Consider the following 57671-nt stretch of genomic DNA (forward strand, 5'->3'; position numbering starts at 1 on the left):
AGCAATACTGGCGCCCGTTTTTGTTTATGCTCAGTGATCCATGTTTGAACACATGATGCTTGACCTATTAACACTTGCACTGCTAACGAATAACTCCTACATCCTAAACTCGGTTACTTCTGCAATAAAAATGTCAGTGGAATATTCAAGCGCTCTGCCCAAGCACTTTCTGTGTGCGCTTTACCTTTAAAGTAATGAGTTTGCCACAGTGACTTATCGTAGTCTGAAGCTTCAAACAATTTATCAACTTTAGCTTGAAGCGGTGGGTACATGGCATCTAATGTCTGATCGCCATAATCAAAATACAATTTTACCTGCGGTTTCTCGGCAATTTTTCTCGCTAAATATTGATTGAATACCTGTGGGATAGGATTTCCATTCTGAGCAAATGAACCAGGCCAATGAGTGGATAAACAGGCTGCGCCGCCAAAAACGTGCGGATATTCAAGCGCTGTATACCAAGAGATTAATCCCCCCATACTTGAGCCCATAATGAAGGTATTTTGCTTATCCGTTGCCACCTTAAAATGACCGTCAATATAAGGCTTTAACTCAGTAACGATAAACTCAGCATATTGATCAGAGTACACAGCTTGGGCTAGTAGTTTTTCGGTTTCGCTGCGCTGTGTTTGGTACAAACTGGTTTGCTTATCAGCGGTTAAAGATTCAAATGGTTTTTGCGGAAAGTACTCACTATGACGTGATGCATCAGCATTATGGATCCCTACTACAATAAACGACTTAATATCGTCTTGTTGATTCAATTGAGCTGCGGTTTCGTCGACTTCCCAAGCAGTATTATTCCAAGACTGAGACGCATCGAATAACATCTTCCCATCATGCATATATATAACTGCATAAGGCGCCTTAGCGGGGTAATCGGCAGGTAACCAAACATCAATAGGTCGAGGTTTAATGAGTTCAAATGGTAAGGCTTGCACATCTAATCGCTGGAGTTTCCCATCAGACACGTTAGGCATGAGTTCATTTGCTTGTACAGTAGCCGACGTAACTGTCATTATCATTGCCCCTGAGAGCAACACAAGCGCCATCAGTGCTTTGATTTGCTTAGCGTAAAGCGAGGATAAAATACTCTGGTAAATATTCTGAAAACCACTTTTAAAGCCACTCTTAAAGCCATAGAAAATAAGGTTTTTAGTGTTAATAAGGGAAATACTCATTGGCTATCCTGTTCACAATACTTGTGTGTTTAACCTACAACACTTGATGTAAAAACATAAGTATTAACCTACCACTTCATACGTATTCAGTTTCGTCACCAATTGAAATATCTGAAATTAAGCAGCAGTGGTTACACGATAATTATTCTATCAGTATCTACTAATTATCCTGTTTATCTTCAGCCTTCATCCGCTCAACATCTTCTTTGGTGAGTCCCATCGCTTCTGGCATATAACAGGTTTTTACTAACTGAAACATTTGCACTAAAGAGCTCAATTGCCCTGCATGCATTTGCAAGTTTAATAACGCCATGGCGGCGCCTAGTTCATCGCCATCAGCAATCTCAGGCACGTTACTTAATGCTTTATTGGCTTGCGTAAGCTGGGTAATCATACCTTGGTATTCTGTGACTTTTTCAGGCAGATAACAGGTCGACGTTTCAGGGAGCTGCGCTAAAAAATGTTCGAACTCAGCCACAAACAAGTTGGCTTCAATGAGAGTTTCATTCCCCAATAATTGCAGTTGCTGCACCTTACCACTGTTAAACACCGCGCTAGCACTCTTGCCCGCTTCAGCCATTTGATTAAAGTCATCCATTAACTTGACCTGCATGTCTGAAAGTAACTGACTTCTTTGTGCAATGGGTCTGACTTTAGCATCAAATTCGAGCATTGCTGCTCGGTTATCGGCATAAGCATTAATACTCAGCCCAGCCATGAGTATTGTTACTGCAACATACTTAGCAAATGTCATTTGAATGGTTCCCTTAAAAATGTAGTGCTGGCACTCTGAGTGCCATTAAACGAGTTAATTCATAGTCACAGAATACCAAAAAAGTGAATAGGATTTAAAATTAACAGTATCCTATTTTACTATTTCAAATACGGACATAATTAACAATGAAGGCTAACTCTATTGATGCTAACTCCCCCCGCTGAATATAGCGATATCGACATATTTGATACGGCGATGGCTTTAGTTACCCATATTTATAGAATTACATCACTAAGTATTATTTATATAATAATTAATAGCTTATAGAATACAAAAGTCGTTACTCAACTGGTTAAGTTTGAGTACTTTATATTCAAGGATTAGGAAAATAAAATGGATTTTACCCCCAATTGGCGCCCGTCAATCATTGCGGCTGCGCTTTCAATTGCATTAGTTGGTTGTGGCTCATCAGACTCTGATGACAGCGCTCCAGAACAAGACAAGAATATTGCACCTCAAATAACTTCTTCGGCAATCGTTACTGCGATTGAAGATATAGCATATAGCTATCAAATTACTGTGACAGATCCTGACGACAGTAATAATGGAACAGATCTAAACTATGAATTAACCAACGCTCCTGAAGGCATGCTTATATCAGATATGGGGCTCATTACTTGGATGCCAATTGAAGGAGTTCTGACATCAGGAACTGTGACAATAAGTGCTTCTGATGGTGGTGAAGACGGTGCCACTGCTGCAACTCAAAATTTTGAAGTCATTGTTACACCTGTCAATGATAGCCCTTTGATAACTTCCACCCTAATGCTGACCGCAGTAGAAGACATACTGTATACATCTCAAGTGGTTGTAGAAGACAGTGATGACCTATTAGAAGGCTTAAATTTTTCGTTAGAAAATGCACCAGAAGGCATGGTTATTGATGCGACTGGACTTGTTTCATGGACACCAACTGAAGGTGTTCTTACTTCTGGCGAAGTAACTCTAACAGTCGCAGACGGTGGTGAAGATAACGCTGTTGCTGCAACAGATATATTTGAAGTCATTGTTACACCAGTCAATGACGCTCCAACGGTATCGTTAATAACAGAACAAACCGTTAATGCGGGTGAGACATTTACATACCAATTAGCGGTATCTGATGTTGATGATTTAAATGTTGAAAATGATATTAGCTTTGAAATGATTTCTGGCCCAGCAGAATTAACCATTTCTGCAACAGGCTTAATCAGTTATAACTCTGCTGTAACTGAGACCACATTAACTGATATATCCATTAGTGTGGCTGATGGTGGTGAAGATGGCGCTGCACCTGCAATCGTTAGCTTTAGTCTTGATGAGAAGTTTTTTGTGGCTGTTTCAGGTAGCACAATCAACTACTTCAATGGCGAAAACATTGTTGACAGTTCCGTCATGCTATCTAACGGTGATACCCTGTCGCAACTGGCCACTTCTGATGCTGATGGAAATTTTTCAATCTTAATTCAAGATACTGAAATAACTGATCGCTTAACTTTATCAGCTGATGCAACTGGTTTCGCTGAAGCAGCCATTAGCTTCTCTAGTTCAGAATTAGCTCAAGCACACAACTTACTCTTATTACCTGTACATCAGACGGTAAGTTTTGATGCCTCACAGGTTAATGAACTCAGTGTTGAAGATACATTATTAATCACTTTACCTGAAGATAGCCTAGTTAATGCCAATGGCGATTTAGCTGAAACTGCAGTTCTCGCTGAGCTAACAATCATTAACCCTGCCATTGATATAGAAATGATGCCAGGTGACATGTTGACCATAAATGAAGCTGGCGAGATTGTGCCGATTGAATCATTTGGCGCAATTACCGTTAGCTTTGAAGATGAAAATGGTAATCCACTACAACTCGCCGAGGGGAAAACTGCAGAAATTCGAATTCCTGCAGTCGGTAGCTTCCCCCCTAGCACTATTCCACTTTATTACTTTGATGAAATATCGGGGTTATGGGTTGAAGAAGGCGAAGCAACTCTAATGAATGACAACGGACAATCTTATTACGCAGGTAATGTGAGCCATTTCACCACTTGGAATGCTGATAGAATTTATGAAACCGTATTCATCAATGGCTGTGTTGCAGATGTTGAAGGCACTCGTCTTACAAGCGCTAGATTAAATTCAGATGGCCGAGATTATTTTGGACGCTCTGTCACTTACTCTGACTCAAATGGTGATTTTAGCTTGCCAGTACGTCAAAACTCTTCAATGTTAATCGGCGCATCATTGGGCTTTCAGAGTAGAACAGAAATAATGGCAACAGGAAGCGAGGATATCACTTTGCCTGAGTGTCTAGTGCTTTCTGAAGCATTAACGAAAATCACCTTAAATTGGGGGGAAGCGCCTCGGGATTTAGATTCACACCTCTTTATTAGCCAAGGTGATACTGAACTAGGACATGTTTATTTTGGAAATCGTGAAGTGACTATTGAAAGTAGTGTCATTTATCTTGATGTTGATGACATCACAAGCTATGGACCTGAAGTTATTTCAATACCTAGCTATCCTGTTGCGGGTGTTTATGATTACTTCGTTTATAACTACTCTAGCTCACCAGCGATAGACCCAGCAACGACTCGAGTAGAAGTTATTTTTAATAATGAGCAATACTTATTTACTCCACCAACAGAAGATATCACTCTATGGTGGCATGTTGCTCAAATAGAGAAGTCTGCTGAAGGCATTCTAACATTTACTCCGATGAATGAATGGGTCGACGCGCCAGACAGAACGCCGCAATCTTTGTCTCTGCCTTCGTCTTATTCGACTCAAGCTGCACCACTAAAAGCGTTGCCTTTAAAAGCAATAGATTCATTAGTGAATGAGCTGATTAACAGTAAATATTACGTCAAATAGTATTAGCTTAGTTCGCTTTCAATTAGGAAATAGCTTTAAAAGGGTTTAGTTCATCAATTAAATCCTTTAGTCATCCAGATTGAAACGTACACAAATTTATTGTCGGTTAAAGCCATGCGCCCGTATTTGTACGGGCGCATTTATTGTTGGACCCTTAATATGTTTTCACCATTTATATCAACCAAAATGACAAAATCAGTCTTTATTGCACTCATTATTTCAGTCTCTATTCCTATACAGGCAAAAATTAAAGCGCCACTATTTAATCCACCTGAAGAGGTGAAAAAAACGGAAAGTTTAGTCCGAAACTACAGTCCTTATTCGTTGATCAATCAAACGGTGAAGTCGATTAACGCTTTACCAGTAGAAGGCAGATTGACACGAATAAATTATCGCTTAGACCCGAAATTTACACCTCATAACTTACACAATAATTATCTTGAGCAAATTAAGGACTTAGGTGGTGAGATCATTTTTAGCTGCATTAATAAAGCCTGTGGTAAAGAGTCGAAACTTAAGAACTATATTGAGCCAATTGACAATATCGGTGGTCGTAACCCTGCCTTAACCACCACAAAAATAACACTTGAAAACCATGATGTGTACGTATCGATATACATCAGTGACTGGAAAAAAGCCACTAATATTCAATTGGATATCATTGAAGTTATTGATGAGCCCTTAGATATAATTGCTATTGATAAAGACTATCTAAAAGCTGAAGTGAGCGAAATTGCCGTAAAGGATAACAGTAGCAAGGATGAAAGAGGCTCGAGCGATCACCCGATGCTCACTCGAATTCCTGGGGCTTACATTCAAGACTATAAGACCTTTCAATTTGGCCAAACCACTGTCGCTTCTAAAAAAGTCGGTAAGAAATTCACCACAGAAGTCATTGAAGGGAAAATTACCGATATTGCTTATCGATTACCTCGCAGCTATTCAGAATACGAAGTGGATGCAAACTATCAAGCTGCACTTAACAAGCTAGGGTTTATCGAGACTTTTAGCTGTATTGCAAAAGAATGTGGAACCGATAGCAAGTTCCAAAGACACTTCAATGCACTCGCCACAAACGGCACCACAGAAAGCCAATTCTATCGCCTTTATTCACTAAAAAAGCCAACAGGCAATGTGTATGTGATGACGTACATAATTGGTTATATTAATGGCCTTTCGAGCGAATTACGGATCATTGAAGAAAATACATTAAACACTGAACGCTTAACCATTGATTTAGATGGCCTAACAGACAAAATAGCGCAAACAGGCCATGTTGCGCTTGATGGCCTATTGTTTGAATTCGACAGTGACAAACTGATGCCAGAGGCAATGGAGGTTATAAAAGTGGTTGCAGAGTATCTTACAAATCACCCTAAACAAGGTTTCTATGTTGTTGGCCACACTGACGATCAAGGCGGGCAAAGTTATAATAAAGCGCTGTCAGAAAAACGCGCCAAAGCGGTTAGGAATACATTAATAAATGACTTTAATATTAAGCCTTCTCAAGTTGAATCAGCAGGGCTTGGTGAATATGCGCCTGTTGCTAGCAATATGAATGATGTTGGTAAAACACAAAATCGCCGAGTCGAGCTGGTGCTGAGATCAGATAATAAATAAGCCCTATATTAAATCGCAGGATTACAGGCACAAAAAAACCAGCATCTCTGCTGGTTTTTTCTTATGTTAAAACAAAATAATCGAAACTGATTAAGCTGTTTTCACTTTCCAGTTAACCGTTTCGCCCGCAAAGAAAGGCACGATTGGGTTCTGATTTGGCAAGATGATTTGCTCAGGAACAACCCACTCTTCTTTAACTAAGGTCACTGTACCTGTATTGCGCGGCAGGCCATAAAAGTCTGCACCATGTAAGCTAGCAAAACCTTCAAGTTTATCTAATGCACCTAAGTCATCAAACACTTGGGCATAAAGCTCTAATGCAGACCATGCGCTGTAACAACCCGCACAACCACAGGCTGACTCTTTACGGTGTTTTTCATGGGGCGCAGAATCTGTACCTAAGAAGAACTTGCTAGAACCCGTTGCCACAGCAGCTTGCAATGCTTGCTGGTGAATATTGCGCTTCAGCACAGGTAAACAGAAGTTATGTGGGCGTACGCCGCCAACTAATAAGTCATTACGGTTTAACAATAAATGCTGCGGGGTAATCGTTGCTGCAATATTGCTTGGCGCTGATGCCACAAACTCAGCGGCATCTTTAGTGGTGATATGTTCAAACACGATTTTAAGCGTTGGCATGGCTTCAACAATGCGCGCCATATAGCGATCGATAAACTCTTTTTCGCGATCAAAAATATCAATGTGCGATTCAGTCACTTCACCATGCACCAGCAATAACATGCCTTGCTCTGCCATCACTTCAAAGATTGGAAATAATGCATCTAATGCTTTAACCGCAGCATCAGAGTTAGTGGTGGCTCCTGCTGGGTATAATTTTGCGGCAACAACGCCAGCCGCTTTGGCATCAATGATGTCTTGCGCAGTAGTATTATTGGTCAAAAATAGCGTCATTAATGGCTCAAATGAGCTACCTTGCGGGCGTGCCGCTAAAATACGTTCACGATAAGCTGAAACCATCGTAGCGTCAGTAACAGGTGGCACTAAATTTGGCATCACAATAGCGCGCTGAAATAAACGAGCGGTGGCTGGTACGGTTTCAGCTAACATGTCTCCATCACGGAAATGAAGGTGCCAATCGTCCGGCGTAGTAATAGTGATTTGCGTCATTTAGGTTCCCTAAAAATCGATTACGAATAATTGCGCGCTATTGTGCCTGAAAACCCGTTTTCTTGATAGACACGTTATTTAAACGCTGACTTTGCTACAGCAAAAAATCCCTACAATTATTATTGTAATCACAAGTTATTTATCAATCACAAGATTGTATTTTTGTCATGACTCCGTGCTAAATTAAATCAACAACACGATTTGATATTGACGCATAATGCAAAACACAACTAGAGCTAGTCGTTCGGTAAGCTTATCGTTATAAAGGGAATTTTATACGTGAACCACTTTTCGCTTTCCAAAGTCACCTTAGCCACAGCCTTATTGCTATGCGGTCAAAGCGCTCAGGCCAATATCGACTTTTTTGATCCCATTGATGGCTACTTTGATGCGGGCGAATACCTTGCAGAAAACGCCTACGGCTTTTTACCTGTTCCTAGCATTATTACTGAACCCTCTGTTGGCACAGGTTTACTATTGATGGGGATTTTCCTTCACGAAACACCCGAACAAACTGAGCTGCGCCAGCAAGTCGCAAAAGAGTCAGTGGATGGCGGTGCCCAGCTCCTTACACCCGGTATTTCGGCAGCGGGAATTGGCGCTACCGATAATGGCTCAAAGTTTGGCTTTTTAGGCCACCGTGAAACATGGAAGCAAGATCATATTCGCTATCTTGTCGGTGGTGGCTATGGCGATGTAAACATGAACTTTTATAGCCAAGCTGACTTTGGCCAAGATTTATCCTTAGATCTAAATATGCAAGGTTATGGCCTGATGCAAAAACTGCAATTTAGATTATTTGATAGTTCAGTATTTCTAGGTGTCACCCAAAAATTTGCCCAGGTCGATTTAGCCAGCAATAAAGACACTTCATTATTACCGCCAGAGTTAGTCGATCGCCTCACTGACATAATCGATCTTTCCCCTACCGTGTCATCCCTTGGCGCCGTGCTGCAATACGACAGCTTAAATAACTTTTTTATGCCCACCAGCGGTTATGACTACACCTTAGAATACGACTGGTTTAATACTGCCATCGGCAGTGATTACGACTACCAAACCATCAAAGCTACGGGGATTAACTATTGGCCACTCATAAAAGATGTCACCTTAGGCGTTAAGTTAAATTATCAAACCATCAGCAGTGATGTTCGCTTACCCATCTTCACTTACCCCTATATTGAAATGCGTGGTATTCCGCGAAACCGCTATCAAGGCGAAGCCGTTTCCACCGGCGAAGTTGAACTTATGTGGCGCATAACCCCAAGGTGGATGGTGTTATCTTTTGTCGGAGCAGGTCTTGCGGGCGACAGTAATAGCAACATGTGGGACAGCGACAAGCAAACCGCCTATGGCGCTGGCTTTCGCTACACTATAGCAAGGCGTTACGGTCTGCATATGGGGGTTGATGTGGCTAAAGGCCCAGAAGATACCGCATGGTATATCAATGTCGGCACAGGGTTTTAACCCTGACCTATATCAAGTAAAAAATGAGTGTTTTATTAACTAAAACTGAAACTAAAACTAAAACTAAAACAAGAATACAGAGGCATATTGCGATGAATGACTTAACGGATTATCTAAAGACGGATAATAGACACTCTTCACTCTCACCAGTTATAAAATCGAATGCGTTTAAAGCAGCACTTTTATCTGGTTTAACCATCTTGTCCTTATCCAATGTTCAAGCCAATGTTCAAGCCAAGACGTTGCCCATTGAACAAATCGTATTGCCTGCTGGTTTTAGTATTGATGTATATGCAGAGAATGTTGAAAATGCCCGCCAAATGGCATTGGGCGATAACGGTACTTTATTTGTCGGCAGTCGTCGTGCGGGCAATCTTTACGCATTAATCGACACGAATAAAGATTTTAAAGCCGACAAACAAATCGTACTTGCCAAGGACTTATTCTTACCTTCTGGCATCACCTTTCATGATGGCAGTTTATATGTGGCAGAAGTCGATAAAATATGGCGTTATCGCGATATTGAAAAACACCTACCTAATGTACCAGAACCTGAACTCGTCTATGACCAGCTGCCCGACAAATCTCATCACGGTTGGAAGTTCATCAAATTTGGGCCTGATGGCAATCTGTATATTCCAGTCGGCGCCCCCTGTAATGTTTGTGACGATGCATTGCCGTTCGCTTCAATCTTAAAGCTTGATGTTGATACCAAAGAAACCACCATCGTCGCCAAAGGCGTGCGTAACAGTGTTGGCTTTGATTTTCACCCTGACACGGGCGAATTATGGTTTACCGATAATGGCCGCGACATGATGGGCGATGATTTACCCGATGATGAGTTAAACCGCGTCAGTCAAGAAGGTCAGCATTTTGGTTTTCCTTATGTGCATAACGCTAACGTTAAAGACCCAGAGTTTTATGATGCAGAAAAAGCCAAACTTAATACGCCACCAGCGCTAAACCTTGGCGCCCATGTGGCAGCATTAGGCATGGAGTTTTACCAAGGCGAGCAGTTTCCTGCTGAATATAAAGGCCGTATTTTCATAGCCCAGCATGGTTCATGGAATCGCAGCAGCAAGGTCGGCTATCGCATCATGCAAGTGACGTTAGACGGTAATAAAGTAAGTGATTACCAACCGTTTGCCTCAGGCTGGCTGCAAGGTGAAGTCAGTTGGGGCAGACCCGTCGCGGTGCTCACCATGCCAGATGGTTCAATGCTGGTTTCTGATGATGCCGCTAATGCGGTTTATCGAATTAGTTATTCTGAAAACTAATCTGATTCATTTTGTTTCCAAACTTCGTTTGGATTAATGTCATGGATGACTCTATTGATTTCGATCAATTTGAGTAACGGTATTTCCAAACTTCGTTTGGATTAACGTCATGGATGGTCTATTGATTTCGATTAATTTGAGTCACTGTATTTCCAAACTTCGTTTGGATTAACGTCGTGGGTTTTCCACCCACACCCGAGCAAAAGGGAGTGGACGGCAACTCCCTCTTGCATCACCCTCGCCGCTCCGGCGAAATTTAAACAGCAAAATTTCCAACGGAGAATCATCCAGCTTTTAACATCGTTTGTAGCCAGCTTCGGCAAGCTTTAAAAATCACTAACGCATCCGATGGGGCGTCCCTTCCCCTCGAAAGCTAGCCAGACATCCATGTCTGGACTCACGTAATTTTCTTGCTTACCTCAATTCAAATTGAACATTCAAAGAAGATCAAGAGCACCTAAAAACCTACGTATTCAATTTATCGCACAGACACAACACACGAACCTGCGGGCTCAATAGTCTCCGTTGGAAGTGTCCGAATGCGTTGAGCTAATTTGCGTGATGGAGGCAGGACGCCTACATAGCCTCAGTTGAGCCATGGATGGCGCATCTGAGGCGGTAGCTAATTCGCTCTATAGCATGAAGAACAACACTTCGCCGGAGCGGCAAGGGATGTCGAGAAGGGAAATGCTGTTGTTTCCCTTTCGTCTGGTGTGGGCGAAGCGCCACGACTTTATTTCTTATTTCCATACTTCCAAACTTCGTTTGGATTAACATCGTGGGTTGTCCACCCACACCCGAGCAAAAGGGAGTGGACGGCAACTCCCTCTTGCATCACCCTCACCGCTCCGGCGAAATTTAAACAGCAAAATTTCCAACGGAGAATCATCTAGCGTTAACCATCTTTTGAAGTCTTCTTCGGTAAGCTGTAAAAATCACTAACGCTTACGATGGGGCGTCCCTTCCCCTCGAAAGCTAGCCAGACATCCATGTCTGGACTCACGCGATTTTCTTGCTTACCTCAATTCAAATTGAACATTCATAGAAGACCAAAAGCATATAAAATGTTTTAGCAAGGGATCAATCAACATCTTGGAATCTACAGATGAACCTGCAGGCACAATAGACTCCGCTGGAAGTGTCCGAATGCGTTGAGCTAATTTGCGTGATGGAGGCAGGACGCCGACATAGCCTCAGTTGAGCCATGGATGGCGAATCTGAGGCGGTAGCTAATTCGCTCTATAGCATGAGGATCAACACTTCGTCGGAGCGGCAAGGGATATCGAAAAGGGAAATGCTGTTGTTTCCCTTTCGTCGGGTGTGGGCGAAGCGCCACGACTTTGATCTACTTAATTAACTAACCTAATAAAATGACTTCTATTGATAAAACCTAGCAAAGTCACCCACAAAAAAACCAGCCACTTTTCCAAGTAGGCTGGTTTTTAAATCGTGATTGTTAAGCCAACGGCTTAACCAACAATTACCCTTGTGGGCGCATCGCTGGGAACAAGATCACGTCACGGATGGTGTGCGTGTTAGTGAATAACATCACTAAACGATCGATACCAATACCTTGTCCTGCTGTTGGTGGTAAACCGTGCTCTAGGGCTGTGATGTAGTCTGCATCATAGAACATCGCTTCGTCATCACCAGCATCTTTTGCATCAACTTGCGCTTTAAAGCGGTTGTCTTGATCTTCTGCATCGTTAAGCTCAGAGAAACCATTTGCAACTTCACGGCCGCCGATAAAGAACTCAAAACGGTCGGTGATGAAGTGGTTGTCGTCGTTACGACGTGCAAGTGGTGAAATATCAGCTGGGTAACCGGTAATGAACGTAGGTTGCATTAACTGTGTCTCAGCGGTTTCACCAAAGATTTCTTCAAGTAGTTGACCACAAGTCCAGAATTTTTCGATAGTCATGCCAATGCTTTTCGCAAGGTTACGCATGAACTCAACGTCTTTAACTTCTTCGTAAGTCATAGACTGAATCGTTTCGTTGTCTGGGTTGTACTTCTTGATCGCATCTAACATGCTTAAACGCGCGTACGGGCCACCAAAGTCAACGGTGTGCTCGCCATATGGAAGTTGTGGTGAACCACAAAGTTCAGTGGCGATTGAGCTTAGCATTTCTTCAGTTAGATCCATTAGATCGTTGAAGTCAGCATACGCCATATAGAATTCCATCATAGTGAATTCTGGGTTATGACGTGGCGATAAACCTTCGTTACGGAAGTTACGGTTGATTTCAAATACTCGCTCAAAACCACCAACAACTAAGCGCTTAAGGTAAAGCTCTGGTGCAATACGTAAGTACATTGCGATATCTAGCGCATTGTGATGCGTTTCGAATGGACGAGCTGAAGCTCCACCTGGGATGCTGTGCATCATTGGGGTTTCAACTTCCATGAACTCTTTTTTCACCATGAAGTTACGGATAGCCGAAACCACTTTTGAACGCATGATGAAGGCTTCACGTGACTCTTCGTTAACGATTAAGTCAACATAACGCTGACGGTAACGAGTTTCTTGGTCTGTTAGGCCGTGGAATTTTTCTGGTAGCGGACGCAATGCTTTAGTGAGCAATTGGTACTGCTCCATGTTCACGTATAAGTCGCCTTTACCAGAAAGGTGAAGCTTACCTGTCACACCAATGATGTCACCGATATCTAAACCTTGGAAAGTCGCTTTTAAATCTTTTTGAACATCTTTACCCGCGTATGCTTGGATGCGACCAGATACGTCTTGGATAACTAAGAACGGGCCACGTTTAGCCATAACACGACCAGCGATTGAACGCTGAACGTCCATGCCTTCAAGTTCTTCTTTAGTGTGATGACCGTATTCAGCTTGAATATCGGCGGCCTTGTGTTTTCGATCGAAGTTATTTGGGTGACCATTTGCTGGGCAGTTTTCGCGGATGTGGTCTAACTTCGCGCGGCGCTCTGCAATTAACTTGTTTTCGTCTTGAGTTTGTTCAGTCATCTTCTTCTCTCGTTAAAGGCCAGATTTAAGGCTAGCTTCAATAAACTTGTCCAAGTCGCCATCTAAGACGCTTTGGGTATTTCGGTTTTCAACACCAGTACGTAAATCTTTAATACGGGCATCATCAAGTACGTATGAGCGGATTTGGCTGCCCCAACCAATATCTGATTTGGCATCTTCCGCGGCTTGCTTATCAGCATTTTGTTTGAGCATTTCTAGCTCAAACAATTTAGCTTTTAATTGTTTCATTGCAGCGTCACGGTTCTTATGTTGCGAACGGTCATTTTGACACTGCACGACGGTGTTCGTCGGTAAATGGGTAATACGAATTGCAGATTCGGTTTTGTTGACGTGCTGTCCACCCGCACCCGACGCACGGTAGGTATCGACACGCAAATCCGATGGATTGATATCAATCTCGATTGAATCATCAATTTCTGGATACACAAACACTGAGCAAAATGAAGTATGACGCTTACCTGACGAGTCAAATGGTGACTTACGCACTAAACGGTGAACACCAGTTTCTGTGCGCAGTGAACCAAAAGCATATTCGCCATTAAACTTGATGGTTGCGCCTTTAATACCGGCAACATCACCATCGGTAACTTCCATTAATTCAGGCTTGTAATCATGGGCTTCACCCCAACGTAAATACATACGTAGGATCATGTTAGCCCAGTCCTGCGCTTCGGTGCCGCCAGAACCTGATTGGATATCTAAATAACAGTTTGCTGCATCATGAGGGCCTGAGAACATACGACGGAACTCAAGTTCCTCTAAACGCTTCTCAAGATCTTCTAGTTCAGTGCTGGCATCGTTAAAAGTTTCTTCATCGTCTTCTTCAACGGCAAGTTCAACCAGTCCTTCAATATCTTCAAGACCACTGTCCATATCATCGATGGTTTTCACCACTGCTTCTAATGATGAACGTTCTTTACCTAAGGCTTGGGCGTTATCTGGATCGTTCCATACTTCGGCACTTTCAAGCTCTCTTGTGACTTCTTCTAAACGCTCTTGCTTAGCAGCGTAGTCAAAGATACCCCCGAAGAAGTTCGGTGCGGTCAGCGAGTTCCTTGATTTTGAATTTAACTGGGTTTACTTCAAACATGATTATTTCTACTTTAATGGATATTTAGATTGCTGCAAACCGAGTATTCTAACCTATAGCAAGCGCTAAACCTAGGGGCAAGCACCCTCGTTTTAGTGACTTTTTATCACTTTATTGGTCTGTGCTAACTATCGGTTTAGATACGAGTATAAGGACAGCTATAAGTAGAGGTATAAGCAACTGTGTAAGTATCGGTTAACAAGAAACCTAGCCTTTACGCTTATCACCTTCTAAAAGTCGCTCAATAGTAGATATTTACTGACATAAAAAAGACGACTCAACATTGTGAGTCGTCTTAATGGAGCGGGATTAAATTAACGTTTAAGTTAGCCCTAATAATAACCTTGTCATTAAGCCTTTTTTAGACCTTAAATTGACTTACTAACGTCGATAAATAATCACCAGAACTTGCTACAGAAGTACTCACCTCAGCTGCTTGCTGACTCGATGATAGCAACTCATTGACGATCTCTTGTACCGAGGTGATATTACGATTAATTTCTTCAGTCACTGAGCTTTGCTCTGTTGCGGCCGTAGCAATCTGAGTACTCATGTCGTTAATACTGGTCACCGATGAGGTTACAGCACCTAAACTTTCAGATATCGCTTTCGATGAATCCACCGAACGTATACCACTTTTCTGGCTTTGCTCCATCGCATCAACCGCTTGACCGACTAACTTATGCAGTTCAGATAGCATTTCATTAATCTCAACGGTACTGGCTTGGGTTCGACTGGCTAAGCTACGCACCTCATCAGCAACTACCGCAAAGCCGCGACCTTGCTCGCCTGCCCTTGCAGCTTCAATGGCTGCATTTAATGCCAGTAAATTGGTTTGCTCAGCAATGCCGCCAATAACTGTCAGCACTGAATTAATTTTTTTAGACTGCTCACTCAGCGAACTAATATTCTCTGCAGCGCCATCTATTTGCTTCATTAACAGCGAGACTTCATTTAATGAAATATCGACACAATCTTGTGCTTTAAGGACAAAGTCAGATGCGACATCTGTTGCCTCAGCCACACTGTTGGTGTTTTGCGCCACGTCATTTGCCGTAGCTGACATTTCAGTAATCGCTGTAACGATTTGATCGACTTCGCTGTTATGGCTATACAACTGATTTGAAATCGTCACAGTTTGATCGTTAATAGTTTTAGCCGCACCTTTGACTTCATCAGTGGCGCCGGATACTTCAGTAATAATCGCTTGGAGTTTTTCGACAAACAAATTAAATGCGATGCCTAGCTGCGCAATTTCGTCATGGCCATTGATCGCTAAACGTTGAGTTAAATCCCCGTCACCGCTGGCAATGTCATTCAGTGAGTTAGCCATATTTTGGATCGGTTGTACCATTCGATGTGCAATTACCACCAGGGCTGATGCGGTTATCACGCCTAATATTGAGGTAATCAACAAAAAGAACATCACACTTTTGTTCATCTCTTCTTGCTGTAAGACCTGAAATTTTTCTATCACACCTTCAATATCATCAATATAAGCGCCCGAACCTAACATCCAATTGGTATTCGGGATCATTACTGCATAACCGAGTTTTTCAGTTAACCCTTGGGTATTTGGCTTTTGATAATAGTAGGAAAAATTACCTTCACCCGATTTAGCAGCATTAAGCAAACCAACAATGATTTTGGTGCCATTGGGGTCGGCCATATCAATTTTATTCTGCCCTTCTAGCTGTGGCTGCATCGGGTGAAAAATATTGACCCCTGCATCATCATAGATAAAAAAGTAACCAGCACTGCCAAAGCGTAAGTCCCTCAAAGCTTGATTCACATTACCTTGTGAGCCTAAATTAATTTGGTACTCAACAACGCCTTGAGCTATTTCAACAGCTTCTTTGAGCTGATTTTTGCGCTCTAACACTAACTCATGTCGAAAATCTTTAATGTCACTATTAAGAGACTGCTGTTCGCCAATATAAAACAGCACTAACACAACGGTGAGAATTACAATAAGTGGAATAAGAGAAAGCGCAAGAAGCTTATTTCGAAGAGATAACCGCAACATATAACTTACCTTTAAAAGTGATAACCTTTGAAGTATATATGTCATATTCAGAGCTGTTACATGAATATGACAATAACCGTAAGCTGATCACAAACATATCTTAATTGTGATACAAATTAGAAAAGTCTTAACAAGAAGTCACTAATAACATTATTCCCACGCGCTTTTTTAGCTTATTTTTGTCGATTGGTTAGCAAGTTTTCTCCCAGTAAATTCTCTACAAAGCTGCCTTCTAAAGTGAGTGGAGATAACACACTTCCCTCAAAATGAGACCTCGACCAGACACACGTTTTTTATTAACCGCTTTAGCGCACATAACAAACTTGAATGTGAAGCCGACTGCAAAAATAAACACCGCCTATCTCACTTCATTCTGTTCAGAACTAAATCAGTATATTTTGTAGTACTAATAAAAGGCTAATAAAGCCAATGATAAATTAAACAAGGCCTACAAGATGATTACACTCAAAATAGACGGCAAATCTTTGTCGGTTAATCGTGACAGGAATCTTCTCCAAGCTGCACATGATGCTGGCATTATCATTCCTAGCTTATGCGACCCAAGCCAAGCAAGTTCAGCCCCTAATCCTGATAAACAAGATTGCGATCTTTGTGTGGTCGACATTAAAAATAATGACGGTAGCTGTCGTAAAGTAAAAGCCTGTAAAACCCTCGTTGCCGACAACATGCAAGTCACTACCCAAACGGCTGAATTAAGCGAGCTACGACGCAATGCGTTAACCCATATTTTGTCTGATCATTTTGCTGACTGTGAAGCGCCCTGTCAGCAAGCCTGTCCTGCCGGCGTTGATATTCAAAGTTATCTATTTCATATCGCTCAAGGTAATCACACCGAAGCGGTAAAAGTAATTAAACAAACCTTGCCACTGCCGTTATCTATTGGCCGTGTGTGCCCTGCTTTTTGTGAAGCTGAATGTCGCCGTGGATTAGTAGATGAGCCCGTGGCGATTCGCCAATTAAAACGCCATGCAGCTGACTTAGATTTAGCTGATGAACACAGCTACCAAATTGAGCGTAAACCCGATACAGGCAAAAAAGTAGCCATTATCGGTAGTGGTCCAGCGGGCTTAAGTGCGGGTTACTTTTTAGCAAACCAAGGCCATAACGTCAGTATTATTGAGTCTATGCCCCAAGCTGGCGGCTGGCTACGTTATGGCATTCCTGAGTATCGTTTACCAAAAGATATACTCGATAAAGAAATTGCCTTACTGACTGATAATGGCCTTAACATTCAAACCAATACTCGCCTCGGCGAAGATGTTCATTTAAAGCAATTAACTGACGATTTTGATGCGGTTTGTTTAGCTATTGGCGCGCAAAAAGCGGTACCGATGAATTACCCAGGTAGCGAACTCAAAGGCTGTTATTTAGGCGTTGATTATTTACGTGATTACTGCACTGATAAAAGTTATGCCGTGGGTAAAAAAGTTGCCGTAATTGGTGGCGGTAATACCGCGATTGATTGCGCGCGCACCGCAGTGCGAGCAGGCCATGATGTCACCTTAATCTATCGCCGTACTCGCGATGCTATGCCTGCAGAGCCCTATGAAGTACATGAAGCTGAAGTTGAAGGGGTTAAATTTCACTTTTTGACCAACCCAGTTAAAAACATTAGCGATGAAAATGGTCAAGTTAACGCGATAGAGCTTGCAACAATGGTATTAGGCGAGCCAGACAGCTCAGGACGTCGCTCGCCAAAAGCCAGTGGCGAAACCTTTATTGAAGCGTTTGATACTGTTATCGCAGCTGTGTCGCAAACACCAGACATGAGCTTTTTAGAACACCCTGACAGCTATCTAACCAGTGGCGAAATCGCTCTAAGCCGCTGGAATACCTTTATTGGTTGTGAGCACACCATGTCTGCGGGGGTTGAAAAGTTATTTGTTATTGGTGACTCACGCACTGGCCCAGCCACGGCTGTTGCTGCAATTGGTGATGGCCGTAAGGCCGCGATTGCTATTGATAAGTTGCTGCACCAAGGTTTAAGTTGTGAATTAACCCCACAGCAGTTTAATGCGACTAAAGCCGCAAAAACCAATTCTTTAAGCGCTGAATTATACCCAAATACGCAAGCAGAACCGCGCTATAAAATGGCTGAACTCACTGCTATCGAACGCCAACTTAACTTCAATGAAGTTGAACAAGGCTTTGAGCACACTGAGGCGATGAAAGAAGCGGCTCGTTGTCTTGAGTGTGCTTGTCAGGCCAATACCGATTGTAAGCTGCGTGACTATGCCACTGAATATCATGTTGATGCTAAAGCACTCGACACCAGCAAGATGCAGCAATTTTCAGTAGATAAAACCAGTCCGTTTATTCAGTTTGATGCCAACCGCTGTATTAGCTGCGGCAAGTGTGTTGATATCTGTGGTCAGCAGAGCGGTCATAATGCGATAAAGTTTGAACAAGACTGCTTCCAAGCTTTACCAAACAGTCACGATACTGAACGCCAAGCACCAAGAGTTGGTTTTAATGTCACTATGGCTGACAGTGATTGTGTTCAATGTGGTAACTGTGTGCAAGTTTGTCCAACAGGCGCATTAGTTGATGCCCGCGATAAACGTCAAGGCTCAACTGAAGAGTTAAACACCACTTCAACCATTTGTACTTATTGCGGTGTGGGTTGTCGCATTAATGTCAGTGTGTCGCCAACAACAGGCAATATTTGCCATGTTGAAGGCAGCAATGATTCAGATGTGAATGAGGGGATGCTGTGTGTTAAAGGTCGTTTTGGCTATGACTTTATTCAAAGTGATCAACGCTTAACCACGCCGCTTATGCGTAAAAATGGTGAGTTAATTCCTTGCAGTTGGGATGAAGCCATCGACACGATTGCAGATAAGTTAACCCAAATAAAAGCCAACAAAGGCGGCGATGCCATTGCCACCTTAGCCTCTGCAAAAGCCACTAATGAAGATAATTATTTACTGCAAAAATTTGTTCGTAGCATATTAGGGACTAACAACGTCGATCATTGTGCGCGTTTATGTCACGCCAGCACAGTATCGGCGCTGCAACAAAGTCTAGGTAGCGGCGCGATGACAGGCGATATTCCTGGGATCAAAGAATCTGATTTAATCTTTATTTTGGGTTCAGACACCTGTAATGCTCACCCGATTATTGCCTCGAAGATCAAACAAGCGATCCGCCATCACGGTGCACGTTTAATGGTGGCCGATCCTAAACGCGTGTCGATTGCCGATGAAGCAGAGCTTTATGTGGCGCAAAAGCCTGGCAGTGATGTGGCGCTTATTAATGCGATCATGGCTGAGATAATTCGCAACGACTGGCATGACAAAGCATATATTGCACAGCACACAGAAGGTTTTGAGGCTGTTATCGATACTGTGATGCGACCTGAATATACCTTAGATACTGCAGCGAAAGTCTGCGGCATCAGCGCTGATAACATTGCCAAAATGGCCAAATTAATCGGTACGGCAGAGAAAACTGCTATTTACTATGCCATGGGGATAACCCAGCATACTTCAGGCCATGACAATGTTACTGCCATTGCTAACTTGCAAATGCTCTGTGGCAATATTGGTAAAGCGGGTGCTGGTATTAACCCACTTCGTGGTCAAAGCAATGTGCAAGGCGCTTGTGATATGGGCGCATTGCCTCAGTACTACACTGGCTATCAAAAAGTGGATAACCCAGCGGTACAAGCTAAATTTGAACAATACTGGAACACGACTCTTTCGCCTAATGTCGGCTTAACGGCTACTGAGGTGATGCATGCGATCAGTCACGATCAAGTGGATGCGTTATATGTGATGGGTGAAAACCCTGTACTTAGCGATCCCGACCAAGCACACGTATTAGAAGCCCTGGAAAAAATCCCATTCTTAGTGGTGCAAGATATTTTCTTAACCGAAACAGCCCAATTAGCGGATATTGTTTTACCAGCAGCATCATTTGCTGAAAAACTAGGCCACTTCACTAATACTGAGCGCCGAGTACAGCGCTTACAACCTGTATTAACTCCACCAGGTCTTGCCAAGCAAGATTGGAAAATCATCCATGCTATTGCCAATAAAATGGGCGCTAATTGGGATTACGCTAACGAGCAAGCCATCACTGACGAGATAAACCAAGTGACCCCGCAGTATCAAGGGATTACATGGGACAGACTCAATAATGATGACCAAGGTAAACCAAGCAAAGGCATTCAGTGGCCGTGTGCCAATCAGCAACACCCTGGCACCAGAGTATTACATCAAACTGCGCCTATTAAAGGTAAAGGCTTGTTTACGGCAGTCACCCACCGCAGTCCTGCTGAAACCACCTGTGATGAATACCCATTAGTGTTATCTACTGGGCGCTTATTGGAGCAGTTCCACACAGGCACTTTGAGCCGTAAAACCCCAGGATTAGATATATTAGGTACGTCAAGAGTGATGATGTCGGTATTTGATGCTGAACAATTGGGCGTCAGTAATGGCGATATGTTAAAACTGTCTACCCGACGTGGTGAATTAGAAATTGCAGCGTTCGTGACTAAGCGTGCTCAAGCTGGGGTGCTATTTTTGCCGTTCCACTTTGCTGAAGCCGCAGCGAACAAGCTCACCATTAATGCGATTGACCCTGTGGCTAAAATCCCAGAGTTTAAAGTGTGTGCGGTTAAAGCTGAGTTAGCTCAACCTCAAGTTGCACGAGCGGTATAAGCTTTCAGGTGACAAAACGGTAGCACTTAGAAATAAATAGTGATTTGAAGTTAAAAGGACTTTAAAAGCTGTGGTAGCCACATTTTACTGGCGACCACAGCTTCACTTTATCAAGCTTTAATCGCCAGCTTTTTAACATCGGGCGCGTAGAGGTAAACCACCTTGGTATACCTATACAACTAAGCAAGCATTAGTGAACAAGCAGAACTAAACAAGCTGTACTAAACGAACATCAGTGAACAGCTATTAGTGAACAAGCTGCACTAAACAAGCTGTGCTAGACAAGTATTGTTCCAACCGCTAGCAATAAAAATAATCCCGCTGTCACTCTTCTTATCGCTGTCAAAGGTAACTTGTCAGCCGACAACTTACCGATGAGCACCACAGGAACATTGGCAATCAGCATGCCGATCGTCGTCCCTAATATCACCATCAATAATGCATCGGCATATTGCGCCCCTAAAATCGATGTCGCAATTTGGGTTTTATCACCGATTTCAGCAATAAAGAATGCAATAAAGCTGGCGACAAAGGGGCCACGATTGGAAATTTTTTCGTCATCATCGAGCTTGTCAGGAATAAGCACCCAAGCGGCCATAGCAAGAAAACTGATGCTAACCACCCAAGTTAATACTTGTGGGGTTAAGTAGTCTGCGATCACGACACCAAGGTAAGCCGCTAATGCATGATTGGCTATGGTCGCTAAAAAAATAGCAGCAATAATGGGGATTGGTTTTCGGTATCGACTCGCAAGCAGTAGCGATAAAAGCTGAGTTTTATCTCCGATTTCTGCTAGAGCAACGGTCGTTATGGATATGGCTAAAACGCTCAAAAAGGTCTCTTATAGAGGTGGGGATTATGTTTAACCTAAGACAACGCTCACTCCCCACCTCGGGTTGTGATCATTGTCTATGGTCTCACTAAATTTTTCAGTCAACGACAATTAACCATCATTGAGCTAGGAATGAAATCTTGAACGCCATGATGATTTTGCATCAATTATGTTGACGAACAAACCGACTCAATAATGTGAGCGGCAAGTTACTCCCCAAAGACAGCGGCAGTGTAAAGATTGTCAGTATCTTTTGCAAGAGTCGCAATTACGGTAAATAAGATAATTGTGATGTAACGTCACTATGTCACTCTCGCTCAAAAATGGCCTTGCGACATTGATTTAGTTTGATAGTCAAGGTAAGTTAACAAAATACTTTGATAGTCAAACTAAGGTGTCATTTTGAATTTTGCAGTCGAGCATCATCACGATTTTAATGCCCAGAAAAGTTCAGGGGAAAAAAGAACCCTTTACGTATTAATACTCACAGTCACAGCCATGGTGGTTGAGATTATTGCTGGTACGGTTTTTGGTTCGATGGCACTACTAGCTGATGGTTGGCACATGGGCACCCATGCCGCCGCTTTTTGTATTACCTTGTTTGCTTATCGTTATGCACGCAAGCATGCTCACAGTGATAAGTTTTCTTTTGGGCCAGGTAAAGTCAGCGTGTTGGGCGGCTATACCAGTGCTATTGTCCTTGGTGTTGTGGCATTGCTGATGATAGTTGAATCCGTAAGTCGACTATTTAATCCTCATACGATTCAATTTAATGAGGCCATCATTGTGGCCTTTATCGGCTTGGCCGTGAATGTTGCCAGTATATTTTTGTTGGGTGACCACCACCATCATGATCACGACGGGCACTCACATGGCCACTCACACGGACACTCTCATGAGCATTCACATGAGCATTCACATGAACAGGCTGATAAGCACTCGCACGAACACTGCCATGAAAAAAATCATCACAATAGCCACTCACATGACCATAGCAAAACAGATGATCATTCCCATGAACATTCTCATGGACACTCTCATGAAAATGGCGAAAAACATCATGACCATAATTTACGCGCAGCCTACATGCACGTAATGGCTGATGCGCTCACGTCGGTATTAGCGATTGTTGCATTGGTGTTCGGTAAGTTTTATGGCTGGCATTGGTTAGATGCTGTTATGGGAATAGTCGGCGCACTTGTGATTACTAAATGGACCATAGGCTTGATGAAGCAAACCAGCCCTATTTTATTGGATGAGAATATTAATGAGGAATATCGCCAGTCAATTAAAGCGGCCTTAGCACCTTATGCTGAAGTAAAAGATCTCCATATTTGGAAAATCAGTGGTCATCATTATTCAGCAGCAATTACCTTAGTGTCGACAAAAAATGATATTTCAATCGATGAATATAAGACCTTGCTGAGTCAATTTGATAAAATCAATCATCTGACACTTGAAGTTCATCCATTACCTGATCAAATGACTGATCAGATGGCTTAATCCAGTGACTAATTAAATGGCTATTTAACTAAGTCGATTAACTAAGTCGATTAACTAAGTCGATTAACTAAGTCGATTAACTAAGCCGATTAGCCAAGCTGATTAAGCCTGCCAATTAAGCGAATAGATTGAATGTATTTATGAGTTATCACATGAAAGATATTGAAAAGCTGAATCAAACCATTACTGAATTTTATGACAAAATGTCTTCTTGGGAGCAATCCGTTGTAAAGGAAACGGGTTACTCGTTGGCACAAACTCATACGATTGAAGTGCTTGGTATTCACGGCGCCTTAAGAATGAAAGAGCTTGCCCAAAAGCTTGGTATTACAACAGGTACCTTAACAGTTCAAGTGGATAAGTTGGTCAGTCTTAATCTGGTTGAACGCTGTGCTCACCCTGAGGATGGCCGCTCAACGGTCATCAAACTCACAGATGCTGGTGATAAGATTCATCGACAGCACAACCAGTTGCACCTTGACTTAATGAACGACTTAACTCGCCATGTTGACCCTGAACAAGCAACAGTATTACTGGCATGCTTAGAGAAAATGAATCAAGAATTTTAAGGCTATAGCAATAGAAAAATCGACTATAGCCCCAGAGATAAAAGATTTGGCAGGATTCAAATAAGCATTATAAAAAGCTCACCAAGGCGCCAGTCGCAGCAAAACCTAACACCAACAACACAATGTTTGGTTTACATGTTTTAAGCACCGCAAAACCCGTTAACACCAATGCCATATCAAGCGGTTCTACCACTGCGGAAGTAAAAACAGGACTATACAGCGCGGCAAACAATAAGCCGACAACGGCAGCATTTACCCCAGAAATGGCGCCTGAAATTGCTGGCCTTTCACTAATGGCATGCCAGCTTTTTAAGCCCACCAGCATTAATAAGAAACCTGGTACAAATATCGCAATTGTAGCAACCAGTGCGCCGAGTATCGGCTGTTCTAACCATAAGTCAGCCCCTAAAAAAGTGGCTAAAGTGAACATTGGGCCAGGTACCGCTTGCGCCAGCGCATAACCCGTTAGAAAGCGATCTGAGCTGACCATTTCACCCACATTGGCTTCAAGTAATGGCAGCACAACATGACCGCCACCAAATACTAAACTGCCCACTTGATAAAACTGCGCAAAAACCTGACCTAAAGTGCCCGTTTGGTTAATAAAATAAAAGCTCGCCAGTAGACCAACAATAAATATTGAAAGCCATGCATAGTTCAATTTAATCGGCGTATTATCTGGGGTAATATTCGCGCCTTTAGTCAGTACCATCACACCGATAATCGCTGCTATCAGTAACACCACAATTTGGGTTAGTAATGACGGGAACAGCATAATGCTTACCGCTGTGCCTACCATGAGCACTCGCGCTGTTTTACGCTGACAGAACTGACCAAACATGCCGAGGGTGGCATCTGCAACGACAACGACAGCTAATAATTTAAGACCATGTATCACACCAGAAACAACTTGGGTTTCTAGCCAGTGAGCACTGGTTACAGCAAGCAGGAAGAGTAAAACAAAAGAAGGTAAGGTAAAGCCAACAAACGCAGCAACCGCCCCCGCAAAACCACCACGGTGGTATCCGATAGCAAAGCCAACCTGACTGGAACCAGGTCCTGGCATAAATTGGCTTAACGCCACTAAACTGCCATAACGTTTATCATCAAGCCAGTTCAGCTCATTAACAAAGGTCTGTCTAAAATAGCCAATATGTGCAGCTGGGCCGCCAAAGCTAATAAAACCTAATGCTAAGAATCGAGTAAAAATCTGCCACATAATTAAACTACTTCCATATCGCCTAAATACTGTTTTGCATCAGTACAACGGCGACAGACTTTAATAAGGGTGAGTTAGATAAAGTCAGTGCGATTGAGACTAAAGATGCTTTCACGCTAATTATATGACAGTTTAATTTAACTTTTATGACATAGAGATAATCAATTTAATCTTTAAGATTCATTAGCGCGTTTTCACAAAGCTGTTTTAATTGACGCAATTGCTCTGCATCACCACCCACTTTACAACGCATTAATTCAGGAATGCCTTTCGCTTGTTGGTGTAAGGCTTTGCCCGCTTCAGTGAGATGCAGCACGCGAACACGCTCATCGTCTTTATTACGATCACGAATAACCAATGCTTTAGTTTCTAATCGTTTTAATAACGGCGTTAAGGTTCCTGAATCTAAATGCAGTTTTTCACCTAATGTTTTCACGCTAATGCCCGACTCTTTCCACAACACCATCATCACTAAATATTGTGGGTAAGTCAGAGATAATTGATCAAGCAAGGGACGGTAAGCTCGAATGAGCGCATTCGTTGCACTGTACATAGCAAAACAAACTTGATTCTCTAACGCCAAGGGATCCATTTTCTGACTCATGGTGACTCCTTTCTCGATAAAATGAGTGATACAAACCTATGGCGCTATCTTAACATATTTAATTGCGCACAAGTTAATATCCAGATTGTCGAATTATCAAAAAATAGTCTATAGTTTTTCCAGTTTCAGCCGATAACAAAATACTGCTATCTACATGTCGTATTGTATAGCCGCAACTTATGAGTGAATACCCATGTCTTTATCTATCAATGCACCATCATCAATGCCAACTAATATTGATTCTGGCAGTAGTTTAAAAGTGGCTGTGATGGCTAAAAACCAACAAAAAGTGGAAGGACAAATGGCAATGCAGTTAATTGAAGCTGCACAACCTGAGCCTCAACCTGTTGGCAATGCTGGACACATCATCAACACCAAAGCGTAAGTTGAATTAATACTCCCGCTTTAAAACAGTACTAATAAACACTGAATACGCTATGATTTGTTCTATGAGTTATTTAGAACAGGATGTTGATAACAATGTTGACACCAATGCAAACAATTATGCGTATTCAGACTTCACGACTTTCAACTCTCGCTTTTTCAATTTTATTTTTATCGTGCTCAGTTAATGCAACTGACGCCGTCTCCCCCGCTTTTGATTGTCAAAAGGCCCAAAGCCAAGTTGAAGTATTAATTTGTCAGGACAATCAACTTGCCAAGCTAGATATGCAAATCAATGCAACATATCAAAAAGTGATCAATCAAATTAGCAGCAAAGAAATAGCCAATGTGAAGGCTTTTCAGCGAGGTTGGATTAAAGGTCGCGATGATTGCTGGAAAGCGGCAAAAATTAAGCAATGCGTGCAATCGTCTTATGAAACACGATTAACTGAATTACAAATTGCTGCAGGTGAATTTGAAGTGCCTGAACCCATTCAATATGAATGCGGCCTTGAAGCAAATGATACGTTAACCAAAGTAACGGCATATTTTTATAATGACACAGCAATTCCCGCAGCAATGCTCACGGTTTCGCCTACATCCGATTATATTAACGCGACTAATTTAGCCTTGTTAACCCGCACGGCATCAGGGGCAAAGTATCAAGGGCAAAACTTTAGCTTTTGGACTCATCAAAGTGAAGCGACATTAAGCCAATATGCGCAAGCCGATCTCAACTGCAAATCACATTAATAACACCCCGAGATAAAACCAAAAACCATAAAACAAAAAAACCATGTCATATGACATGGTTTTCATTGTTATTCTACAGAAACACTGTTGCAATAAGTGGTTAATTTAAAATAGTGTAACCACGATTAGCCATACAATTACGTACTACGGTTTCTTTTTCTGCCTGATAATTTGCTTCGTTTGCGCGTCTATCACGTGAGCCACCCAGTAACCCAGAAGCAACACCAACACCAGCGCCGATTTTAGCACCGTCAGAACCACTGCCACCTGCAATCGCAGTACCTGCAGCGCCTACAGCCGCACCTTTAGCAGCACTGCTTACCACGCCACGAGAGTTGCTATTTTTTTGCACTTGCTGTGACATTTCAGTGCATTGATGCTCGTCATACACAAAGTCTTTATCGTCTACGCCTGTTTTATCATAAATGATATTTGCGCTTGCAGAGAAAGCAAAAAAAGTCAGTGAAACCAGTAATAATTTTTTCATTTGAATGCCTCAAGCGGAAATTAATGTCGTCACATTGCAGTTGTTATCATTCGCAATGTCATTGATATTGTATAGCCTACCTTAATTTTAGCGTAAAAACGGAATATCACCTTTTACGAATGGAATAATGGTGAATGACACAAGGTTTACTCCACTTAATCTCACAAATATAGCTCACAAATATATTACATAAAGCTATATTTTAAAAACAAAAATCATGTTTTAAGCATAAAAAAAAGCAGCGTTATTAGCTGCTTTTTATCATCAATAACGCTGATGAGCTTATTAATTTAGCTTACTACTTTCATAAGTGTGGCACATCTGTTGAGCTTGTTCTTCGTTATACTCACGTAGTCCGCTTAACACTAAAGTTTTCACTCCACTGCCGATCACTTTGCCTTCGCTTTTTAACGCAAATTGCAATGTCACATCACCACGCTTACCGTTAATCTCCATGTGCTGCTCTACTAACTCTAAGCTCATTTCAGTGAACTCAAACGTGTCTAAATGAAACGACATGCTTTCGTATATCACTAATGGTCGCGTTGGATTAATCATCATGCCGTATTCTTTCATCATAGGCACTAACACATGAATAAAGTTAAGCCCAGAAAAAGCCACATAACTTTTAATAAAAGCCGCAGTTTGCACATCACACTGACAAACTTCGCCTTGGCGTTCGATGTGTAAATACTCTTTACCTTTGGTATCACAGATACTGAACTTCTCGCCTGCATCTTTATCTAGCTCAAGCTCGATGCCATCGCCAACCATACCGGCAAATTTAAACTGCATGTTTTGGCTTAAACCAAACTCAGTTAACACTAAGGCAAATAACAAATCACCAGGGACACAAAAACGTTTGGCACCGACATTATGAATAGGGTTAAAGTCTTCAGCGACGTGTTTTGCAAAGTCACTCGCTTGTTGGGCTGAAATAAACACGCTCTGATCTTGCTTGGCATAATAAGGTGACAAAAACATATACATCCATTCTTAAATCGTGAAAGAAATCCCTCTCTCGTCGAGCTGGGCTTTTTTTATTTGCACCGAGTGTACTAGAAAAATCCCAAAACACTCAGCCGATGACTCATTGATTGATTTTTTTATCTGAATGACTCGCAGATATCGGCGGTTTAGCTTTACGCTTAAACAGCTTTTTGTATACCCCGATGAAAGGCGATACATAAATCCCCACCAGCGTATCATGTCCGTGTTCACCTGACACGCCAATGGTGAGCTGACGCACCGATGAAGCTTTAATTAAGCTGCCATAAGCTCTATCCCATATTGATAGCGCTGAACCTAGGTTGGTATCTCTGTGTTCTATTGCAATGCTGTGGTGAACTTGATGTTGAGCAGGACTGATAAACCAGTTTTCAACTCTATCCCCCCAACTCAGCCAAATATGGCTATGACGTAAATTTGACCCCATCACGTTAAACGCAAATACAAATACATTAGCACCTAATACATCGAACATTTTTAAGTTAGGACCAAAAAGATAGTAGCCAATACCGACTGCAATACCTTGAGTCAGCGCCATACGACAGGCATACAAATAACTTTCAACGGGATGACTGCGATAAATAGTAAACGGTGTCATGACAGACGCAGAATGATGCACCTTATGAAACTCCCATAAAATGGGAACTTTGTGTAACACCAAATGTAAGATAAAACGGGTCAGATCATCGAGAATAAATAGCAACACGGTGAACACAGCAATCACGACCCAAAGGGTTTCTGTGATAGGTTGAATCGTACCAAATATCTTTTCTAAAAAGTCGCTTAAACCTAACGCGACAGGCACCATGGTAAATAATAATGGCGCAAATAAAATAGCTTTTAACAGCTTATTACACACCAACAATAGATAATCATGCTTGGCTGATTTTGATAAATAAATATCAATTGGAAATAGGAATTTAACAAAGCCTTTTACCGATTTATCAGTGCTTATTCGCCAAAAAACGGGCAAGGCTAATAATATCGCGCCCAATAAATAGACGCCAAAAATTCGCTTATTGGCGTCAAAGGGATACGATAATAAATCGCTGATATTTGTCGACAAAAAATCTACTACAGGCATCTTAACCTCTATTTGCCGTTAAAATTTGCTCACAAGTACGGTGCGAATTAACTGGCATTAAGCCTCGTCGTGCCTGTGAGCAATACAATATCAACTATTACCTAAAAACGATATTGGTAACCAATTTGAAATTGTTGCGGTTTACTTGGTCTAGCACCATATGGTCTACGACTGACAATTTCTTGAGTATCGAATACATTATCAGCTTTGACATACACTAAGCCATACTCGTTAAAGTTATAACTTGCTGACATATCAACTACCGTTAATGCTTCAGTCTTGCTACCTGATAACACTACACCATCACCCGAAGCTTCAAGCATTTCGCCAATGTAACGAACAATCATGTTGACGTCCCATTGATTACTGACTAAGCCTAAATTGAGTGATATTTGATTTTCAGGTAAGTAAGGTAATTCATCACCCGCTTCAATGTCTCCCCACATGTCAAAACCTGAATCAAAGCTGGTCTTAAATTCTGACTCAGTGTAGGTGTAAGACAATGATACCGGAAAATCTAAATTGTCAGTGATGGTAAAATCATAGCCTGATGTGAGCTCTAGGCCAATCACATCCACTTCACCACCATTAAACTCAGTATCGTCATCACTACCACAGCTTGAGAATTGGCAACCTTCTTTCAGGTTACTAATATCATTGAAAAAGCCAATCACTTCGAGGTTAAAGTTACCATCGTTGTAACGGCCACCAAGCTCATAATTAACGCTGCTTTCAGTTTCAATAGAAGGATCTTGCTTGGGGCTTGTTGGTAAAAAGCCTTCATGCACACCAAACAATAAGCCAGCATTATCTGATAAAGCGTAAAACAAGCTTAAACTCGGCAACCAAATATTAGTTTCCTTGTTTAAATAATCCTCTTCAGCACCTGGCGCACGGTTTTGATATTTAGCATCAATAAATTCACCACGAACACCCGCTGTAATATCAAGATCATGAATACTGATGGTATCTTGGAAATAGATTGAGATAGCATCCGTTTTTTCACGATCTGTAGTTGAGGCTATTGTAGGCTCGCCATCTGAGACTAGGTTAGCACTCTGCATCACATAGTCATCTGTCGTATGGTTACGCTCAATTTGATCTTGATGGAAACGTGCGCCAACTTCAAAATGATTGTTATAACCTAGCAACTCCATGTTCCAATTCAAGTCAGATTGAATACCTTGAGTGAAGTAAGTTCTATCATTATTGCCTAAGGTCATTTTCTCATATTCAGCGACGCTATCTTGTTGCCCTGTTAATATTTGATAGAAGCGCTGGTTTGTTTCGTCTTTATCGGGATCAGCTAAAATCTCTTGTAGGCTACGATTTACTAAGCCGCCTTTAAAGCCATTAACCTTATACCAAGCACGTTCAAAATCATTACGATACACGCGGGTTGTTAATTCAAAATGCTCGTTAGTCACAAAATGGTTAAACTGAAATTGAGTATGAGTCCAGTCCATATTATCCAGTTGGCTGGCAACATAACGTCGATTAGGATTGGCCGCAAAGTCATCATCCGTTAAACCAAGATAGGTTTCGTCAGATGTCTCATTTGCGTAGGCGAGTTTTAATTCAAAAACTTGATCCACTGTTTCACCATCTAAATCATAGCGAAGCTTGGCCATGACATCGTTTTTTTCAAATCCAGTGTCACCGCCACCATCGAGTTCTTTAAAACCGTCGGCCTGCATGTGCACACCTTCAATTAAAAAACCGAAGTTATCAATGGTATCGCCATAGTATGCATGGGCTTTCATAAAACCATCGGTGCCAGTAGAGACATCGACTAGCCCTTCAGAGTCTTGCGGTACAGCACGAGTCACCATGTTGAGCGAACCCGCAACGGTATTAGGGCCATATTTAATCGCAGCTGGGCCTTTAAATACTTCAATAGCGGTCATTTTTGATGTCATCGGAAAATAATATGCCGATGCGGCTGAATAGGGAGCAGGGCCTATTAACACCCCATCCTCCATGATATTGATTTTTTTACTTCGCTCAGGCGTCGCACCACGAAAACCAATATTAGGTCTTAAGCCATAACCATCTTCTTCACGAATATTGACACCCGGTACGCTGTATAATACACGGTTAATATCGTCGAACTTAAACTGTTCAAGTGCCAGTTCGTCAATCAGCGTCGCTGAACCTGCAGCTTTGATTAAGCTTTGATCACGACCAATGATCTGCATTTGCTCCATGTAGCTGTCATTCTTTGCTGCTTTTTCTTTTTCTTCATCATCAGCAGCGAATGCACTGTAACTGACTAAAGAAGACTGAATGGCTAACACTAACGCTAACTTCTTGGTCATTAATAAACGATTCATTAGTCATTATCTCCAGCTGATGTTTGCGGTAACTCTAACGCTAAGGTGTTGATAAAATCTGATTTCAAAGTATCAGTCACAGCTTTTACGTCACTATGAGTATCAACAACTTGTTGCTCATTGCTCGCTAATGCTGCCGCTAACGTTTGTTCATAGGCTTGTGCATTGGCAATTGCCGCATCAATACTTTGGGTAATTAATGCTGCTGTAGCAGCGTCATTTTCATCAACTAAGTAGTCATCAAAACCAATACCTTCATCGCCTTCATAAAGGGCTTTTAGTGCAATTAAGTTACTGGCAATATTCTCAATTGAGTGAAAGGCAAGAGGAGACTCAACATCTTCGGGACACACACTGGTTCCGCATGTATTAGCAAAATAACCAAGTGGCGTGGCTAGCTTTCCATCTTTAGTGACACTATCAATATAAAATAGCGCATCACTGAGTTTATTAACCGCTTCATGCACGGTTGCAAAGCTGCTACCTGTCTCACCAGCAGACTTTAACGTTGCTGCGTAACCATTATCACCGCTCCATTCAGTCACAAGTTGATTAGCATTCACGTTGATGTCTTTGGCGACTTCTGCTGCAAACTCACAACGCGCTAGGCGACGAGACTCATCAGTACGATTATCCCAACCTTCTGGGGTAACTGTACCGGTACAACTGTGCTCAAGGCTCGGATTAAATAACAAATACTCTAATGCAATCATGCCTTTTCTTGCTGGAGTACGAGTCGTAATATCATATGGCGTACCATTGATATCATTGTTCTCAAAAGACACCACATCAAGGTCTACACCACAACGACTCATAATCGGCCATGAAAATATTTTGTTTCTTAATGCGCCATCATCATTTAATAATGGGCCAATTTGCATCATTTCTACGCGCTGCCATTGGTACATGCTGTTGCGCCAGCTTTGCTGGGCAGTTTCAGTTGCTGATGTGAGTGTTGCATTATCAACACTGCCTTGCTGATTACCTTGTTCAGCTTGGCAGAGCGCTTCTATATCATTAGCTTGCGTTAAGCTTTTGGCAGCAAACTGTTGGAATGTTGGCGTAATAACACCATCAACAATATTACTAATTAAGGCACTTTGATCAAAGTCTGAAGAAGTGTCGCCATTATTACCATAATCTGCCCCAGCATCACTGCTAGTACTTTCATTGCATCCCACTAAAAAGGTGGCACTAATTGCCAAAAATAACGTGGATAATGAATGCTGTGATTTCATAAAATTCCCTTACTCTAAAAACGACAAAAGCTCGGTGTTTTTCTACACCAAGCTTTTTTGACTAATCTGAGATTAAATCACAATAGGATTTACCAGTTAGCGACATTATCTGCATCAAGTTCATAGCTAGCTTGTAACAGATCACGTGCTTCTGCTAAGTCAGCAATATAAGCATCGACATCACCTGTTAAATCAGGCTCTGTACCGAATAGCTCATGTAAAGTTACGAAGTCTTCGTCACTGATAACGCCGTATTCACTGAACTGTAAACCTAAGCCAAAACCTTTCATTTCTGAGTAATGTTTTGCTAAGTCTGCATAATTGAAATCAGCGCTGTCACCACCTGCGGCAAGAGGAGCAAGATCTGCTGTCACATCATTAATGTAATGAATAACAGTAGCAACAATCGCATTTTCCCATGCTTTAACACCAGCCATTGCATACATTTCAACATCAGCCATTTGCGCATCAGTTAAATCACTACCCACATTGTCATTAATGATTTTACGACCGGCAATGAAAGCTTCCATTGCTTGCATAGTGTAATCAGTCGGCATTGCATTATCAGCTGTACCTAAATCACGTTTAGCTGCATTGACTGATTGACCAAAGTTGTACTCTGAACGTAAATCAATTTTGCCATCGCCGTCTGTATCGTGTGAACCATTCCAATCTGCACGACCTTCGTCTTCAGTTACATTACCAGCAATTTCTACATCACTGTATTCAAGGTAATTACGTGCCGCGCCGAAGTAACCAAAACCTTCATCGAATTGATGCTCTAAGTTAGAGTAAGCAGCGCCATCTTTTGCAGGGTTAATATTGTCTGTTGTTAAGCCTTTACCGTCAGTATCCACGCCAAAATAATCGTCAGATGCTTGTGAGTAAGTAATAGACATTAGTAAGAATTTTTGGATCAGTTGCGCTAAATCAACACCATTTTCGTCGATGTAAACTTTTGAAATATCATTACCTAAAACATCTTGGCGAACTTCACCATTGATTTTAGCAACCGCATTGTCTGCTAAGCGATCAAATAACATATCGATTAGATCTGAAGGCGTAGTTGAGCCTGTTGCTCCCCAACCTGCAAATGCACCATTGTTCCAATCTTCATGTTGTCCGCCAGTATCGTTACCTGCAAGTTTACCAGTCAGGTTTTTGTAGCCAGTCAGTTCAGAAATCAAACCGTCTTTTGAATTATCAATAAAGGTAATCGCAATATCTGGATACTGAGTTTCTTCATCAGGATTGAAGAAGTATTGTAACTTAGCCAATACATCATCTTTTGTTGCCAATGCATTGCTATCAACGTCAGCTTCTAGTGTAGAAGTGATGTATTGGTTTAATTCAGCAATAAGAATATGACGTGCACTTTGTCCGGTATAACTAACACTCGACTCACCATCATTAAATTTGCTGTCAAAAACATAACGATCCATTAGGTCGTTAACGGTGACAGTCACATCTTTTGTGAAGGTAGCACCATCACTATCTGTTGTCGTAATCGTCAGCGTATACTCAGTCATTTCAGCAGAGTCGGCATCTAGAACAACACCATCAATTAACTTTAACGTCGTGCCATCAATAACAAACTGCTCACTGGTCAATGAAAAAGTATGAGAATCACCAGAGTCGCTATCAGTTGCAGATAAAGTCCCTACTGTCGCACCAGCAGTGTTTTCATCAACAGTCATATTTGAAAGAGTGATATCTGTAGGAGCTGAATTCGTCGGCTCAGTAGTGCCATTATCAGAAGAGTCAGAGCTACCACATGCTGTAAGTAAACCTAATGAAAGTGCGATAGTTGTTGCTAATACTGTTTTATTAAGTTGCATAAAATTCCCTTGATACAAAAACTTTAAGTATGAAGCTAAGATGTTAACGAGTTATCGAAATGATGATACACAAATGCAAATGATAATTCATCTTATTCGCAATATTTTTTGAGAATAAGCTAAATTAAATATCTCTAATAATGCCCAAGCTAAGCCCATGATATAAAAAACAATTAACCATATTTTTTATAATGAAATTTAATTGCAGCAGTGTTTGGAAGGGTAAAATTAAGATATAAACGATTAAAATCAAAAACATAAAACTTACAATGTAAATCAAAAATTAGTCATTTCTACTGATGAGCAGATGATGAAGTGTAAATTTAAGCCGTTGTCGACCGCAAAATAAAAAAGGCAACTCATTTACTGAGTTGCCCTTTTTTTAATCAAGATTGATTAATTTGGTACTTTTACCTGATATTAGTTAATGATTTTTTGCCACCAAGAACGTTCTTCACCGCAATTATCAATTGGCTGATAGCTGTCAATGCGGGCTGGCATGGCAACGACATTGTCACAATCAGATTGCTTTGCTACACCGGTAGTTCTATCGAAATAACCTTGGGTAATACCATTGGCAGGAGTCATTCTTAACCCTAAAGGCGGACGATTGTTCAAGAAGGCTTGGTAAACCGCCATAGCTCCGCTGGAACCATATAAGCCTGTCTTAGAGTTATCATCTTGACCAACCCAAATCGCGGCAACGTTTCTTTCATCAAAGCCTGCAAACCATGAGTCACGGCTATCGTTACTGGTACCCGTTTTACCCGCTAAGTCAACATTTGGGAAAGCGCGTCCTAAACGTTTTGCCGTACCATCTTTTACCACTTGATTCATAGCATATTGCACCAGGTAATCGGTTGCTGGCTCCATTCCTTGTGTGGCACTTTCTCGGCTCACTTTCAAAGGTTGATTGTTGCTATCTAATACCGCCGTAATCGAGGTCAACGGACGGTATCGGCCATTATTTGCAATCGTTTGAAATGCTTGTGCCACCATATACGGCGAGCCATTAATCGCACCTAATAACATGGACGGATAACGCGGTATAGCCTCACTCCAACCCGCATCTGCCATAGTTTTAGCCACATTATCCACACCGACTTCAATACCTACATTGACCGTTGGTACATTCATTGAGTTTTTAAAAGCCGTCAATAATGGTACTTCGTCTCTAAAGACTCTATCCACATTTTGCGGTGACCAAGTTTTACCCTGGCCATTTTGCAAGGTAATCGGTTTATCAGCCACAGGTGATGCCAAGTTGTATTTACTGCCTTGCTGAAGCGCCGTAGCGTAAACAAACGGTTTAACTAGAGAGCCAATCGGGCGTCGAATTTCTACCGCACGGTTAAAGCCATCAAAACTTGGCACTCTATCACCGACCATTGCCGCGATACCGTCAGTATATTTGTCGGTGACGACCATGCCGACCTGCACATTTTTGGCACGTTCATCTAACGTCTTCATAGTCGAAACAACTGCTTTTTCAGCCGCGTCTTGCGCCATAGGATCAAGTGTGGTGTAAACCTTTACCCCAGATTGCTGCAATAAACTGTCACCATAACGACGGCGCAGTTCATTTTTCACTACCGCAAAGAAAGCAGGTAACTTCTGATGTACTGACTTATTAAAGTCACGTAAACCAATGGGCGATTCAACCGCTGCCTTATACTGTTCAACAGTGAGTTTGTCGTCTTCCATTAACAAGCGCAGTACCAAGTCGCGACGATTCTGAGCACGCTCTGGCGAGCGCCACGGATTGTAATAAGATGGCCCTTTAATCGCAGCGATCAAAAATGCTTGCTGCGATACTGTCAGCTCTGCAATTGGACGGCCAAAATAGAATTGCGAAGCCAAGCCCATACCATGAACGCCGCGAGACTTATCTTGCCCCATATAAACTTCATTTAAATAGGCTTCTAAGATTTCATCTTTGCTGTAGCGAAAATCAATAATGATCGCCATTAAGGCTTCACGAATTTTTCGCACAATGGAACGCTCACTGGTCAAAAAGAAGTTTTTAGCCAACTGCTGAGTTAATGTCGAGCCGCCTTGAACTGTGCGCCCTGCGGTGATGTTAACGATCGCTGCTCGCGCGATCGCAAAAGGGTTGACTCCGTAATGCTCATAAAAACTGCGATCTTCTACCAGTATTAATGCATCAACAATGGCTTGGGGCATTGCTTCTGTTGCCACAAATAAACGATCTTCGCCCCCAGAAGCTAATATTCTATCTAATAATACTGGCTCTAAATGGAACACTGCCATCTGGCGTTTATCAGACATTCGCTGAACTGATGAGACACCTTGGCTATCGAATGAAATCATCACTCGCTGTGCTACTTGATCGCCTTCTGGATGTAAAAATGGTCGACGCCATAACTCTATTTTTGTGCTCGACGCTGAAAACTCGCCCACTTGTCTCGGGTTAGCAACTTTGCGATAACCCAGTAACTTAAGTTCAGACATTAATTGTGGATGGTTAATCGCAGCGCCGGGATAAATGGCCATTGAGCGACTGAAAACCTGTGCAGGTAAATGCCACTTTTGCCCTTCAAACTTACGCGCAATGATTTGGTCTAAGTAAATGCCATAGGAGCTCACAATCACTAAACCAATCAAGGCTATTTTCCAGAAGAATGACCAAAATACCTTCCATTTAGAGCGAGGTTTCTTTTTCGCATTAACACGTTTTACACCTGACTTTTTAGCGGGTGCTTTTTTTGCTGTGGTCTTTTTAGGCGCTGCTTTTTTTACTGCAGGTTTTTTCTTATTATCAGTCATATTTGGGTAAGTCTGTTCGTCCTTGGCTATTACTGTAAGCCTGGTGTTTTCTTTTTAGTGAATTTAGTGGCCGTAGTGTTGGCCGGATCGTCTGGCCATAAATGGCGCGGATATCGACCACGCATTTCTTTTTTAACATCAACATAAGGCCCTTGCCAAAAGCTGGCTAAATCCGCAGTCACAGCAATAGGTCGCTGCGCAGGAGACAATAGTTCCATCGTGACCACCAGCTTACCATGAAGTAATTGCGGGCTTTGTGATAACCCCAATGCCTCTTGCAGTCGCACACTTAATAACGCTCGAGCTTGAATACCGAGACTTTTTCCGTTCTGGCGATTCGTTATTTGATCAATATCTGCATTATCACTGGCAATGTCATCAACTTGATAAGTGATCGGCGCTGATGTCCCTGTTGCCATTTTCCAATGTGTTGGTAACAGCTCATTTAATGTTTGTTGCTGCGACCAAGTTAATAGGTTCTTTACGTGGCCTAATATATCCACTTTTTGCAGTTTAGCAATCGAATTAACCTCAGTTAAATACGGCGCTAACCACTGCGACAAGCTGGCAAGTAAATGCTCTGTATCGATAACAGGCCAATCATGTTCAGGGGCAAACTGCTGTGCTAATTTTAAACGATATTGTAACTGATAAAAGCGCTCATCAAGGTTAAGGATGCTTAACCCTTTTCGTTGAATATGGCTCACTAACGCTTGCACAATTAAAGAAGAGTCAACATTACTCTCTAATGTGCGGCTAACAATAATGTCGCCTATTTTTTGTTGTCGTTCAGCATAAAATCGCCCTTTCACTTCATTCCATTCACAGATTTTATGTTCCGAAATCAAACTCGCTAAATCATGATGTAAATGGTCAGAGTTAATGGCTGCGGCTAAATAGACTCGACCGGCATTGCGCCCCTGTGATTCTTGAAAATCTGCCACCACTAACCAGTCATGATTGGACATATTATCTTCAATATCTATGGTAACGCCTGTGCCGTTACTCAGCTGAAACCCTTGTTTACCCCGTGCTTTAGCTATGCGGTCAGGAAAGGCTAACGCCAGTAAACTGCTGATGTCACGACTTGCTGCATCACGGGCGATTTGTTTTATATCACCTGACACAGCTAATAATTTCTGCCACTTTCTCACTTGATTAGCCATTAGCCCTTGGGATGCGAGAGAAAGGTACTGACTAATATCCACGCCTTTTTTAGGTAAGCCTCTCGCTTCTAATACGGCAGTGAGTAAGCATGCTAACGACACCAAATCCGCTTGTTGATGCGCATCAGCAAGTGCCTTAGATTGCAATAACATATGCGCTAAACGTGGATGGCAACCCAGTTCATAAGCGGCTTGGCCTTGTTGGGTTATCTTATGTTGAGCATCAACAAGTGCAAGCTGTGCTAACAAGCGCCAAGCAACTTGCTGATGTATCGTTGGCGGCGGCGTCAGTAAAGGTAAGTTTTCAATATTGCTTTCGCCCCAATAAGCGCAATCTAACGCCATTGAGGTTAATTCACTAATGCTGATTTCTGGGGCTTCTGTTTTGGCTAAGCGGCTTTGCTCTTCTTGTCCCCATAAACGTACACAACAGCCTGGTGCAAGACGACCTGCACGTCCTGCACGCTGAATAGAGGAGGCTTGGCTTATGCGTTTAAGTGATAAGCGACTCACACCTGTGCGGGGATTAAAGCTCGCTTCACGCTTATAACCACTGTCGACCACAATGGTGATGCCATCAATGGTCAAACTTGATTCGGCAACGTTAGTCGCAATAACAATTTTCCGCTTGCCATCTGGCGCTGGCGCTATCGCTTTATCTTGCTCAGCTGGGGTTAAGTCCCCATACAATGGACACAAGATAAATTGCTGACTATCAAGCTTTTGACTAAGGAGTCGTTGCAGTTTATTAATTTCGCCTTTGCCCGGCAAAAAAGCTAATACTGAACCTTGCTGATACTGGACTGGCACTGTTTTTGACTCAGTGCTGACGCTATCGATGATGACACTCGCTAACGCATCTAACCACTGCTGTTGACCCGCTACTGGGCGGTAGACTTTTTCAACATCAAAACTTCTGCCTTCACTGACTAGCATCGCAGCATCAGGCATTAAGTTCTGTAACGGTAAGCCTGAGAGCGTCGCCGACATGGCAATCAGCTTTAAGTCATCTCGTAATGATTCTTGCACTTCTAACGCCAGTGCTAAGCCTAAATCTGTGGGTAAATGACGTTCATGAATTTCATCAAAGATGATCACTTCAATTCCTGTGAGTTCAGGATCTTGTTGGATCATTCGAGTTAGAATGCCTTCAGTAACAATTTCTAATCGAGTGTTGGCGCTGACTTTTGCTTCACCACGCACGCGATAACCGACATTATCACCAACCTTTTCGCCCCTTGATTTAGCAATAAATTGCGCGACACTGCGGGCAGCAACACGCCTGGGTTCAAGCATCAGAATTTTGCCGTTGATTTGCGGCCATTGCAGCATTGCCATCGGCAATGCTGTGGACTTACCCGCCCCAGTAGGCGCTTCAAGGATAATTTGACTATGGTCGGTCAATGCTTGCTGCAACGGTGCAAACAAAGCTTGGATCGGTAATGAACTCAAAAGGATAACTTTAACAACGGATGATGCTATTCAGTTTACGCATATTCGAATCTTGATGCCATCTCATAGACTGACACCATTGCGTTGAATTGCGTTGAATTGAGTTATGTTGCGTTAATTTAGTAACCAAGGGCTGCGAACCCCTGAGGATAATTCAATTAACCGTGCAGGCCTGCCAATAGCATAACCTTGGCCATAATCTACGCCCAGCTCACGTAATAATCGGCCAATGGTCTCGCTTTCAACAAACTCACCAATCACTTCAAAATCCATGTCTTTACCCAGCTGACATATGGCCGACACAATGGCTTTATCACTGCGGTCATCACAAACATTCACTACAAATTGACCGTCAATTTTAACGTAATCAACATCAAGACATTTAAGGTAAGCAAAGCTTGAGAAACCTGAGCCAAAATCATCTAACGCCAGTTTACAACCTAGTGGCTTAAGTAAGTCAATCAAAGCTGTCGCTTGTTCAAGCTGACTCACAGCCGCTGTCTCAGTGATCTCAAAACACAGTTTGGACACTAACTCAGGCTCGACCATTAAACGCATTTCTAACCAGCTCATAAATTTACTGTCAGATAATGACAATGCAGATAAATTTACTGACACCATAGAAAGCTGTTCCCAAATTTCCATGTGGCGAGCGCCCCATTTTAATAAGTTATCTATGACCCAACGATCGATTTTTGAGGCCAGGTTATAACGTTCTGCCGCAGGAAGGAAAACCCCTGGTGAAACGTATCGGCCATCTTCTTGCACCATACGCAGCAGAATCTCCATATGAATACCCGATTCATCGGACGATAATGGCTCAATAAGTTGATAAAATAGCTCAAATTGATTCAGAGCCAATGCTGAAATGATATCCACTGAAGCGAGCATTTGATTGTACAACTGGTGCATTTGTGGATCGTTTTTACAATAAAAGTGCCAGCGATTTCGGCCGCCTTCTTTGGCAATTCGACAAGCTGCATCAGCTTGGCTCATTATGCTATATATATCTGAAGTGCGTGAGTCAAGTTCTGACAAGCCCATACTGATACTGACATTATGGGTGATTTCCCCCCAAATAAATTCGTGTTCCGATAGTTGCTGGCAAATTCGTTTTGCCACTAATTCGGCCGATTCTTTATCAGCATAGAACATCAAGATGCCAAACTCATCACCCCCTAACCTTGCGACAATATCACCGGTGCGTAATAGCAAGCTTAGGCGTTTGGATACTTGGCACAAAAGTTCATCACCCGCTTTATGACCACTCACATCATTGATCACCTGAAACTGGTCTAAATCAAGAAAAGCAACACACGCAGGCAGGCGATCTTTAGCATCAATAGCTTCTTCTAACATCGCTTCAAACTGCACACGATTGGGCAAACCAGTAAGAGGGTCATAGTTGGACTGGAATGACAGTTCATCGGCTAATCGATATCGCTCGGAAATATCTTCAACCATCATCAGTAAATGATTTTCGATATCTAACGCACGACAAAAGCTCATTTTATACCAATGTTTTGTTCCAGCGATAATTAATGGAATTTCGCACCAAGACTGATGCAAAGCGCCTTCACGCACAATGTGTAAACAATCTTCCAGCAGCAAATGATCATCTGAGTTAATTACCGAAAATAAACTTTGGTTTAGATGTAATGGTAAGTTCTGGTTGGCAACTTGGTTCTGTTTACTGACATTGTTATCTTTATCGATTAACGCACATGCGACGGGGAGTTGTTGAAATAGTTCTAAATATTGTAATTCTTTATTATTTAATAACTCAGTGACACGAGTCAGCTCCACTTGAGAACAAAGCGTAAGCGCACTTTCATTCACGAGATAAAATTTAGCATCTGCTTGAGCAACAATGCCTGTATGTTGATGTTGATACGGCACCAAACATAATCGGCTGTTGCCAATAACGACAGTATGGTTAATGTGTAATTGAATAGGCAGCGTGGATGATGTGATGAATTGATTTAATTCGTCAATTAATCGTACTGAAAAATGACTTTGCTTAACCTCGCTGGACTCTGGCTCTAGGTCTTTATCAGGAAATAAGCCACTGTGTTGATTAAGTAATAATTGCTCACACAGGATTGGAAATGATGCCAATGATAAACCAAGGATTTCGGCATTTTGGCGATTGTTCTCATACACTTTCAATGCATTGGCTTGTAAAACAAAGCCACTGGTAATGTGCTCTGATACTTGGGACAAAATAACGATCACGCCATCGCAGCCAAGTTGCTGTTGCAACGCTTCAACTTCTGTAGCCACTTGCTCTGACGATAACAAGCGACTTAATTCAGAAGATTGTTTACTGACCCATATCGATTCCAATTCGCTATCAATCATTAAATAACTCATTATGTAATTGCAATTTATCTCTCACTATTTAGTCGTATCGCTTTTAGCATTACGATGGTGAACTGTTGTTCCATAACGTTAACTACAATCTTAGCTCATATTATTAACGTCAGGTTAAAAACGACAACTTTCTTGGTTATCCTTAACTTAAGTAACCTATAAATTATCTTAGAGTTTATCTCTGTGCGAGATAATTCAATGCATAACGACTTAGTAAGGCAAACGAATGTCTGAAAATGATAACAAACGCACTTTTATTGGCTTTTCTATATCAATTAATAACCAGCAAAGGCTAATAAACATCCAACAGCGATTGGCATCTCACATCAATCCATCTGCCACACCAGTGCGTAATACTAACTTACACATAACTGCGGCTTTTTTAGGACTGACCAGTGCTCAAGGCATTGAAAAAATTGACACAGAGATATCCTCAATGTCATTGCATCGCTTTAGCCAAAGGCTTGAGCATATTAGTTATTGGCCGAAGGCAAAAATACTGTGTATCGAAGGAGTAGCCTCAATTGAATTAAGGAGTATTGTTGAGCAACTCACGCAGTTAACCAAGCAGCTAAACCTGCATCAAAGCCAACATGATTATCGGCCTCATGTCAGTTTATTTCGTCATGTAAAAACACCATCTTCAACTCAAGCGTTAATGAATGAGATAACGACAAAAGCTTCCAACATGATAAAACTAGCGCCTATTAGCTTCGATATCACTGAGCTGACTTTATTTGAATCAAAATCAACACCAATGGGAGTTGAATATTTAGCCCTTAAAAGTTGGCCACTGAACTGATAACTGTAAACTGCAAATCGGAAAGTTAAACACAAAAAAGCCGCATATAGCGGCTTTTGGGATGTAAATCGATTGTGGACTAACCAATACGACAGCTCTAGATCTCAGCTTATTTATTTAGTATCGCAGCAATAGTCAGAACACCGTGAGCCGTGGCACCCGCGCTCCATAGTGAATTAGCCGATGACGCATAGGCGCCAGCTAAATCCATATGTAACCAGTTAACATCAGGGCGAACAAAGCGCCACAAGAAGCCTGCAGCATTTGAAGCACCACCAGCACCGCCACCTTTCATTGCACGGCTGTTAGCCGTATCAGCATAAGGTGAAGGACACATATCTTTATGCCATGCATCTAATGGTAAAGGCCATACATTTTCAGCAACGCTTGCAGCTTGTTGCTGTGCTAACTGTAATGTTTCCATTTGCGGTGAGAAAATCGCGTTATAATTTGTCCCAACAGCCATGACGGCTGCGCCTGTTAATGTCGCTGCATCTATAATCAGTTCAGCTCCGGTATCGGATGCGGCTTGTAAACCATCAGCTAAGACTAAACGGCCTTCAGCGTCAGTATTAACCACTTCAACGGTAACGCCATTTTTGTAAGTCAGGATGTCACCTAACTTATAAGCATGACCACTGATTAAGTTCTCAGCGCAACATAGGAATAACTTCACGCGCTTATTCAGCCCAGCTTTCATTGCTAGACCTAATGCAGCGGTAACAGTGGCAGCGCCGCCCATGTCACATTTCATATCAAGCATGCCTTCAGATGGCTTAATACTGTAACCACCTGAATCGAATGTAATGCCTTTACCCACAAGTGCTGTTGATACTTCTGCATCATCACCTAGTGGATTAAAATCAAGTACCAACATCGCAGGAGGACGCTCACTACCACGACCGACAGCATGTAAGCCAATCCATTGCGCTTCTAATAGTTCTTGGCCTTCCACGATGTCATAACTAACATTGTCACCACCAATGGCCTTAAGCCATTTCGCAGCATGATTTGCCAATATCACTGGAGATAATTCTTCAGGGGTTTCATTGACCAACATGCGCGCAAAGCTGGCAGCTTCAAAGCGATGAGTTAACGTAGTCTGAATCTCACTGTCACCACACCACAATACCTCAAACTCACCTTTAGCAGTGGTAAAGCCTTGTGAGAATGCCCATTGAGAGTCAATGCTCCAAAGCGCACCATCCAATTGAACCTTGCTTACTCCCTGGCTGCGGATTTTTCTTGCAGCCGCCTGCACTTGGCGTAGTTCATCTGTACCTGATAAATGTATAAACGCTTGGTTGCCTTGATAGGTAACATCAGCTTTACCCCAAAGGCTCTGTGGCGCTTCTTGTGTTAGGGTAACAGTCATTATTTCCATTATGATTTCCTTGTTGTACTTGCATTGTCACTTTTGTTTCCAATGGGCTAAGTGTACTGTAATTCGATAATGAAACGTGACAAAAACTACTATAGATTTCAATAAAAATTGTAAACACTATTATTACGGAGAAGATTTTTTCATGGAGTTTACCCCAGCGCTGCAACAGGGAACCTTGATCAAACGTTACAAACGTTTTTTAGCTGATGTTAGGCTTGATGACGGAACAGAAACAACCATTCACTGCCCTAATACTGGTTCAATGAAGAATTGCTTATTTCCTGGTGAACTCGTGTGGTTTTCTACCTCAGATAACCCTAAAAGGAAATATCCAAATACGTGGGAAATCGCTCAAACAACAGAGCAACATTTAATTGGCATTAATACTGGTAGGGCTAATGCTTTGGCTGAAGAAGCCATCAATGCGGGTGTCATCACTGAGCTTACTGGTTATTCAACCCTAAAACGAGAAGTTAAATATGGTGATGAAAATAGCCGCATAGATATACTGCTCAGCGATGAAAATCGCCCTTTATGCTATGTAGAAATCAAAAGCTGTACATTATTAGAGCAAACAGTAGGCTATTTCCCTGATTCGGTCACTACAAGGGGGCAAAAGCATTTGCGCGAGCTTATGCATATGGTTAGTCTAGGTCATAGAGCAGTATTGCTGTTTGTTGTTCAGCATACTGGTATCAATATTGTGCAAGCTGCAGAGCATATCGATCCGCAATATGCATTATTACTAAAACAAGCGGTAAATAGCGGCGTAGAAGTTTTAGCTTATCAAACAGAATTATCGGCTATTTCAAGTACCCTAAGTCGTTCGTGCAAAGTGATTGTTTAGGTCAAAAAAGCGTAAAATACTAAACAAATAATTTGCCACGCTATAGCGTTTCTGCTATAGATAGCGGCCATAAATTTTACGACGCACATAAATCGCTAATTATTACAGGAGATGCGTTATGCCTGAAGGCACTAAAAAACTCGGCGTACTCGCTATCGCAGGTGTAGAACCTTACCAGGAAAAAGCTGGTGAGGAGTATATGGGTGAAGAGCAACGTGGTCATTTTAAAATGATTTTAGAAGCTTGGCGTAACCAGTTACGTGAAGAAGTTGACCGCACGTTAAACCATATGCAAGACGAAGCTGCTAACTTCCCAGATCCAGTAGACCGCGCGGCGCAGGAAGAAGAATTTAGTTTAGAGTTACGTGCTCGTGATAGAGAACGTAAACTCATTAAGAAAATTGAAAAGACATTACAAAAAATTGAAGAAGACGATTTTGGCTTCTGTGATTCTTGTGGTGTTGAGATTGGTATCCGCCGTCTTGAAGCACGTCCAACAGCTGATCAATGTATCGACTGTAAGACGCTTGCTGAAATTAAAGAAAAGCAAATGGCTGGCTAATTCAGCGACCACTGACAATCGGTTTAAGCACTTTCCGATATCAGATATTGGGCGAGATGATTCTCGCCCTTTGTTTTTGTATTTCCCCTACCGCTAAATTGATTTAAGCAAAAGGTATATCGGTGAACTCACCTCATTATATTGGTCGCTTTGCTCCATCCCCTTCTGGCCCATTACATTTTGGCTCTCTTATTGCTGCACTTGGCAGTTACCTTCGCGCTAGACATCAAAATGGCAAATGGCTTGTTCGTATTGAAGATATTGACCCGCCAAGAGAAGTTAAAGGCGCAAGTGATGACATTTTAGCCACGCTCGACGCCTATGGATTACATTGGGATGAGCAAGTTCTTTATCAAAGTCAGCGAACAGAAATATACCAACAGAAAATAGATACTCTATTAAGTAAAGACTTAGCCTACTTTTGTCAATGTACTCGAAAACAAATTGGTCAGATGGGCGGCGTTTATGACAGCCGCTGCGGACAATTAACCTCACCACTCAACCAAGGCGCTATTCGAATTCGAAATACCGCTAAAGTTGATCAGTTCAATGACTTGTTGATGGGTAATATCACAGTCAATGAAGGATTTGCAGGTGAAGATTTTATTATTAAACGCAGTGACGGCTTATATGCTTATCAACTTGCGGTAGTGATCGACGATGCTTTTCAAGGCATTACTGAAATTGTACGAGGCTGTGATTTGCTCGAAACCAGCTGCCGACAATTAAGCATGAATAAAATTCTTGGTTTTTGTTCGCCAAACTGGCTGCATCTACCTCTAGCATGCACTAAACCCGGATTTAAGCTTTCTAAACAAAATTATGCAAATGCAATTGATGTCATTAGGCCACAAGCCAGTATCAATGCGGCTTTGCAATTTTTAGGGCAAGCCCAAGTAGACATAGACCATGTGGATATCATGCTAAAACAAGCATGCGAGCAATTTAGTATTGTTGATATTCCACAAGTATCTGAGATTCTGATAGCGCAGTGATATACTCATTGGCGTACAATTGGTATATCATAGCCGCCAGATTTTTAACCATTTAATTTTAACCATTAATCGTATCGTTCGAGGTGTATTATTTTTCGCCGTATTAGCCAATTCTGCAAACAACTGTTTGAAGACAATAAATCCACTCCGGTCATTGAGCCAGAAGCTCAAGATGACGGATTGCGCCTGGACATTGTCACCAGAGATGCCCATACAATTTCTAGGCGTCAAATCAGTGAAAATGCACTAAAAGTTCTTTACCGTTTGAGCAAGTCAGGCTACAAAGCCTACCTTGTCGGCGGTGGTGTTCGCGATATCCTATTAGGCATGGAACCGAAAGATTTCGACGTTGTGACCAATGCAACCCCTGAAGAAATCAAAAAACTATTCCGTAATAGCCGCCTTGTGGGTCGTAGATTTAGATTAGCGCACATTGTATTTGGCCGCGACGTGATTGAAGTCGCCACTTTCCGTGGTCACCATGGCGAAACCGACGAAAAAATTTCGAAATCAAATGCTGAAGGTCGTCTATTACGCGACAACGTCTATGGCGAAATCGATGAAGATGCAGAACGCCGTGACTTTACAATCAATGCACTTTATTACGATATCAGTGACTACTCTATCCGCAGTTATGGCGGTGGTATTAGTGACTTAGATGCCAGAACCATTCGTTTGATTGGCGATCCAGAAACCCGTTACCGTGAAGATCCGGTGCGTATGCTTCGAGCTGTGCGCTTTGCAACCAAACTGGATATGCAAATCGAATCAAAAACAGCGGCGCCAATTAAAGAGTTAGCACCACTGCTTAAAGATATTCCAGCAGCACGTATGTACGAAGAAGTACTTAAGCTGTTTTTTGCTGGCAAAGCACAAGCTAACTACGAAATGATGCGAGACTTAGGGTTATTCCAACCACTTTTTCCGCAAATTTCAGCGCAAATTAAAGAGCAACCAAACGGTTATACCGCCAAAATGCTCAATGCTGTCATGAGCAACACAGATTTACGCGTTAGCCAAGACAAGCCTGTCACACCGGCATTTTTCTACGCTGCCCTGCTTTGGTATCCATTAAAGCAACGTGCTGATGATATAGCGCTTGAAAGTGGCTTAAGCCACTACGATGCACATGTCGCTGCAATGGGTGATGTGATGGAGCAACAATGCCGCACCATCAGTATTCCGCGTCGCTTTAGCACGCCAGCTAAAGATATTTGGCAACTACAACTTCGACTTGAGCGCAGCCAAGGCACTCGTGCATTTAAATTGCTCGAACACCCTAAGTTCCGTGCAGCTTATGATTTATTACTCCTTCGTGGTGAAGCAGAAGCTGGCAACATAGGTAAAATAGCAGCGTGGTGGCAATCATTCGTTGAAGCGGATGAACAACAGCGTTCTGACATAGTGAAAAGCAGCAAAAAAGGTCCTAGCCGTAATCGCAATGCTCAACAGCGTAAACGTCGTCGTCCTAGTAAGCCTAAATCAGAGTCTGCAGGTACGACTGAGAAAAACTCAGCACCTAAAGCTGAAACAAAAGGCTAACCATGAGCACCACGGTTTATGTGGCGTTAGGGGCAAACCTAAATGAACCAGTACAGCAAATCCAAGACGCTGTACTGGCGTTAAAAAAGATTGCTCTCGATGCGATTGTTAATGTGTCACCACTGTATCGTTCAGTCCCTATGGGCGATGTTGAACAGCCTGATTACGTCAATGGTGTGGCACGATTTAACACCGACCTTGCACCAATAGCTTTGCTCGACGCATTGCAAGCGATTGAAAATACCCAAGGCCGTGTCAGAGAGATACGTTGGGGACCACGTACGTTAGATTTAGATATCTTACTGTACGGGACACAAATCATCGATGAGCCTCGACTATCGGTTCCCCATTATGGAATGAAGCAACGCAGTTTTGTTCTCATTCCACTTGCAGATATTAATCAACAATTAATACTGCCATGTAGCACCGAATTAAAAAGCTTAATTACCCGTGAAATGCGAGCTGAATTAATTCAAATTTAATCAGCTTTTATGCCGTTTGCATCGCATATCCATTACTTGAATATGAATTGCTTCTAAGAGTTTATTATGTCAAAAGTCACTAGCTCAACCCTCATAAAATTCAAACAAGAAGGTAAGAAATTTACCGCGTTGACCGCCTACGATGCGAGCTTTGCTGGCGCATTTGATAGCGAAGGCGTCGATGTCCTACTGGTTGGTGATTCTTTAGGTATGGTTCTGCAAGGCCACAGTGATACATTGCCTGTCACAGTCAATGATATTGCCTATCATACAGCCAGTGTAAATCGCGGTTGCAAACGAGCCCTACTTATTGCTGATATGCCTTTCATGAGTTACGCCACCCCAGAACAAACTATGGCTAATGCTGCAATTTTGATGCAGGCAGGTGCAACCATGGTCAAACTGGAAGGCGGTGAATGGTTACTTGATAGTGTGAGAATGTTGACTCAACGCGGTATTCCAGTATGTGCTCATTTAGGCCTCACGCCACAATCAGTGCATGTTTTTGGCGGTTTTAAAGTACAAGGTCGTGAAGAAGATAAAGCTCAACGCATGATTGATGATGCCTTAGCATTACAAGCTGCTGGTGCTCAATTATTAGTGGTTGAATGCATTCCGAGCTCACTGGCAAAACGCATTACTGAAGCATTGACCATCCCAGTCATTGGTATTGGCGCTGGTGGTGATACCGACGGGCAAATCTTGGTTATGCACGATGTACTAGGTATCTCAAGCGGCTATATTCCTAAGTTTTCTAAAAACTATTTGCAGCAAACTGGCGAAATTCGTTCTGCAGTGAAAGCCTATATTGAAGAAGTCGCCAATGGCACATTCCCAGCCGATGAGCACTCGTTTAACTAAGCTTTATAACAAACAACATTGGCATGCAGTGTGAGTTCATCTTAGTAACTGCATTAAAATTTATTGTACAACTAGGTAAATATCGATGATTACCACAGCGAATATTGCTGAAATCAGAGCACAAGTAAAACAATGGCACATGCAAGGCGAAACCGTTGCCTTTGTGCCAACGATGGGTAACTTACACAATGGTCACATAACATTAGTGACTGAAGCGCTAAAACGCGCAGACCATGTGGTGGTGTCCATTTTTGTCAATCCAATGCAATTTGGCCAAAATGAAGATCTTGACGCTTATCCAAGAACGTTAGCAGCAGATAGTGACGCACTTATTAATGCAGGTGCAGAGCTATTATTCACCCCTACTCCTAGCATCATCTACCCAAAAGGTTTAGCGCAACAAACTTTTGTTGAAGTACCGAATATTGGTGATGAGTTTTGCGGTGCAAGTCGACCAGGGCATTTTCGTGGTGTAGCCACGATTGTATGCAAGCTATTTAATATCGTTCAAGCCGATGTGGCTTTATTTGGCCGTAAAGATTATCAACAGCTCATGGTGATTAAAGCGATGGCTGAAGATTTATCATTACCGATTGAGATTATTGGTATTGACACAATAAGAGAAGCATCTGGTTTAGCCATGAGCTCAAGAAATGGTTATTTAACTGCTGAGCAAAAGCAACAAGCTGCTGCGATTAAACAGTGTATGGATAAGCTTGCAGCTGATGTTGCTTGTGGAAAAAACATTGCTGAAAGTGAGGCTATTGCGGCTGAAACGTTAGTGAAGGCAGGTTTTAAAATGGATTACTTGTCTGTTAGAAACGCCACTAATTTAGCCCCTATTACTAATGAAGATCACAATCTAGTGATCTTAGTTGCTGCCTACCTTGGCAATACCCGCCTTATAGATAATCTTACCTTTAGCCGCTAATCTATTCGCCACTGACTTTGTAAGACTTAGCTGATTGTTCACTAAGTCTTACAAATTTAACGCAAAGTTCTTCTGTGCCAATAAAAAATCTACTGTCAAAAAACTGGTTTTATCGTTAAAATTAGGCCATAGTAATTAAGCATATTTAAACATTATAGCTACAAGCAGCTATAATGATTTACAACCACCTAGCGCCAATGGGTTTTGGCCGACTAGCGGTAACCATCTGATATACCTTCAACACGGTGTTGAAACGATGTTAGATTACAAAAGGATCTGTGGCCGCATGCCAATAAGACTACTCATCACATTCATTATTGTATTATTCATGGGGCCAACTTTCGCCTCTGCTAATACAATTTATAAATGCATGAAGGACAATAAAATCGCCTTCAGTCAGACTGTTTGCCCAAAAGAATATCGTCAGCACAAAATTGAATACCAGCTTGGGATCACCACAGAAGTTGATTCGGATAAGGTTGTCTTAAAAGAAGACCCGCTTAAAGCTTTGCTGAAAAAACAAACCATTTCCAAAGAGAAATTAATCCAATTATTGGATAGTGAAGTTTATCGCCTCAAGCAAGAAAATAGTTATTTTGAAATTTTACGTGCCAGTGAAATTCAAAAACTTGATCGTAATCGCTATTGGCACAAGAAAGAAAAAGACGATCCAGATTATGTAGAAGATTTAGCTGAGATTAATAATCGATTTGATGAGTTAATGAAAAATAATCGTCACGTGATTATTGTACTTATCGAACACAAAAACAAAATCCTAGCAGAAAGCGCCAATGATGGCGCTATCGCTAAAGAATAATAGTAAGCAAATCCCTCAGCGCAACACCCACTAACTAAAGCGTTCTCGAGCTATTCCAGTTCCTATCATCCAGATATTCGCCCAACACCTTACATTAGCCATTCATTAATCAGGCTTAAATACGCCGATGACATTACCTGTGGCTTTTTCAGCGACTTTTGCCTCTGTTTGTTGTTCACGGTAATCACAGTCAGTACACTCAACGGTTTCAACACCATTTTCTTTAAATAGTTGAATAGTATCTTGAGCATGACATTGAGGGCATTTAGCCCCAGCTACAAAGCGTTTTTTTATTTTAGCCATAATCTTATTATTGTTCTTCTGTGCATTTGCGATATCAGTAGCAGTATTTTGCCACGAATTGGTTAATCCAGTCTCGCTCTAGTGTTAAAAAAGTATCAATTACGCTATTATCGCTGCACTTTTTGTATTATCACCAGTCAAGTTGCCATTCATGATTAACATCAGCCAAGCCCAACTCATCCGCGGAACGAAAACCCTACTCGATGAAGCTAACCTTACCGTCTATCCTGGCCATAAAGTTGGCCTAGTCGGTGCGAATGGCACAGGGAAATCATCTCTATTGGCGCTCATTTTAGGCAATTTACAACTTGATAAAGGCGAATTTAGTTTACCTGCGGGTTGGCAAGTCGCCACTGTTGCCCAAGAAACACCGGCACTTGAAGTCTCAGCGCTAGAATATGTACTCGATGGTGATATTGAGTTTCGTCAACTTGAGGCTCAACTGGCTATCGCTCAAGAAAAAGATGATGGCCATAACATCGCGCTGATACATGGAAAAATTGATGCTATCGGTGGTTATGCCATTCGCTCACGAGCGAGCTCCCTGTTAGCTGGTCTAGGGTTTAGTGAGCCAGAACAAAGTAACCCAGTAAAAAGCTTCTCTGGTGGCTGGAGAATGCGTCTTAACTTAGCGCAGGCACTATTATGCCGCTCTGACTTATTGTTACTAGATGAACCCACCAACCATTTAGATTTAGATACCATGTATTGGTTAGAAGGTTGGATTAAAGCCTACCAAGGTACGCTTATCTTAATTAGTCATGACCGTGACTTTATTGACGGGATCGTTGATGAAATTGTTCACGTTGAGCATGCCAAACTGAATTATTACAAAGGTAATTACAGCTCATTTGAGCGTATTCGTGCTGAAAGATTATCTCAGCAACAAGCCGCATTTGAACGTCAACAAAAAGAACGCGCTCACATGCAATCTTTTGTCGACCGCTTCCGTTATAAAGCCAGTAAAGCCAAACAGGCTCAAAGTCGATTAAAAGCCTTAGAAAAAATGGCTAACTTATTACCTTCACAAGTCGACAGCCAGTTTCATATGGCTTTTCGTGAGCCTGACGCTTTACCTAATCCTTTAGCGACCATGGAGAATGTGTCTATTGGCTACGGTGACAAAACCGTATTAAGTGAAGTCAAACTTAACCTAGTTCCAGGTGCGCGTATTGGTCTGTTAGGCCGAAATGGAGCCGGTAAATCGACTCTGATAAAATTACTCACTGGAGATTTAGCCCCTATAACAGGTAAATATCAGCCTAATCCTGGTCTGAATATTGGTTACTTCGCTCAGCATCAAATTGAATTTTTAAGTTTGGATGACACCCCGCTACAGCATTTAGTCCGTCTAGCGCCCAATGCGAAAGAGCTTGAACTACGTAGCTTTTTAGGCGGATTTGGTTTTAATGGTGATATGGCTATGTCGGCTGTTAGACCTTTCTCGGGTGGCGAAAAAGCCCGTTTAGTTCTGGCACTACTCGTATGGCAAAAACCAAACGTATTACTTTTAGATGAACCGACCAACCACCTTGATTTAGAGATGCGTCATGCACTGACCATGGCATTGCAAACTTTTGAAGGTGCAATGGTCATTGTGTCACATGATCGACATCTTTTACGGTTAAGCTGTAGTGACTATTACCTTGTAGACCAAGGTGCTGTAAAGCCTTTCCAAGGCGATTTAGATGATTATCACCAATGGTTGCTCGATGCAGCAAAAGCAGCGCAATCATCTGCCGCTAAAGAGGGTGACACTAAGCCAACAATCGACAAAAAACAGCAGAAACGTTTTGAAGCCGAATTAAGACAGAAAGTGTCTCCATTGCGTAAACAGCAAATTAAGCTTGAGACACAACAGCAAAAAATCAGCACACGTTTAGCTGAACTTGAAATCGACTTGGCTGATGGCTCGCTTTATGAAGCGGAAAATAAAGCTAAAATGACTAAAGTGCTTAATGAGAGAACTGAACTGACACAAGCGATGGACGAAAGTGAAATGACTTGGCTTGATCTTCAAGAGCAGATTGAAGTTATCGAACAAGAGTTTACCCTCAATTAATCTGCCAATTGTTTGAATGAGCTAAATATGTGCCTGCAACAATCATTCAAACAAGAGGAAACAGGTTAAAGCCTCTGATTTAATAAGCTTTAACCTGTAGTTATCAAAATTTAACTATCACCTGAAATGCACCAAGCTTTTCAAGGACAATAAGATTCAAGTTATCGTGCTATCGATAATACAAGATAACGTAATCCTCATTATCAGTCTGAATCTTAAAGAATGGATACTTACACGTTGGAGAAAGTCTAGTGCAACCTTTTAACTCATTAATTTGGCGTGATTGTGACAATCTATACGCGACCAATCCAGTAAGCTACATCAGCGTACAAGACGACTACCAAGTTAATGTAAACCTACTATTGTTGGCCCAATACCTTGACCAACAGTGCCACTATTTACCATTAGCGCAGTGGGAAGTACTCGCCTCGACCATTGAAGACTGGGATACTAAAGTTGTTACCCCATATCGTAAATTACGCCGCTTAGCTAAATCACATTTACAAGCAGGCGAATATCAACAAATGTTAGATATAGAGTTGATGATGGAGCGCAAAACTCAGCAAATGTTGCTGAAGAAATTAAATCAGTTTGAGCAAAGCTCAATTAATGCTGACGCTACTTCCGATATTGCCTCTGATAAAAAAGACACCTATAACACCGAAAATTACTTGTGCTTATTTGGTATCGACGCAGATTATTTTACTCAATTACAAAGTGCTTAAAGCGAGCAGCGAATACCGATATTATCAATATTCGCTGCACCACTTATACATCCGCTAAAGCAATACTATCTGCCGTTAAAGCAATACTATCAGCCGTTAAAACAAAGATTATGAATGACTTTGTTGCGGTAAGCGTGTCGAAATGATTGCTGCTAACGCAATCATCACACTCGAAATCCACAAGCAGGCCTCAAGTCCGTATTGCTGAAATACCCAACCCGATAACAAAGTGCCAATAAGCCTGCCCATCGCATTAGCCATATAATAGAAGCCAACATCTAAAGACACGCCATCTTTATCTGCGTAACTCACAATTAGATAGCTATGCATCGATGAGTTCACTGCAAACAATCCGCCGAAAACTAATAACCCGCCGATAAGCATAATATGACTATGCCAATCGAAAGTGAGAGCCAGTGCAATCACTCCAGGAATAATAGCCAATACCGCAGCCCATAAGCAGGCACTTTTACCATCAGGGACCTTACCTTGTTTTTTGCCGGTAAAATGGGGCGCAAAGGATTGAACACCACCATAAGCAATAACCCACAAGGCTAAAAAGCCCCCAACATACCAATGATCCCAGCCAAATTGACTGGCAAGAAAGACGGGCAATGCCACCACAAACCATACATCTCTTGCTGCAAACAAAAACAGCCTTGCTGCAGATAAGTAGTTAATGGTACTGCTCTTAGAGAAAATCTCTGTAAACTTGGGCTTCGCAGTCGCTTTGCCTAACTGGCTTTTTAAGGTTAATACGCTAAATATCCACACCAGCAATAACGCGACTGCCATTATTAAGATTGCTGCCTGAAAACCAAACACAGTCAGCAACGCGCCACCTAAGAAAAAACCCACACCTTTAAGGGCATTTTTAGAACCAGTAAGAATAGCAACCCATTGATATAATTTACCTTCAGCTCCAGCGGGAACCAATGTTTTAATGGCACTTTTGGCGCTCATTTTATTCAAGTCTTTAGCAATGCCAGATAATGCCTGCGCCGCCATTACCCACACCACAGTGAGCCATTCACTGGGTACCAGCAGCATAGACAGAGCAAACACTTGCAAGCCGAGGCCGATATTCATGGTGCGATTTAAACCCACTCTCGCACCAAGCCAACCTCCGACAAGATTAGTCACAACACCAAAAATTTCGTAGAACAAAAACAGCATTGCAATTTCAATCGGGCTAAAACCTAAACCATGAAAATGCAGCACCACCAGCATTCGCAGTGCACCATCGGTCAATGTAAATGCCCAATAGTTGCCAGTCACAATTAAGTACTGTTTTATCTCACTGGGCAAGTTTGCCAATTTTGTGAATAAAGACATCGGTATAACCCTATTAATCACATGTGACTACACGTCAGCTTTATCTTGCAAGCCCACTAAACGCATTAATTCAGCAGTACGATTTGCGTAACCCCACTCGTTGTCATACCAAACATAAAGTTTAAGCTGAGTATTATTAACAACCATGGTTGATTGCGCATCGATAACCGCTGAGCGAGGGTCTGTTTTATAATCAATCGAGACTAACGGACGCTCTTCATAACCAAGCACCCCATCAAGCTCGCCTTCTGCAGCTTGTTTAAGCAATTGGTTCACTTCCGTTTCAGTGGTGCTGCGACTCAGTTCAAAAACACAATCTGTAATTGACGCATTTGCTAATGGCACACGAATCGCATGACCATTTAAGCGGCCTTTCAGCTCTGGGAAAATATGCGTAATTGCTGTTGCAGAGCCCGTGGTAGTAGGAATAAGGCTCATGCCACATGCTCTTGCACGGCGTAAATCCTTGTGGGGAGCATCAAGAATAGTTTGAGTATTCGTAATGTCATGAATCGTGGTCATTGAACCATGAACAATACCTAGTGACTCATGGATGACTTTAACCACAGGTGCTAAACAGTTAGTGGTGCAGGATGCTGCGGTAACAATTGGGTGAATTGATTTATCATAATCTTGATGATTCACGCCCATAACTACATTTAACACACCGTCTTCTTTCACTGGAGCCGTCACTACAACACGCTTTACACCTTGATCAAGGTAAGCTTGCAGCTTTGCTTTGGTCTTCATCACACCTGATGCTTCAATAACAACATCACAGTTTGACCAATCAGTATCGGCAATAGCTTTATTGGCTGTGCAGACAATCTTATGACCATTAACTTCGATGGTATTATCATGCGCAACAGCTTCATGAGCCCAACGACCATGAACTGAATCAAAATTGACTAAATGAGCCAGTGTGGCTGCATCACCAGCTGGATCGTTAATTTGAACAAATTCAACGTCAGCCCAATCGAATGCTGCACGAAATGATAAACGTCCCATACGGCCAAAACCGTTAATTCCTACTTTAATTGTCATAATCTAGCCTTTCGTATAATAAAATAAGTTAAATCAGTGTTTGAAATCACTAACAACGATTACAGTTTGGTCTATTGACCATATCCGCTAAGCGCTTCAGATCAGCTTCAATGAATACGGTATTGCCTGATGCGGTTTGTGTAATAACGGTTTGAGCCCATTGAGGTAATGCATCATTAAGTCGGTAGTAAACCCACTGACCTTGCCTTCTATCGGTTAACAAACCTTCTTTTCTAAGTTGAG

The 57671-nt window shown here is 42.0% G+C and carries 43 protein-coding genes (1 of these 43 running past the window's edge); 20 read left to right on the forward strand and 23 right to left on the reverse strand.

Annotated features, from left to right (window positions below):
* Nucleotides 1-113: 113 nt before the first annotated feature.
* Nucleotides 114-1181 carry an alpha/beta hydrolase gene (locus L2737_RS09665; protein ID WP_248955595.1) on the reverse strand — a complete coding sequence of 356 codons (1068 nt, stop codon included), beginning with the start codon at nucleotides 1179-1181 and terminating at the stop codon, nucleotides 114-116.
* Between the two features lie 160 nt (nucleotides 1182-1341).
* Nucleotides 1342-1935: a hypothetical protein gene (locus L2737_RS09670; protein WP_248955596.1), complete on the reverse strand. Its 594-nt coding sequence runs from the start codon at nucleotides 1933-1935 to the stop codon at nucleotides 1342-1344.
* 354 nt (nucleotides 1936-2289) lie between these two features.
* Between L2737_RS09670 and L2737_RS09675 the strand changes: the two genes are divergently transcribed.
* Together L2737_RS09675 and L2737_RS09680 are read left to right on the forward strand one after the other, a co-directional pair.
* Nucleotides 2290-4806, forward strand: coding sequence for a putative Ig domain-containing protein (locus L2737_RS09675; RefSeq protein WP_248955597.1), 2517 nt, complete (start codon nucleotides 2290-2292; stop codon nucleotides 4804-4806).
* 159 nt (nucleotides 4807-4965) lie between these two features.
* Complete coding sequence (locus tag L2737_RS09680) at nucleotides 4966-6426, forward strand: OmpA family protein (RefSeq protein WP_248955598.1); 1461 nt, start codon at nucleotides 4966-4968, stop codon at nucleotides 6424-6426.
* A gap of 90 nt (nucleotides 6427-6516) precedes the next feature.
* Here L2737_RS09680 and pyrC read toward each other — a convergent pair whose 3' ends face one another.
* On the reverse strand, nucleotides 6517-7554 hold the full coding sequence (gene pyrC / locus L2737_RS09685; protein ID WP_229372046.1) for a dihydroorotase: 1038 nt from the start codon (nucleotides 7552-7554) through the stop codon (nucleotides 6517-6519).
* A 279-nt stretch (nucleotides 7555-7833) separates the two neighbouring features.
* Here pyrC and L2737_RS09690 point away from each other — a divergent pair, with 279 nt between their 5' ends.
* Entirely contained in the window at nucleotides 7834-9021 is a 1188-nt protein-coding gene (locus L2737_RS09690) for a BamA/TamA family outer membrane protein (RefSeq protein WP_248955599.1), read from the forward strand.
* Between the two features lie 92 nt (nucleotides 9022-9113).
* Nucleotides 9114-10298: a PQQ-dependent sugar dehydrogenase gene (locus L2737_RS09695; protein ID WP_248955600.1), complete on the forward strand. Its 1185-nt coding sequence runs from the start codon at nucleotides 9114-9116 to the stop codon at nucleotides 10296-10298.
* Nucleotides 10299-11778: 1480 nt separating this feature from the next.
* On the opposite strand, the gene lysS is transcribed toward L2737_RS09695, so the two are convergent.
* The 3 genes from lysS to L2737_RS09710 all read right to left on the reverse strand — a co-directional run bounded on the left by lysS (nucleotide 11779) and on the right by L2737_RS09710 (nucleotide 16418).
* Nucleotides 11779-13281, reverse strand: a complete 1503-nt coding sequence (lysS, locus tag L2737_RS09700; RefSeq protein ID WP_229371221.1) for a lysine--tRNA ligase — start codon at nucleotides 13279-13281, stop codon at nucleotides 11779-11781.
* 12 nt (nucleotides 13282-13293) lie between these two features.
* Nucleotides 13294-14392 (reverse strand): peptide chain release factor 2 gene (gene prfB, locus L2737_RS09705; RefSeq protein ID WP_198589602.1). Its coding sequence is split into 2 segments (ribosomal slippage): nucleotides 13294-14316 and nucleotides 14318-14392, totalling 1098 coding nucleotides; the frame shifts between segments, so codons are not numbered across the junction.
* Between the two features lie 361 nt (nucleotides 14393-14753).
* Nucleotides 14754-16418 (reverse strand): methyl-accepting chemotaxis protein, encoded by a 1665-nt coding sequence (locus tag L2737_RS09710; RefSeq protein WP_248955601.1) that lies wholly within the window; start codon nucleotides 16416-16418, stop codon nucleotides 14754-14756.
* 455 nt (nucleotides 16419-16873) lie between these two features.
* Between L2737_RS09710 and fdhF the strand changes: the two genes are divergently transcribed.
* A complete protein-coding gene (gene fdhF / locus L2737_RS09715; protein WP_248955602.1) occupies nucleotides 16874-21106 on the forward strand; it encodes a formate dehydrogenase subunit alpha in 4233 nt (1410 codons plus the stop codon).
* A 277-nt stretch (nucleotides 21107-21383) separates the two neighbouring features.
* Here the strand turns inward: fdhF and L2737_RS09720 are convergent, their stop codons facing one another.
* The gene (locus tag L2737_RS09720; protein WP_102529254.1) at nucleotides 21384-21938 is read right to left on the reverse strand and encodes a TMEM165/GDT1 family protein; all 555 of its coding nucleotides are present in this window, start codon (nucleotides 21936-21938) and stop codon (nucleotides 21384-21386) included.
* A gap of 402 nt (nucleotides 21939-22340) precedes the next feature.
* On the opposite strand from L2737_RS09720, the gene L2737_RS09725 reads away from it, so the two are divergent.
* Entirely contained in the window at nucleotides 22341-23441 is a 1101-nt protein-coding gene (locus L2737_RS09725) for a cation diffusion facilitator family transporter (RefSeq protein WP_248955603.1), read from the forward strand.
* A gap of 152 nt (nucleotides 23442-23593) precedes the next feature.
* Entirely contained in the window at nucleotides 23594-24010 is a 417-nt protein-coding gene (locus L2737_RS09730) for a MarR family winged helix-turn-helix transcriptional regulator (protein WP_248955604.1), read from the forward strand.
* Nucleotides 24011-24077: 67 nt separating this feature from the next.
* Here the strand turns inward: L2737_RS09730 and chrA are convergent, their stop codons facing one another.
* Nucleotides 24078-25229: a chromate efflux transporter gene (gene chrA, locus L2737_RS09735; protein WP_248955605.1), complete on the reverse strand. Its 1152-nt coding sequence runs from the start codon at nucleotides 25227-25229 to the stop codon at nucleotides 24078-24080.
* A gap of 166 nt (nucleotides 25230-25395) precedes the next feature.
* Complete coding sequence (gene ohrR, locus L2737_RS09740; RefSeq protein ID WP_229371211.1) at nucleotides 25396-25833, reverse strand: transcriptional regulator OhrR; 438 nt, start codon at nucleotides 25831-25833, stop codon at nucleotides 25396-25398.
* A 193-nt stretch (nucleotides 25834-26026) separates the two neighbouring features.
* Between ohrR and L2737_RS09745 the strand changes: the two genes are divergently transcribed.
* Together L2737_RS09745 and L2737_RS09750 are read left to right on the forward strand one after the other, a co-directional pair.
* Complete coding sequence (locus L2737_RS09745; protein ID WP_102529249.1) at nucleotides 26027-26218, forward strand: cytoplasmic protein; 192 nt, start codon at nucleotides 26027-26029, stop codon at nucleotides 26216-26218.
* Between the two features lie 95 nt (nucleotides 26219-26313).
* Nucleotides 26314-26970, forward strand: coding sequence for a lysozyme inhibitor LprI family protein (locus L2737_RS09750; protein ID WP_248955606.1), 657 nt, complete (start codon nucleotides 26314-26316; stop codon nucleotides 26968-26970).
* Between the two features lie 100 nt (nucleotides 26971-27070).
* Here L2737_RS09750 and L2737_RS09755 read toward each other — a convergent pair whose 3' ends face one another.
* The 9 genes from L2737_RS09755 to L2737_RS09795 form a co-directional block, all read right to left on the reverse strand.
* On the reverse strand, nucleotides 27071-27457 hold the full coding sequence (locus L2737_RS09755) for a glycine zipper family protein (RefSeq protein ID WP_229371207.1): 387 nt from the start codon (nucleotides 27455-27457) through the stop codon (nucleotides 27071-27073).
* A gap of 285 nt (nucleotides 27458-27742) precedes the next feature.
* Complete coding sequence (locus L2737_RS09760) at nucleotides 27743-28441, reverse strand: DUF3581 domain-containing protein (protein ID WP_102529246.1); 699 nt, start codon at nucleotides 28439-28441, stop codon at nucleotides 27743-27745.
* A 106-nt stretch (nucleotides 28442-28547) separates the two neighbouring features.
* Nucleotides 28548-29549, reverse strand: a complete 1002-nt coding sequence (locus tag L2737_RS09765; protein WP_248955607.1) for a sterol desaturase family protein — start codon at nucleotides 29547-29549, stop codon at nucleotides 28548-28550.
* A 101-nt stretch (nucleotides 29550-29650) separates the two neighbouring features.
* A complete protein-coding gene (locus tag L2737_RS09770) occupies nucleotides 29651-31882 on the reverse strand; it encodes a TonB-dependent receptor family protein (RefSeq protein WP_248955608.1) in 2232 nt (743 codons plus the stop codon).
* Nucleotides 31882-33120, reverse strand: coding sequence for an imelysin family protein (locus L2737_RS09775; protein ID WP_248955609.1), 1239 nt, complete (start codon nucleotides 33118-33120; stop codon nucleotides 31882-31884). The genes L2737_RS09770 and L2737_RS09775 overlap by 1 nt, the downstream gene beginning before the upstream one ends.
* A gap of 89 nt (nucleotides 33121-33209) precedes the next feature.
* A complete protein-coding gene (locus L2737_RS09780) occupies nucleotides 33210-34958 on the reverse strand; it encodes a DUF4856 domain-containing protein (protein ID WP_248955610.1) in 1749 nt (582 codons plus the stop codon).
* A 420-nt stretch (nucleotides 34959-35378) separates the two neighbouring features.
* Nucleotides 35379-37745 carry a penicillin-binding protein 1B gene (gene mrcB / locus L2737_RS09785; RefSeq protein ID WP_248955611.1) on the reverse strand — a complete coding sequence of 789 codons (2367 nt, stop codon included), beginning with the start codon at nucleotides 37743-37745 and terminating at the stop codon, nucleotides 35379-35381.
* A gap of 29 nt (nucleotides 37746-37774) precedes the next feature.
* Nucleotides 37775-40363, reverse strand: a complete 2589-nt coding sequence (hrpB, locus tag L2737_RS09790; RefSeq protein ID WP_248955612.1) for an ATP-dependent helicase HrpB — start codon at nucleotides 40361-40363, stop codon at nucleotides 37775-37777.
* 114 nt (nucleotides 40364-40477) lie between these two features.
* Nucleotides 40478-42724, reverse strand: coding sequence for a putative bifunctional diguanylate cyclase/phosphodiesterase (locus tag L2737_RS09795; RefSeq protein ID WP_248955613.1), 2247 nt, complete (start codon nucleotides 42722-42724; stop codon nucleotides 40478-40480).
* Nucleotides 42725-42962: 238 nt separating this feature from the next.
* Here L2737_RS09795 and thpR point away from each other — a divergent pair, with 238 nt between their 5' ends.
* Complete coding sequence (gene thpR, locus L2737_RS09800) at nucleotides 42963-43538, forward strand: RNA 2',3'-cyclic phosphodiesterase (protein WP_248955614.1); 576 nt, start codon at nucleotides 42963-42965, stop codon at nucleotides 43536-43538.
* Nucleotides 43539-43647: 109 nt separating this feature from the next.
* On the opposite strand, the gene pepB is transcribed toward thpR, so the two are convergent.
* Nucleotides 43648-44922: an aminopeptidase PepB gene (gene pepB / locus L2737_RS09805; protein ID WP_102529240.1), complete on the reverse strand. Its 1275-nt coding sequence runs from the start codon at nucleotides 44920-44922 to the stop codon at nucleotides 43648-43650.
* Nucleotides 44923-45064: 142 nt separating this feature from the next.
* On the opposite strand from pepB, the gene sfsA reads away from it, so the two are divergent.
* The 8 genes from sfsA (at nucleotide 45065) to L2737_RS09845 (ending at nucleotide 51959) form a co-directional block, all read left to right on the forward strand.
* The gene (gene sfsA, locus L2737_RS09810; protein WP_248955615.1) at nucleotides 45065-45769 is read left to right on the forward strand and encodes a DNA/RNA nuclease SfsA; all 705 of its coding nucleotides are present in this window, start codon (nucleotides 45065-45067) and stop codon (nucleotides 45767-45769) included.
* A gap of 118 nt (nucleotides 45770-45887) precedes the next feature.
* The gene (gene dksA, locus L2737_RS09815; protein ID WP_055024924.1) at nucleotides 45888-46331 is read left to right on the forward strand and encodes an RNA polymerase-binding protein DksA; all 444 of its coding nucleotides are present in this window, start codon (nucleotides 45888-45890) and stop codon (nucleotides 46329-46331) included.
* A gap of 122 nt (nucleotides 46332-46453) precedes the next feature.
* A complete protein-coding gene (gene gluQRS, locus L2737_RS09820; RefSeq protein ID WP_248955616.1) occupies nucleotides 46454-47326 on the forward strand; it encodes a tRNA glutamyl-Q(34) synthetase GluQRS in 873 nt (290 codons plus the stop codon).
* 180 nt (nucleotides 47327-47506) lie between these two features.
* A complete protein-coding gene (gene pcnB / locus L2737_RS09825; protein ID WP_241906469.1) occupies nucleotides 47507-48868 on the forward strand; it encodes a polynucleotide adenylyltransferase PcnB in 1362 nt (453 codons plus the stop codon).
* A 2-nt stretch (nucleotides 48869-48870) separates the two neighbouring features.
* Nucleotides 48871-49350, forward strand: coding sequence for a 2-amino-4-hydroxy-6-hydroxymethyldihydropteridine diphosphokinase (gene folK, locus L2737_RS09830; protein WP_102529236.1), 480 nt, complete (start codon nucleotides 48871-48873; stop codon nucleotides 49348-49350).
* 66 nt (nucleotides 49351-49416) lie between these two features.
* The gene (gene panB / locus L2737_RS09835; RefSeq protein ID WP_248955617.1) at nucleotides 49417-50211 is read left to right on the forward strand and encodes a 3-methyl-2-oxobutanoate hydroxymethyltransferase; all 795 of its coding nucleotides are present in this window, start codon (nucleotides 49417-49419) and stop codon (nucleotides 50209-50211) included.
* An 85-nt stretch (nucleotides 50212-50296) separates the two neighbouring features.
* Entirely contained in the window at nucleotides 50297-51142 is an 846-nt protein-coding gene (gene panC / locus L2737_RS09840; RefSeq protein ID WP_248955618.1) for a pantoate--beta-alanine ligase, read from the forward strand.
* A 286-nt stretch (nucleotides 51143-51428) separates the two neighbouring features.
* Entirely contained in the window at nucleotides 51429-51959 is a 531-nt protein-coding gene (locus L2737_RS09845) for a hypothetical protein (RefSeq protein ID WP_102529233.1), read from the forward strand.
* A gap of 105 nt (nucleotides 51960-52064) precedes the next feature.
* Here L2737_RS09845 and L2737_RS09850 read toward each other — a convergent pair whose 3' ends face one another.
* On the reverse strand, nucleotides 52065-52262 hold the full coding sequence (locus L2737_RS09850; RefSeq protein WP_229371182.1) for a YheV family putative zinc ribbon protein: 198 nt from the start codon (nucleotides 52260-52262) through the stop codon (nucleotides 52065-52067).
* 151 nt (nucleotides 52263-52413) lie between these two features.
* Between L2737_RS09850 and L2737_RS09855 the strand changes: the two genes are divergently transcribed.
* Nucleotides 52414-54324 carry an ABC transporter ATP-binding protein gene (locus L2737_RS09855; protein ID WP_229371180.1) on the forward strand — a complete coding sequence of 637 codons (1911 nt, stop codon included), beginning with the start codon at nucleotides 52414-52416 and terminating at the stop codon, nucleotides 54322-54324.
* A gap of 251 nt (nucleotides 54325-54575) precedes the next feature.
* The gene (locus L2737_RS09860; RefSeq protein ID WP_248955619.1) at nucleotides 54576-55049 is read left to right on the forward strand and encodes a TIGR02444 family protein; all 474 of its coding nucleotides are present in this window, start codon (nucleotides 54576-54578) and stop codon (nucleotides 55047-55049) included.
* Nucleotides 55050-55157: 108 nt separating this feature from the next.
* Here the strand turns inward: L2737_RS09860 and arsJ are convergent, their stop codons facing one another.
* The 3 genes in view from arsJ to L2737_RS09875 are tightly spaced (at most 49 nt apart) and all read right to left on the reverse strand, a layout consistent with a single transcriptional unit that may run on beyond the window.
* The gene (gene arsJ / locus L2737_RS09865) at nucleotides 55158-56384 is read right to left on the reverse strand and encodes an organoarsenical effux MFS transporter ArsJ (RefSeq protein WP_248955620.1); all 1227 of its coding nucleotides are present in this window, start codon (nucleotides 56382-56384) and stop codon (nucleotides 55158-55160) included.
* A gap of 27 nt (nucleotides 56385-56411) precedes the next feature.
* On the reverse strand, nucleotides 56412-57428 hold the full coding sequence (locus L2737_RS09870; RefSeq protein WP_102529228.1) for an ArsJ-associated glyceraldehyde-3-phosphate dehydrogenase: 1017 nt from the start codon (nucleotides 57426-57428) through the stop codon (nucleotides 56412-56414).
* Between the two features lie 49 nt (nucleotides 57429-57477).
* On the reverse strand, nucleotides 57478-57671 hold the 3' portion of the coding sequence (locus L2737_RS09875; RefSeq protein WP_248955621.1) for a metalloregulator ArsR/SmtB family transcription factor. 145 nt of this gene lie beyond the right edge of the window; only the last 194 of its 339 coding nucleotides appear in the window; the start codon falls outside the window, past its right edge; it ends in the stop codon at nucleotides 57478-57480.

The organism is Shewanella electrodiphila (genome assembly GCF_023283985.1).
Classification (GTDB): domain Bacteria; phylum Pseudomonadota; class Gammaproteobacteria; order Enterobacterales; family Shewanellaceae; genus Shewanella; species Shewanella electrodiphila.

Coding starts and splice junctions, on each gene's coding strand:
- thpR (WP_248955614.1), top strand. CDS start 42,963: ATGTCTGAAAATGATAACAAACGCACTTTTATTGGCTTTTCTATATCA.
- L2737_RS09770 (WP_248955608.1), bottom strand. CDS start 31,882: ATGAATCGTTTATTAATGACCAAGAAGTTAGCGTTAGTGTTAGCCATT.
- L2737_RS09845 (WP_102529233.1), top strand. CDS start 51,429: ATGCCAATAAGACTACTCATCACATTCATTATTGTATTATTCATGGGG.
- lysS (WP_229371221.1), bottom strand. CDS start 13,281: ATGACTGAACAAACTCAAGACGAAAACAAGTTAATTGCAGAGCGCCGC.
- L2737_RS09665 (WP_248955595.1), bottom strand. CDS start 1,181: ATGAGTATTTCCCTTATTAACACTAAAAACCTTATTTTCTATGGCTTT.
- L2737_RS09780 (WP_248955610.1), bottom strand. CDS start 34,958: ATGCAACTTAATAAAACAGTATTAGCAACAACTATCGCACTTTCATTA.
- L2737_RS09730 (WP_248955604.1), top strand. CDS start 23,594: ATGAAAGATATTGAAAAGCTGAATCAAACCATTACTGAATTTTATGAC.
- L2737_RS09750 (WP_248955606.1), top strand. CDS start 26,314: ATGTTGACACCAATGCAAACAATTATGCGTATTCAGACTTCACGACTT.
- dksA (WP_055024924.1), top strand. CDS start 45,888: ATGCCTGAAGGCACTAAAAAACTCGGCGTACTCGCTATCGCAGGTGTA.
- L2737_RS09765 (WP_248955607.1), bottom strand. CDS start 29,549: ATGCCTGTAGTAGATTTTTTGTCGACAAATATCAGCGATTTATTATCG.
- arsJ (WP_248955620.1), bottom strand. CDS start 56,384: ATGTCTTTATTCACAAAATTGGCAAACTTGCCCAGTGAGATAAAACAG.
- L2737_RS09795 (WP_248955613.1), bottom strand. CDS start 42,724: ATGATTGATAGCGAATTGGAATCGATATGGGTCAGTAAACAATCTTCT.
- panB (WP_248955617.1), top strand. CDS start 49,417: ATGTCAAAAGTCACTAGCTCAACCCTCATAAAATTCAAACAAGAAGGT.
- mrcB (WP_248955611.1), bottom strand. CDS start 37,745: ATGACTGATAATAAGAAAAAACCTGCAGTAAAAAAAGCAGCGCCTAAA.
- panC (WP_248955618.1), top strand. CDS start 50,297: ATGATTACCACAGCGAATATTGCTGAAATCAGAGCACAAGTAAAACAA.
- L2737_RS09870 (WP_102529228.1), bottom strand. CDS start 57,428: ATGACAATTAAAGTAGGAATTAACGGTTTTGGCCGTATGGGACGTTTA.
- sfsA (WP_248955615.1), top strand. CDS start 45,065: ATGGAGTTTACCCCAGCGCTGCAACAGGGAACCTTGATCAAACGTTAC.
- L2737_RS09745 (WP_102529249.1), top strand. CDS start 26,027: ATGTCTTTATCTATCAATGCACCATCATCAATGCCAACTAATATTGAT.
- L2737_RS09755 (WP_229371207.1), bottom strand. CDS start 27,457: ATGAAAAAATTATTACTGGTTTCACTGACTTTTTTTGCTTTCTCTGCA.
- L2737_RS09855 (WP_229371180.1), top strand. CDS start 52,414: ATGATTAACATCAGCCAAGCCCAACTCATCCGCGGAACGAAAACCCTA.
- L2737_RS09760 (WP_102529246.1), bottom strand. CDS start 28,441: ATGTTTTTGTCACCTTATTATGCCAAGCAAGATCAGAGCGTGTTTATT.
- ohrR (WP_229371211.1), bottom strand. CDS start 25,833: ATGAGTCAGAAAATGGATCCCTTGGCGTTAGAGAATCAAGTTTGTTTT.
- folK (WP_102529236.1), top strand. CDS start 48,871: ATGAGCACCACGGTTTATGTGGCGTTAGGGGCAAACCTAAATGAACCA.
- chrA (WP_248955605.1), bottom strand. CDS start 25,229: ATGTGGCAGATTTTTACTCGATTCTTAGCATTAGGTTTTATTAGCTTT.
- L2737_RS09775 (WP_248955609.1), bottom strand. CDS start 33,120: ATGAAATCACAGCATTCATTATCCACGTTATTTTTGGCAATTAGTGCC.
- fdhF (WP_248955602.1), top strand. CDS start 16,874: ATGATTACACTCAAAATAGACGGCAAATCTTTGTCGGTTAATCGTGAC.
- pepB (WP_102529240.1), bottom strand. CDS start 44,922: ATGGAAATAATGACTGTTACCCTAACACAAGAAGCGCCACAGAGCCTT.
- L2737_RS09710 (WP_248955601.1), bottom strand. CDS start 16,418: ATGTTGCGGTTATCTCTTCGAAATAAGCTTCTTGCGCTTTCTCTTATT.
- L2737_RS09695 (WP_248955600.1), top strand. CDS start 9,114: ATGAATGACTTAACGGATTATCTAAAGACGGATAATAGACACTCTTCA.
- pyrC (WP_229372046.1), bottom strand. CDS start 7,554: ATGACGCAAATCACTATTACTACGCCGGACGATTGGCACCTTCATTTC.
- L2737_RS09675 (WP_248955597.1), top strand. CDS start 2,290: ATGGATTTTACCCCCAATTGGCGCCCGTCAATCATTGCGGCTGCGCTT.
- L2737_RS09680 (WP_248955598.1), top strand. CDS start 4,966: ATGTTTTCACCATTTATATCAACCAAAATGACAAAATCAGTCTTTATT.
- L2737_RS09850 (WP_229371182.1), bottom strand. CDS start 52,262: ATGGCTAAAATAAAAAAACGCTTTGTAGCTGGGGCTAAATGCCCTCAA.
- L2737_RS09670 (WP_248955596.1), bottom strand. CDS start 1,935: ATGACATTTGCTAAGTATGTTGCAGTAACAATACTCATGGCTGGGCTG.